Here is a 57,671-nt window from a genome sequence, read left to right on the forward strand (position 1 = left end):
CGGCGGTCGCCGCACGGAAGGCGCGGGTCTGACGCGGCACGGCCCCGCCCAGGGTCCAGGCGCACAGGACGAGGGCCGCCGTCGAGGACACGGCGGCGGGCACGACGAACACGTCCGGCCCGGCGCGCGGCGGACGCACCGTTCGCCGAGCGCGGTCGGCGAACACACCGCGAGGACCACCGTCGAGCCGGTCACCACCCACAGGGCGGTGGTGGGTGCGAGCCGGCCGAGGGGCCCTCGCGAGCGGGGGACACGACGAGTGGCAGGAGCAGGAGGAAGGTCATGCCTCGTCGGACTCCAGCAGGTCCCGGAGAACGCGCTCGTCCTCCTCGCTGAGCTGGGCCACGAAACGGGCCAGCACCGTGTGCCGGTCGGTGTCGCGGTCCAGCTCGGTGTGCATCCGCCGGGCGGTGAGGCCGTGGGCGTCCTGGACGGGGAAATAGGCGTAGCCGCGACCCTGGCGCCGGCGGTCGAGGACACCCTTGTCGTGCAGCCGGGACAGGATCGTCGTCACCGTGGTGCGGGCGAGGCCGTCACCCAGGCTCAGCTGGACCTGGCCGGGGGTCTGGGGGACGTCCGCGGCCCAGAGGGCGGCCATGACGCTCGCTTCCAGCTCGCCCGCCGGGCGGCGCTCGTCCTTCTCTTCGGTCATGGATCCTTCCTCACCCCACCGGCCGTCCCCGTGGCCCGTCCGCAGCAACGCAGTCCGCGCGAACCCGGCCGTACCGGGTCGCGCGTCCATTATGAAAGGGGCCGCCGCCGGGCACGGTCCTCGGTCCTCGGACGGATTGCGGGGGTCATGGGGCGGGCCTAGCGTGGAGAGATGTCCGACCTCGACACCGGGTCCGGTGCCGGTTCGGCGTACTGTGACGCCGGCGCCGCGCTTGCGGTGGTCGGCCCGTCGGGAACGGTGACTCGGTGGACGGACGCCGCGCGGGAGCTGCTCGGCTATCGGGCGCAGGAGGTTCTGGGACGGTCCGCGGGGTCCCTCCTGGCGTCGTCCCGCGAGGTCGGGGACGGGTTCCGCCGGGAGTGGTCGGGGCGCAGAGCGTTGCGCTGTCGTGACGGGCGGACCGTGGACGTGAGTCTGCGGGTGTCCGCTCTGCCGGGCCAGGACGGGACCGTGGACTGGCTGGTCTCGGTGATCGGGCCCGATGCGGCGCGCGCGATGTCGGTCGCGGAGAACTGCCCCTTCCCCATGGCCGTCTGGGATTCGGAGCTGCGCATGGCGTGGCTGAACCGGGCGCTCGCCGAGGCCTACGGAGGCCCCCGTGGGGATCGGCTCGGCCGCATGCTGGAGCAGTCGCCGCTGTACGCGGACACCGGCGCCGTGAGGGCCGCTCTGCAGGAGGTGCTGGAAAGCGGTGAGCCGGTGATCGGCCGCGAACTGGACCAGCTGGACCGCCGCTGGCGGCGCACCTACGCGCTCTCGGTGTTCCCGGTGGAGGACGCGCGCGACGGCAGACCGGGCGTCTGCTCGCTGAACGTGGATGTCACCAACTCACGGCGAGCGCGGGAGAGGATCACGCTGCTGAGCAGGGCGGGCACCCGCATCGGCACCACCCTGGACATCATGCAGACCGCGCAGGACCTGGCGGACGTCATGGTGCCGGTGCTCGCCGACTACGCGACCATCGATCTCCTGGACGCGGCCGAACTGAGCGAGCGGCCCCTGGCCCGGCTGGGCGTGGCGGGCGACGGCCGTATCCCGGCGTTCCACCGCTGTGGCCTGGCGTCGATCCACGAGGGTGTACCGGAGTCTGTCTGGTCGCGCGGCGATCCGGTGTTCGTCCCCCCGAACTCCCCCTTCCTGGACGTGCTGGCGTCCGGACGCTCCTATCTGGAACCCGTCCTGGACGCCTCCCCCGGCTCGTGGCTGGACCACGACCCGCGACGGCGCGAGCGGGTCGTCACCCTGGGGATGCACAGCCTGATGATCCTGCCGCTGCACGCCCGCGGCGAGATTCTGGGGGTCACGTTGCTCGTCCGTACGGAGAATCCGGTGCCGTTCGACGAGAACGACCGCCTGGTCGCCGAGGAACTGGTCAGCCGGGCGGCGCTGAGTCTGGACAACGCCCGCCGCTACGCCCGCGAGCACACCGCGGCCCTGGCGCTGCAGCGCGACTTGCTGCCCAGCCATCCGAGCGGAGGGAGCGCCGTCGACGTGGTGTGGCGCTACCTGCCGTCCGACCAGCGGGGCGGTGTCGGCGGCGACTGGTTCGACGTGATCCAGCTGTCGAGCGCCCGGGTCGCCCTGGTGGTCGGCGACGTCGTCGGCCACGGCATCAACGCCGCGGCGACCATGGGCCGGATCCGCACCGCGACGATGACGCTCGCCGCGCTGGACCTGCCCCCCGCCGAGGTACTGGCCAACCTCGACGACCTGCTCGCCCGGCTCGGGGCCGAGAGCGTGGATGCGAAGGCCATGCCCCCCATGATCATGGGGGCCACCTGTCTGTACGTCGTCTACGACCCCATCGGCGGGCGGTGCACCGCCGCACGGGCCGGGCACCCGCCCCCCGCCCTCGTCGACCCCTCGGGCGCCGTCACCCTGCTCGACGTCCCCCCGGGGGCACCGCTCGGGGTGGGGACCCGCACATTCGAGGCCGTGGAGTACGAGTTGAGCGAGGGAAGCACACTCGTCCTCTACACCGACGGTCTTGTCGAGACCCATGACCACGACATCGACTTCGGGCTGGACCGTCTGTGCCGGGCCCTCTCCCAGCGGCCCGGGGCACCGCTCGAGGACCTGTGCTCGGCGGCCGTCGCCACCATCCCGGCCGGAGAGCAGTCCGACGACGTCGCGGTGCTCCTGGCCCGGCCCCACTCGCTGAATCCGGACCAGGTCATGGAGTGGGAGACGGCCGCCGACGCCGCGGCCGTCGGCGGCCTGCGCGCCGCGGCCGTGCGGACACTGCGGGACTGGGGGCTGGAACGGCTGGTCCCGGCCGGTGAGCAGATCGTCGGCGAACTGCTCGCCAACGCCGTGCTCCACGCAGCCGGTCCCGTACGGCTGCGCCTGATCCGGGATCAGGTGCTGGTGTGCGAGGTCCTCGACCACAGCCTCAACGTCCTGCGGACGGGCAGTGCCGGACCGACCGACGAGGGAGGCCGGGGAGTGGCGATCGTCGCCGAGCTCGCCTCCCGCTTCGGTTCCCGCTGGACGCCGGACGGCAAGTGCGTCTGGGCCGAACTGCCGCTGCCCCCCTGACTCGAGAACGGCGGTGCGTGAGCCGAGCGGACTGCCGGCGTGCTGCGCCGCGCGAGGTGCCGGGCGCCGGCGCACGGTCACGCACGCCTCGGTCGCGGGTCCGCACCCGGTCGCCGGCACGGCCTCCTACCGCCCCTGCCCACGCACGGCGTCGAGGCGCTTCATCTCGTCGTCCGTGAGCCGCAGCGCGCCGGCCGCGACGTTCTCCACGAGGTGGTCGGGGTTGCCCGTGCCCGGGATGGCCAGGACATGGGGGCCCTGCTGAAGCGTCCAAGCCAGTCTGACCTGGGCGGGTGTGGCGCCGTGTGCCCGGGCGACGGTCAGGACCTCGTCGAGTTCCTCGCCGGCCGGCCCGCGCGCACCGCCCTGCCCGGCGACCGCGAAGAACGGGACGAACGCGATGCCCTGTTCACCGCACAGCCGCAGCAGTTCGTCCGCGTCCGGATCGGGGGCGTGGAGACCGTACTGGTTCTGTACGCACACCACCGGTGCGATGGCCTGGGCCTCGGCGAGTTGGCGGGGCTCGACGCCCGAGATGCCCAGGTGCCGGATCAGACCCGCCGCGCGCAGTTCGGCGAGCGCGCCGAAGTGTTCGGCGATCGAGTCCCACCGCTCCATCCAGCGAAGGTTGACCACGTCCAGGTGGTCCCTGCCGAGTTGCCGAAGGTTCTCCTCTACGTGCCCGCGCAACTGGTCCGGGCGGGCCGAGGTGCCCCAGTCACCCGAGTAGTCGCGGTAGGGGCCGACCTTTGTGACGATGACCGTCTCGTCGGCGTAGGGCGCCAGGGCGCTGTTGATCAGCTCGTTGGCCGAGCGCAGCGACGAGAAGTAGAAGGCCGCCGTGTCGATGTGGTTGACGCCGAGTTCGACCGCCCGGCGCAGTACGGCGATCGACTGCTCGCGGTCGCTCGGCCTGCCGAGGTGGAAGGCGGCACTGCCCGTCAGCCGCATCGCGCCGAAACCGATGCGGCTGACGGGCAGATCGCCCAAGGTCCAGGTGCCCGCGGCGTCCGCGGTGATCGTCCGTGAGGTCATGGGTGGATCATGCGCACACTTCTCGGACCCGCGCATCCGGTTCGGGGGGCTCTACGGATAGGTGTACGTGTTCAGCGTGTTCACCGCCGAGGCCGGGTCGCCGAGGTCGTAGCGGTCGACGGCGAGGTAGTTGGGCTTCTTCCGGGCCGCCGGCCCGCAGAACCGCTGGGCGCGGTCGGCGAGTTTGGTGTTGTCGGTCTGCGCCGTGGACGCGATCGCCGCGTCACGGAAGTGGTTCATGACGAACAGCGGGCGGAAACCGGGCTCGGTGCGGGTCAGCGGGATGACCGTGTTCGCGTCGTACCAGCGGCTGTAGCAGGACCAGTCGGAGGAGCCGATGCCCGGGCCCATCGACCAGTAGTTCTCCACCGTCCAGTCCTTCTGGTACATCACGCCGAAGCTGTCGCGGGTGAGTCCGGCGGCCTCGTCCGCGGCACGACTGTGATCGGTGAGGATCAGCAGCCGGTCGTTGGCCGCGATCAGATCGGTCATCTTCGGCCAGCCGTTCTGTCCCACCCCGGTGCGATCGGGCCGGTAGAGGACGTCCGAGAGCCCGTTCACCCTGGCCAGTTCGCTGCGCAGGACGCCCGGATCGACGTAGTCCTCGAGGAAGACGGTGACGAACTGATCGGGGTGCGTCCCGAGGAAGTCCACGATGCGCTGGACGTCCACCCAGAGGGCGACCGGTCGGCTGACCAGGGTGCAGCTGTTGTGACAGAGGATCGCCCCGTCGGGGGTCTGATGGATGTCCAGCATGAATCCCCGGACGCCGTCGTCGAGTTGCCGGCTGATGCCGCGGGCCTGATTGGGCACCAGGTTCACGAAGGGCGGGGCGAAGCCGCCGTCGACTCCGTTGGCGTAGGCGTTGTGCGCGGTGAGGAACGTGACCTGGTCGAGGGTGCGCTGGTCGGGGGACGGCATGGGGCCGGTCGGCGAGGTGACCGGGGTGAGGTACCAGGTGGCGAGGCCGCCCGAGGAGCCGATGACCAACTGGGGCGGGTAGTTGGACCCGGAGGGTCTGGCTCCCACGGTCAGACGGCGCTCGGTCCCCGGCGCCTTCAGGGTGTACTGGTCGTCGCCCGCGGGCGCGATGTCCCACGCCGCGTCGGCGCTCGCGCAGGAGACGGTACGGGCCTGGTCGCCCAAGCGGCCGAGACAGCTGCCCTGGGTGTCGGCGCTCTCGAGGACGTACGAGGATCCGCTGCCTCTCAGATTCCATTGCTGGTGGTCCTCGTTGCCCTTGGGGTTGTGCTGTTCCACGGCTCCGCCGTTGTCGGCCGCGTTGAGTCCCGTGGTGGCGCTCTGCACGTAATAGGTCCCTGCGGCGGGGACGGCTGCGGCCGCAGGGGAGGGGGGAACGACGGCCGCGGCCACCAGTGCGGCGGTCGCGGCGAACAGGGCGTGGGGGGTTCGCATGACATGGCCCTTCGTTCGGCGATGGTCAGGTGCATGACACCATGCCGAACGGTCGGGCGTCAGCAGCCGAGGTTGCCGATCGGTGAAACTCCGTCGAGCCGAACACGGCCGCCCCCGGACGGGGGCGGGCAACAGAGCCTGGCGCACGCGCCGGTGGGGGCGGCCGCGGTGGGGGGTTGCGCGGATCCACTCAACACCATTGGTCTGTACCAGTCAAGGGTGTGTACCGGCCAACCGGTCACCGCTCAGGCCGAGTCGGCGGCGACGCCCCGAGGCCCGGTCACACCTGCGGCCCTCCCCCGAGCTCCCGCAGCCGCCGCTCCAGAAAGACCCGCTCCGCCGTGCCGTCCGCGTGCGCGAGAGCCGTCTCGTAGGCCTTCACCGCCTCGATCCGGCGTCCGAGGCGCCGCAGCAGGTCGGCGCGGACCGCGTGGAAGACGTGGTAACCGTCCAGGTCCAGCGCGTCCACCAGGTCGAGGGCCTCCCCCGGGTCCCGCACCTCGGCCACGGCGACGGCACGGTTCAGGGCGACGACCGGGCTCGGAGCGAGTGCCATCAGATGGTCGTACAGCCTGAGGATCTGACCCCAGTCGGTGGCCCGCGCCGTAGCGGCGTCGCTGTGGACGGCGTTGATGGCGGCCTGGATCTGATAGGGACCCGGCCGGCCCCGGCGCAGACACCGGCGTACGAGTTCCTGCCCCTCACCGATCAGATCGCGGTCCCAGCGGGTGCGGTCCTGCTCGGGCAGCGGCACCGTTCCACCACCCTCGCCCACCCGGGCCGGCCGGCGCGCCTCCACGAGCAGCATCAGCGCGAGCAGTCCGGTGACCTCGGGCTCGTCGGGCATCAACTCGGCGAGCAGCCGCCCGAGACGTACGGCTTCGGCACACAGAACGGCGGAACCCGTGTACCCCTCGTTGAAGATCAGGTACACCACGGCCAGCACGCCACCGAGCCGCTCGGGCAGGTCGGCGTCACGGGGCACGCGGTAGGGAATCCCTGCGTCGCGGATCTTCGCCTTCGCACGCACCAGCCGCTGGGCCAGCGTCGGTTCCGGCACCAGGAAGGCGCGGGCGATCCGAGCCGTGGAGAGCCCGCCGAGCAGGCGGAGCGTCAGCGCGACCCGCGCCTGGAGGGACAGCGCCGGGTGGCAGCAGGTGAAGATCAGCCGGAGCCTGTCGTCACGCACGGGCCCCTCCCCGGTCGGTGTGTCGGGCGCGAACAGCCGCGCGGCCTCGGCGTGGCGGGTGTCCCTGGAGGACTCCCGGCGCAGCCGGTCGATCGCGCGGTTGCGCGCCGTGGTGATGATCCAGCCGGCCGGGCTCGGCGGAACACCGGTCTGCGGCCACTTCCGAAGGGCCGTGGCGAAGGCGTCCTGGACCGCTTCCTCGGCAAGGTCGATGTCGCCGAGAAAGCGGACGAGGACGGAGACCGCACGACCGTACTCGGCACGGAAGACGGCCTCGACGTCGACGGCCCCGGTCATCAGTCCTCGGCCGGATGCAGGAACGGGCGCACCTCGATGGGCAGGGTGGTGGCCCGGGTCGCCTTCCGGCCCCATTCCAGAGCCGCGTCCAGGTCGGGTGCCTTGATCAGGCACAGTCCGCCGAGGTACTCCTTGCCCTCGGCGTAGGGCCCGTCGGTGATCAGCACGTCCTCGTCCTTGGGCCGCAGCACGGTGGCCGTCTCCGGACCGTGCAGTCCTCCGGCGAAGACCCAGGCTCCCGCCGCGCGCAGTTCGTCGTGGAAGCTCTCGACGTTGCGCATGATCTCGGCCAGGGCCTCGGCCGAGGGCGGGGTGCCCTCACTCGGCTGGATCACACTCAGCAGGTAGTACTTCATGACGTCCTCCTCGGTGCCGTCGGGGTGCTCTCACCTCCTACACGAACGGCGGGCCCCCGGATCGACAGCTCACCGGGCGACACCGGGAGAATCTTCCTCATGAGCACCCCGGCACATGATCTCGTCGCCCGCGCCCGCCGGCTCGCCAAGGACCTGCTCGCCCCCGAAGCCGAGCGTGTCGACCGGGAGTGGGTGCCCGCAAGCCATGTCGAGGCGATCAGGCGGTCCGGGCTGCTCGGGCTGAACGCGCCCGTCGAGTACGGCGGTTCGGCCGCGCCCGCCGCGGTGGCGCGGGAGGTCGCGGAGATCCTGGCGGGGGCCTGCTGCTCGACCTGGTTCGTCCAGACGCAGCACCACACGCCCGTACAGACGCTGGCGAACAGCGACCTGCCGGTGCGGGAGCGCCTGCTGGGCCCGCTGGCCCGCGGCGAACTGCTCTCCGGGGTGGCCTACGCGCACCTGCGGTCGTATCCGCGAACCCCGGTACGGGTGAGCCGGGAGCGGGGCGGCCACCGGTTCCACGGCACCGTGCCCTGGTACACGGGCTGGGGTCTGAACGACGTGATGCTGCTCGCGGGGGTCTCCGACGGCGCAGAGGTGGTCTTCGCGTTCGTCGAGGCCCGCGAGCAGCCCGGCCTGCGCGCGTCGGAACCGCTGCGGCTCGCCGCGCTCACGGCCGCGTGCACGGTGTCGCTGGAACTCGACGGGCTGTGGGTACCCGAGGACGCGGTGGCCCTCCGGGCGCCCCGCTCCCGGTGGGCGGCGACCGACCGCCGCACGACCCTGCACGCCTCTCCGGCCGTGTTCGGCGTCGCAGAAGCGGCGCTCGGCCTGCTGGACGAGGACACCGCCGGGCCCCTGCGGGCCCGGCTCGCCGAGGTGCGCCGCGCCGCCTATGCCCTGGCCGACGGTCCGGTTCCGCAGCAGGAGCCGACGGATCGGCCGACCCTCAGGACGCAGGCGTACGAGGTGATGCGCACGGCCACGACCGCGGCGGTGGTCGCCGGCGGAGGCCGGGCGATGCTGCTCACCGGCAAGGCCCAGCGGCTGGCGCGTGAGGGGATGTTCCTTCTGGTGCAGGGCCAGACCGAGGAGTCGCGCCGGGCGCATCTGAACACCCTGGCGGCGTCCGTGGTCCCGGCACACGGCCCGTCCACCGGGACGGCTGCCACGTCGGCGTGACGGGGACTCCGCAACGTCCCGCACCCACGGTATCCCCGGTGCCGTGCCGTGGGGACGACCCGGTCGGCCGACTGCGCCGGCCTGCGACGCGGCGTGCGGGACCCGAACGCGGCACGGCTCACCCGCCGTCCGGCGCGAGGACCCGCGCGGTCCTCGGCTCAGTCCTCGTCGCGTGCCGGCACGACCACGAGGAACGCGTCCGACATGATGTCCATGATGACCTTCGCCGGCTCTCCTTCAGCACGTCGTCGCGCCGCGTACTCCTCCGCCGGCCATGATCCGCGCGGGGCTCCCGCGGGAAAGCGCTCCAGTACCTTCGCCCCCATAGCGGCAGACACCTCCCACCTCGATCGTCGACTCGAAACGACGAGTCCGTGTCCTTTCGCCTGCCCCCGGTCGACGCGAACATGTCGCACCCGGGTGGATCGACCCGCTCCCGCATCCGGATCGGCCCCCCGAGGGGAAGTGATCGTTGCAGGACAACCGACGCGGAGGACCGGGAGCCGATGAACGACGACGGGACGGGGCCGGGTCTGCGCTGTCTGGTGACCGGTGCCACGGGATACATCGGCGGCAGGCTCGTACCGGAACTGCTCGCCGCGGGCCACCGGGTGCGCTGCCTCGCGCGCTCTCCGGACAGGCTGCGCGACCAGCCCTGGGCCGGTGACGTCGACGTGGCCGCCGCCGACGTCACCCGGGCCGACTCGGTCGCCGAGGCCATGCGCGACATCGACGTGGCGTACTACCTGGTGCACGCCCTCGGCTCGGGAGACGACTTCGAGGAGACCGATCGCAGGGCGGCCCGGATCTTCGGGGAGCGGGCCCGGGCCGCGGGTGTGCGGCGCATCGTCTATCTCGGCGGTCTCACCCCCGTGGGGGTGCCCGAACGCGAGCTGTCCCCCCATCTGCGCTCCCGGTCCGAGGTCGGCCGCATCCTGCTGGACTCGGGCGTCCCCACCACCGTGCTGCGGGCCGCCGTCATCATCGGCTCGGGTTCCGCCTCGTTCGAGATGCTGCGCTACCTGACGGAGCGCCTGCCCGTGATGGTCACCCCGAGATGGGTGCGCACCCGGATCCAGCCGATCGCCGTACGGGACGTCCTGCGTCTGCTCGTCGGCAGCGCACGGATGCCGGACGACGTCAACCGCGCCTTCGACATCGGCGGACCCGACGTGCTGACGTACCGGGACATGATGATCGGCTACGCGGCGGTCGCGGGCCTTCCCCACCGGATCGTCCTCCCCGTCCCGGTGCTCACCCCGCGTCTGTCCAGTCTCTGGGTCGGTCTGGTCACCCCCGTGCCCGCCTCGATCGCCCGCCCGCTCACCGAGTCGCTGCGCCACGAGGTGGTCTGCCACGAGAACGACATCGCGCGGTACGTCCCCGCCCCGCCGGGACACCCGATCGGATTCGACGAGGCGGTGCGGCTCGCCCTGCAACGGGTCCGCGACGCCAAGGTCACGACCCGCTGGTCGTCCGCCTCGCTGCCCGGTGCCCCCAGCGATCCGCTGCCCACGGACCCCGACTGGGCGGGCGGCAGCCTCTACACGGACCGGCGCGAGCTGGCGGTCGACGCCTCGCCCGAGGCGCTGTGGCGCGTGATCGAGGGCATCGGCGGGGACAACGGCTGGTACTCCTTCCCCCTCGCCTGGGCGGTACGGGGCTGGCTCGACCGGCTGGTCGGCGGGGTCGGTCTGCGCCGTGGCCGCCGTGACGCACAACGGCTGCGGGTGGGCGACTCGCTGGACTTCTGGCGGGTCGAGGAGATCGAACCGGGGCATCTGCTGCGGCTGCGGGCCGAAATGCGGCTTCCGGGACTCGCCTGGCTGGAGATGTACGCCGAGCGGGATGATCGCGGCCGGACCCGGTACCGCCAGCGCGCCCTGTTCCATCCGCACGGTCTGCTCGGTCAGGCCTACTGGTGGAGCGTCTCCCCCTTCCACGCCGTCGTGTTCGGCGGCATGGCCCGCAACATCACCCGGGCCGCCGCCCGCACCCCGCCGGCCCGGGCGGACGAGCGCGCCGCCGCCCGCTGACCCGTGCCCGCGGGGCCGCCCGCCCGGAAGCACGAACCGCCCCTCGCGTCCCCGGAGTTCACGTCATGAACGTCTCGGTCGTCCTGTTCACCTCCGATCTGCGGCTGCACGACCACCCGCCCCTGCGGGCGGCCCTCGACGGCTCCTGTGAGGTGGTGCCGCTGTTCGTACGCGACCGGGGCGTGGCCGCCGCCGGTTTCGCCGCCCCGAACCGGCTGGCGTTCCTCGCCGACTGCCTCCGGGATCTCGACGCGGGTCTGCGGGACCGCGGCGGCCGTCTCGTCGTGCGATCGGGAGACGTCGTCGAGGAGGTGTGCCGGGTGGCGTACGAGGCGGACGCCGACGAGGTGCACATGGCGGCCGACGTCAGTGCCTACGCCCGACTGCGCGAGGCACGGCTGCGGCGGGCCCTGGAGGGTGAGGGGCGCCGGCTGCACGTGCACGACACCGTGACCACCGCCGTGCCGCCGGGCGGGGTGACACCGGCGTCCTCGGACCACTTCGCCGTCTTCACGCCCTACTTCCGGCAGTGGTCGCGGCAGCCGCTGCGCGACCCCCTGGGCGCGCCGCGCACCGTACGGGTGCCGGACCCGGTCGGGTCCGAGGACCTCCCCTCGCGCCGCGGTCTGCCGGGCCTCTCGGAGGGGCTGGCCCCCGGCGGTGAGGCGGCGGGCAGGAGGCGGCTCACGGCGTGGCTGCGCGACGGTGTCGCCGCCTACGAGGACCGCCACGACGATCTGGCGGGCGACGCCACCTCGCGCCTCTCGCCGCATCTGCACTTCGGCACGCTCTCGCCCGTCGAACTCGTCCATCGGACCCGGCGCAAGGGCGGCCCGGGCCCGGACGCCTTCGTGCGGCAGCTCGCCTGGCGCGACTTCCACCGCCAGGTCCTGGCGGCGCGGCCCGATGCGGCGGACGGCGACTACCGCACGAAGCAGGACCGCTGGCGGTCCGGTCGAGCGGCACAGGAGGACGTCGAGGCATGGCGGGAGGGCCGGACGGGCTACCCGGTCGTCGACGCGGCGATGCGCCAGCTGCGGCACGAGGGCTGGATGCACAACCGCGGCCGGCTGCTCACCGCGAGCTTCCTCACGAAGACCCTGTACATCGACTGGCGCGTGGGCGCCCGCCACTTCCTCGAGCTGCTGGTCGACGGCGACCTCGCCAACAACCAGCTGAACTGGCAGTGGGTGGCCGGCACCGGCACGGACACGCGGCCCAACCGCGTTCTCAATCCGGTCGCCCAGGCCGGGCGCCACGACCCGGACGGCGCGTACGTACGTCGCTGGGTGCCCGAACTCGCCGGGATCGAGGGGCCCGCGGTGCACGAGCCGTGGAAGCTGTCCGCCACGGAACGTGCCGCCTGCGCGGGCTACCCGGACCCCGTCGTCGACCTCTCGGAGGGGCTGGCCCGCTTCAGAAGGGCCCGGGGCCGCGAATGAGCGGCCCCTGCCCCGGACCGCTCGGAGTCACCGCCCGGGCGGTTCCGCGGCGGCGTCCCTGTGTCCGGCGGTGAGTGCGGCCAGGGCATCGCGCAGCCCGGACGGCCGGACCATGCCCGGCGTCGCGCGTCCCGCCCATCCCGGGCCGCCCAGCACGACCGTCGGTTGCCGGCGTGCCCCCTTCACGCCCCACTCCGCGGCGGCCACGTGCCGGGCCAGCGGCAGGCTCGCCGTGGAGCGCGCCTGGGCCCACAGCACCACGGCCGCGGGCCCCAGTCGCCGGACCGCCGCGGTGAGGGCCTCGGCCGGCACCGCCGCGCCGAACATCCGTACGGGCACGCCCCGTTCGCCCAGCGCGGCGTTGAGTGCCTCCAGCGGCAGCGTGTGCTCCTCGCCCGGCACACAGGCGAGGACGACCGGCCCGGCACCGGCACCGTCGTGCGCCACGGGCGCGGGCGTACAGCGTCTGAGCGTGGTGGACACATGCCAGGACAGCAGATGCTCGACCTCGACGTAGCGGTCGCCGGACGACGCCCATCTCCGTCCGACGGTGTGCAGGGCCGGCACCATGATCTCCTGCCAGGCGACGGCGAGGCCGTAGCGCTCGACGGCCGAGGTCAGCATCTCGTCCACGGCCGCGGCGTCGAGTCGCACGGCGGCGCGGGACAGGCCGCGGCCCTCCTGGCGCATGTCGCCGGACGCGGGCGCACGCTCGCCGGGCGCCGGGGTTGGCGGCACGCTCCGGGCCGGCGGCGACGGAGCACCGGACGGAGAGGGGGCGCCCACCGGGCCCAGCACGGTCCGGGCCGCCTCGGCGGGCGGAACGCCTGCGGAGGTGAGCCGGCACATCGTCTCCAGCATCGCCACGTCGCGCGGCGTCCAGCGCCGATGGCGCCCATCGGGCCGCACCGCGGGCCCGAGCCCGTATCTGCGGTCCCACGACCGCAGCGTGGTGGGCGACACCCCCAGGCGGCGGGCGACCGCGCCCGTCGTCAGCGCCGCCCCCGCCGGCGCGGAGGGCCCCGATCCCTCGCCGTCGCTCCGAGCACCGGGGGACTCGTCCATGCGCCGACTATACGACGCAGAATCGATGCACGTTGTGACCGTCGACGGCGACCGCGGACGATGAACACCACACCGGGGCGTGTCGGCGCGCCCCGGTGACCGGCCCTGCGGATCGCCCGCCGCGGTCCGGCCGCCCCCTTTGGGAGCGGGGCGGACGCCGCCCGATGCGAGGAGCCGCCGTCATGCCCGCACTGCGACACCCCGGCCCAGGTCTTCCCCGGCCGCTCGCCGACGACGAGCTGGCCCGGGGGCTGAGGGCGGGCGACGAGGCCTGTCTGACCGAGGCGTACCGGCGCTGGTCGCCGATGGTCCACGCGCTGGCATGGCGTTGCCTGGGCGACGCGAGGGAGGCCGAGGACGTCACCCAGCAGGTCTTCCTCGGTGTGTGGCGCGGCCGGGGCGGCTACCGGCCCGATCGCGGTGCGCTCCCCGGGTGGATCACGGGCATCGCGCGGCGCAAGATCGCCGACGCCCTGTCCGCCCGGACACGCCGCGGCGAACTGGTCTCGTCGGCCGCGTCGAGCCTCGGCCCGGCCGACTCCCGGAGTGCGCAGCCCGAGACCCTTCTCGACCGGGTGGTGGTCCGCCGCGAGCTGGCCCGGCTCCCCGCCGCGCAACGGCGGGTGCTGTGCCTGGCGTACTACGAGGACCTGACCCAGACCCAGATCGCCGCGCGCACCGGCTGGCCCCTGGGCACGGTCAAGAGCCACGCCCGCAGGGGACTGCGCCGGCTGCGCAGCTGTCTCCAGCAGGAGACAGACCCCTGAACGCGACGCCTCGCCACCCACCTCGCAGGCGCCATACGCTGCGGAATCGATGCATGTCCGCGGATGCTCGTGCGGCGGCCGGGACGATGGCACGGGGTCACCGCGTCGCAACCGTGCGGCGACCGGGTGATCGGGTGGCCTTTCGTCGGCGAGTGAGGGAAAGCGGAGAGGGACGGATCGCCGCCCGGTACCGCGTTCACCGAGGGCGGTGACACGCGCGGCCGCGCACCGGCGCGGCTCGGACGGAAGGGCAGCCGTGGAGGGACACGCCTCGCTACCGCGCAGGAGACGGCCATGGCTTCGGCGTGTCGGCACGCTGACCGGCACCGGCGTGCCTCCCGGCGTCACCCGCGCGCTCGCACGGGCCCGCCGGGCCGGTCCGATGCTGTGGACGGCGTTGCGCCGCACCCCGGTGGCGATGTGGCGGGACGACACCTCGGACTGGGCGGCGGCCCTGACGTACTACGCCATTCTCGCCCTGCTGCCCATGCTGTTGATGACGGTCTCCCTGATCGGGACGATCAGTCCGCACCTCACGGACGCACTGATCGACCGGGTGACGGCGTGGGCCCCGGCCGAGTCCGGCTCGGCGCTGCACAGCACCCTGCGCCGGCTGGCCGGTGAGCGGTCCGCCGCCCTCACGGTGGCCGTCGGCGGCGGGGCGAGCGCGCTGTGGTCGGCCTCCAGCTACCTGGCGGTGTTCCGACGGGCGCTGCACGACCAGCACCGTGTCGCCGACACGCGGCCTGCCCTGCGCACGGCGCACCGCATCCTGCTCACCGCCGTGATCCTGCTGGTCCTGTTGTTCTGCAGTGCGCTGCTGCTCGTTCTGGGCGGTCCTCTGGCGCGCGCACTGGGCGAATGGGCCGGGCTCGGCGAGGCGGGTGCCGCCGCGTGGACCCTGCTGCGCTGGCCGGCTCTGGTGGCGCTGGTCACGCTCCTGGTGCTCGTGCTGTTCCGGACCGGGCCTCCCAAAGCCCGTACGCTGCGCCACGCCCTGCCCGGTGGGGTGCTCGCCGGGGCGCTCTGGCTCACGGCCTCCGCCTGCTTCACGACGTACGCCACGGGACTCGGCACCTACAGCAGGTTGTACGGATCCCTGGCGGGGGTGGTCGTCTTCCTGGTCTGGCTGTGGATGTCGCATCTCGCCCTGCTGGCAGGCGCGCAGTTCACGGCCGAGCTGGCCCGGGCCGAAGCGGAGCCGTCACCGACCCCCCGCCCTCTACACATAAAGGAAAAATAAGAGCAAAATACCCTTATATGCCACTTATGCCGCATCGGACGCGGCCAGGACGGCAAAGCCGAAGGAGGCCGGTCATGGCGCACGTCTCACACACCAGAGGTGACATCACCACCCACCCCGATGCCCATGAGATGCGGGACCGCTACACCCGCATGCTCGGCACCCGTGACGTGGCGCTCGTGGACGGACCGGTGTTCCTGCTCGGCCTGTACTGCGCGGCGTCCCCGTGGATACTCCACTACACGACGAGCCAGCCCGCCGTCGCGACGCACAACCTCATCATGGGGATCGCGCTCGGACTGCTGGCCCTCGGATTCACCGTCATGCCGGCGAGGATGTACGGCCTGAGCTGGGCCATGTGCGCCGTGGGCGCATGGATGATCATCTCGCCGTGGATCGTCGGCGTCGCCCCCGACACAGGGGTCGTGGTCAACAGCATCGTCATCGGCGCACTCGCCGTGGCACTGGGCGTGATGTCCGCGGGAGTGGCCGTGAAGAGCACTCCGCGCGCATAGCGGCACCGGCGCCCGGCCACCGCGCCGGAAGTGCGGCCCGGCCGGCCCGCGGTCACGGACCGGCCCCGCCGTGCGCGTCTTCCGCACGATGGCACACTCAACGTCATGCAGGCAATTACTTGCATGTCAAGGACGGGCAGGTACCGCACACTGGCGCAGTGAGCCGGACCGTGAGCGCATGGGTGACAGCGGGCGAGGACGTCCTGGGGGCCGTGGGACCGTTCCCGGTGGACGTTCCGTGGTGGCAGGAGGTCGAGCCGGTCGTCGCTCGGCTGGAGGAGCTGCTCGGGGTGCCCGTGCTGGTCCTGCGCCTGCTGACGGTGGACGGTGGTGAGGGCGGCCGGGACGGCCATGTGACGTACCACGTCGAGGCGTTGGAGCGTCCGGCACCCGGGCTGCTGGACCGGCGCCCCCTCGACGACGGCCTGCTCGGCCCGCGCTCCGCACTGCGCGCGCCGTGGGCCCGTGCCGCAGGCCTGCGGGAACTCCTCGACTGGGCCGCGCGCACCCTTGAGGCGGCGGGACGACCCGTCACCGGCCCGGTCGAGCAGCGACGGACCTGGAACCTTGCGGCACTGTTCCGGCTGCCCACCGCGCAGGGGCCGGTCTGGCTCAAGGCGACGCCGCACTTCGCCGCGGACGAGGGAGCGGTCGTCACCGCACTCGCCGGAGCGGATCCTTCACTGGTGCCGGCCCTCCTGGGCCGGGGCGCGGGGCGGATCCTCATGGAACACGTGCCCGGGCAGGACTGCTGGGGCGCCTCGCCCGGCACGGCGACCGCGGCGATGAAGCGGTTCGTGGCGGCCCAGGCCGCCCTCGCGGCGAACCGGCCCGCCGGGCTGCGCGACGGGCGCACGCCCGCCCTCGCCCCTCGGGTCGACGCCCTCCTCGACGGACCGGCGGCCGCGGGGCTGAGCCGGCAGGAGACCGCTGCGGTGCGGAGGCTGACGGACCGTTGGCAGCAGCTCGGGCAGTGCGGCCTGCCCGACACGGTGGTGCACGGCGACTTCCACCCGGGCAACTGGCGCAGCGACGGCGGCCCTCCGGTCGTCGTGGACTTCGCCGACGCGTACTGGGGCAACCCGGTGGTGGACGGACTGCGCGCCCAGGAATACCTCGATGAGCAGGTCGGGGCGACGTCGGCCCGGGCCTGGGCCGAAGCCTGGAGCGTGCACGTCCCCGGCAGCGATCCGGCCGGTGCCCTGCGCCTCGCCGAGCCGCTCGCCCATCTCGTCCACGCGGTCCGCTACCAGGAGTTCCTGGACGGCATCGAACCGTCCGAGCGGCCGTACCACGCGGGAGACCCCGTGGCGGCACTGCGCACGGCGCTGCGGAGCGAGCGAGAGCCGAGCCCGGTCCTCGCGGACCTGAGTCCGGCCCGGCGCGAAGCCCGGGCGGCCACGGTGTTCCTCCAGCCCACCTCCGGCGGGCCCTTGGCCACCGGCGGGCCGGCGCCCGAGGATCGGGCCGTGGACGACCTGAGGATCTTCGACCCCTCCCGTCGGCTGCTCCTCGAAGGGCTCGGGCTCCGGTTGCGCGAGTGGACCGACGCCGATGTGCCGGACCTCGTCGCGCTGTACGACGACCCCGAGATCGACCGGTGGACGCCCGTGGCCTCCCCGTTCGGCGTCGAGGAGGCGCGCTCCTACCTCGCCGCGGCACGCAGGAAGCGGGCCGAGAGGCGGTCGGTGCAGCTCGCCATCACCACGGACGGCCTGCGGCCGCGGGGCGAGATCCTGTTCTTCCGCAGCGGGCCCGACGAGCGCGAACTCGAGCTGGCGTACGGTGTCGGTGCCGACCACCGCGGCCGCGGCCTGGCCTCCCGGGCCGTGCGGCTCGTCGTGGAGCACGCCGTGCACGAGACGGGCGCCCGCTCGGTGGTGCTGCGGATCGAGGCCGGGAACGCCGCCGGCGAGGCCGTCGCCCGGTCCACCGGCTTCGCGCCCGCGGACGACGAACCCGTCGTCCGCATGTCGAAGGGGCGCGAGCTGGTGCTCCGCACCTGGCGGCACACCGGGTCCTGAGCCCGTCAGCGGGGCGGATGTGCAAGTGGCCGGCCCGACACCCCCGGCGGGCCGGCCACCCCTGCGGAACTCCGCAGTCGGACCCCTGTCACGGTTGCGTTCTCACGCCTCCGCCGGCTCCGCCTCCCGGCTGGTGAGGTACTCCTCGCTGATCTCCTTCGGGCCGAACGGCCAGACCTTCTCCACCCGGGCCCACAGGACGAACGCCAGGCAGCCGAGCAGCAGCCAGGCCAGCGACCATTCGATGGGATGGCGGCCGGGTGAGTTCTTGTCGGCGTAGCCGTAGATGACCAGCCAGCCGACCAGCGCCAGGACGCTCGGCACGGGGTACAGCCACATCCGGTACGGGCGGCGCAGCGCCGGCTGTCGTGCGCGCAGGACGGTCACGGCCACGATCTGCGCCAGCGCCTGGACCAGCACCATCACCGTGGTCAGCAGCTGGATCAGGGTCGCCAGGTCGGTATGACGGCCGATCAGGAAACCGATCGCGGTGATCACGCCCATCGTGGCCAGCCCGAGCGTCGGGAAGCGGTGTTTGGCGTGCAGTCTGGCGTACGGGCGGAAGAAGACGCGGTCGCGCGCGGCGTCGTAGGGCACCCGGGAGCCACCGAGCAGACCGGCGAACACCGAGGCGAAGGCCGTGATCAGGATGAGGACCGTGACCGTGTCCGCGGCCCCCTTGCCCCATGTCTCCTCGAGCACCGCGGAGGCGACCGACGTCGACGCGATGTCGTGCGGGTCGGTCATCCGGTGCCAGTCCACCACACCGAGCGTGCCGATCTGGAGCAGCAGGTAGATCACCATGATGCCGAGGATGGAGAAGATGATCGAGCGCGGGAGGGTACGGCCCGGGTCCTTGATCTCGGCGCCCATGTACGCCGTGGTGTTGTAGCCCAGGTAGTCGTAGATGCCGATGGTCAGGCCCGCCGCGAAGCCGAGCCAGAAGTGGCTTGCCGTCAGGTCGAAGGCGTGCGCCGGGTAGGTGAAGGCGAGGTGCGCGCTGAAGTCCGAGGCCGACGCGGCGATCACCAGCAGCACCGAGGCGATCATCACGACCCACATCACCGCGGTGATACGGGCGATGTGCTCGATGCCCCGCCACAGCAGGAGGATCACCAGGGCGATGACACCGAGTCCGATGAGATCCCCGGCGGTCCGGCCGAGGTCGGGGGCCAGGTAACCCAGGTACTGCACGAAGCCCACCACACCGGTGGACATGATCAGCGGGATGAAGAGCATCGCCGTCCACACGAACAGGAACGGCATCAGCCGCCCCGTGCGGTACTGGAATGCCTGGCGCAGATAGACGTAGCTGCCGCCCGAACCGGGCATCGACGAGCCCAGTTCGGCCCAGACGAGGCCGTCGGCGAGCGCCAGCAGAGCGCCCGCGACGAAGCCGATGACCGCCTGCGGGCCGCCGAAGGCGGCGACCATCAGCGGGATGGTGACGAACGGCCCGATGCCGCACATCTGGCTCATGTTGATGGCGGTGGCCTGGAACAGGCCGACGCGGCGGACGAAACCACCGGCGGGTGGCGGGCTACCGGACACGGAACCTCCTGGAGCGGGACGCGGGGAGTGATGTGCGGACTGTGGGCCGACGTCGGGACGCGGCCGACGGATGAGGTACGGCGGTCATCCGGCCGGCGATGGGCTCCCCTCGACTCGCCCGGAGAGGCTGACTGGGCGATAAAGTTAAGGAGCCTTACTAGGTGCGTCAAGAGCGCGTCAGGAATACGTGAGAATGGTGCGATGCCCGCCCGTGACCCCATAGCGCAGCCGGAACAGACCTGGAACCGCAGACGGTTGCGCAGCACCAACGAGCGGCTGCTCCTGGACCGGCTGCGCGCGGCCGGCAGCGCCTCGCGCGCCCAGCTCGCCCGGGAGACCGGCCTGTCGAAGCCGACGGTGTCCAGCGCGCTCGCCGCCCTGGAGGAGGCCGGCCTGGTCCACGAGGTGGGGACGCACACGCCCGAGCGCGGCCGGATGGCGGTCCTGTACGCACCCGACCCGGCCGCCGGGTACGCGCTCGGCATCGACATCGGCCGGAGCTGGCTGCGGGTCGCACTGGCCGGTCTCGACGGCGAGGTGGTGGCCCGTGCCGACGTGCGCAACCGCGCCCGCACCTCGGGCGCCATGGCCGACCTGGTCGTCACGACGGCGCGGCAGGTCGTCGAGGGCTCCGGGGCGGGACACGACGACGTGGCCCATGCGGTGGTGGGCACACCCGGCGTGTACGACGGGGAACGGCGCCGGGTGCGGTACGCGATGCATCTGCCGGGCTGGGGCCGGGCCGGTCTGTTCGACCGGATGCGCGACGAACTGGGCATCCCGCTCGAGGTGCACAACGACGCCAACCTGGCCGCGCTCGGCGAGTACACCTACGGCGTCGGCGCGGGCAGCCGCCTGTTCGCGTACATCCTGATCGGGACGGGCCTCGGCATGGGGGTGGTCAGCGAGGGCCGGCTGTTCACGGGCGCACACGGCGGGGCCGGGGAGATCGGGTTCCTGCCGTGGCCCGGGCGGCAGAAACCGGGGACGCTGGAGGACGCGGTGTCGGGCGTGGCCGTCGTCGAGTCCGCGCGGGCGTTCGGCATGACGGGTCAGCTCACGGCCAAAGCGGTGTTCGACGCTGCCCGGGAGGGCCAATCCGCCGCGGTCCGGGCGGTGCAGCTGGAGGGCGAGCGGATCGCACACACGGTCGCGGCCGCGGCCGCGGTGCTCGACCCCGACCTCGTGGTGCTCGGCGGAGGGGTGGGGCACAGCGTCGATCTGCTGCTGCGTCCCGTACGGGAGACGTTGCGCGCCCTCACCCCGTTGCGCCCCAAGATCGCGCCGAGCCGGCTGGGCGAGGACGCGGTGCTGCTCGGGGCGCTGGCCACGGCGCTGGGCACGGCACGCGACGTGGTCTTCGAGCGCCGCTCGGGTTCCTGACCGGTCCCGCCCTGCCTCCACGACGATTGACAGGGCCTCCTCAACGCCCTAGCTTGAAACGCCAGTTAGTAAAGTTTCCTAACTTTACCGTCGGTCGACCGTTCCCGCCCGATCCCTCGGTGCCGGCCGCCGGATCCCGCAGTGCCGAAGCGCGGAATGCTCCCCCACCCCCAAGGAGACGACCGTGTTCCACCGCCCTGCCCTCCACCGCCGGCCGGCCTCGGCCGTCGTAGCCCTGGGCATGATGTGCACGCTCTCCACCGGTGCTCGCGCAGGGGCCCCCGCACCGGCGCATCCCGAACCGCCCGCCACCGAGGTCGCCTCCGCGGCAGGCAGTGCCACCCCCCTGTCCCGCTACGAGATCCAGTCCACGGCCAAGGTCTCCGACTCCCCCGCCGCGGTCTCCTCCCCCGGTTTTCCGGCGCGCGGCTGGTACCCGGCGGGCTCCCGCTCCACGGTGCTCGGGGCGCTGCTCGAAGACGGTGTGTACGCCGACCCGTTCTACTCGACCAACCAGCAGAAGATCCCGAAGGCGGACTTCCGGGTCCCGTGGTGGTACCGCTCGGACTTCACGGTCGCGGACACCTCCGAGCGCACCTATCTCGACTTCAGCGGGGTGATCTCGGCCGCGGACGTCTACGTCAACGGACGGCGGGTCGCGGATGCCTCGGCGGTGACGGGCGCGTACACACATCACGAACTCGACGTCACCTCGCTGGTGCGGGCGGGCAGGAACACGGTCGCGTTCCGTGTCCGGCCCAACGACCCGGACAAGAACCTGACCATGGGCTGGATCGACTGGCTGCAACCTCCGCCGGACGAGAACATGGGCATCGTCCGCGATGTGCTCGTCCGCCGCGGTGGACCGGTCGCGCTGCGCGACGCCCATGTCCTCAGCCGTCTCGACGTGCCTTCGCTCGCCGCCGCCGACCTGACGGTCAAGGCGCGGATCCGCAACGACTCGGCGACCGCGGTCACCGCCACCGTGGCCGGGAGGATCGGCTCACTCTCCTTCACCAGGAGGGTTCCGCTGGCCGCGCACGAGTCGAAGGCGCTCACGTTCGCCCCGGCCGACGTCCCCGGTCTGCACCTGGTCTCCCCCCGGGTGTGGTGGCCGGCCGGGATGGGCGGGCAGCCGCTGTACCGGCTCGACCTGACCGCGAGCGTGTCCGGTGTCCCGTCCGACGCCGCGCACGAGAGCTTCGGCATCCGGGACGTGAAGGCACCGCTCAACGCCGACGGCGCACGGCAGTACAAGGTCAACGGGCACAGGCTGCTCGTCAAGGGCGGCGGCTGGTCACCGGACGAGTTCCTGCGCTGGGACACGACGTATGTCGCGGACCGGCTCAAGTACGCCCTCGACCTCGGACTCAACACCATCCGGCTGGAGGGGCACATCGAGCCGGACGAGTTCTTCGATCTCGCGGACCGCTACGGCATCCTCACGCTCCCCGGCTGGGAGTGCTGCGACAAGTGGGAGGGCGAGGTCAACGGCGAGGAGTCCGGCGACGAATGGACCGCCGCCGACCACCCGGTCGCCAAGGCGTCCATGACCGCCGAGGCCGCCCGGCTGCGCGACCACCCGAGTGTCGTCTCCTTCCTCATCGGCAGCGACTTCGCACCCGACGCCACGATCGAGAAGGACTACCTGGACGCTCTGCGGGCCGCCGACTGGCCGAACCCGGTGATCGCCGCGGCCTCCGACAACTCCTCACCGCAGCTGGGGAGTTCGGGCATGAAGATGACGGGACCGTACGACTGGGTGCCGCCGGACTACTGGTACGCGAAGCGGGAGGGCGGTGCCACCGGGTTCAACTCCGAGACCAGCGCGGGCCCCGACATCCCGACACTCGACACCCTGCGCCGCATGATGACCCCGGCCGAGCTGACCACCCTCTGGAAGGACCCGAGGGCCGAGCAGTACCACCGCTCGCCGTCGTCGACGTTCGGCACGCTCGCGCTGTACGATGACGCGCTCACCGGCCGGTACGGCGCGCCGCGGGGACTCGGCGACTACGTGCGCAAGGCGCAACTCGCGCAGTACGAGAACGTGCGGGCGCAGTTCGAGGCGTACGGACGCAACGCCACCGATGCCGCGCGGCCCTCCACCGGCGTCGTCCACTGGATGTTCAACAGCGGCTGGACGTCGCTGCACTGGCAGTTGGTGGACCGCTACCTCGACCAGGGGGGCGCCTACTTCGGCGCGAAGAAGGCCAACGAGCCGCTGCACGTGCAGTACTCCTACGACGACCGCTCGGTCGTGGTGGTGAACAACCGGCACACGGCCGCGTCCGGACTCACCGCCCGCGTCTCCCTGTACACCACGGACGGCAGGAGGATGTACGACCGCACGGTGACCGGGGTGGGCGTCGCGGGCGACGGAGCGCACACCACCGTGCTCGCCCTGCCCTCGTCGGTGAGCGGTCTGCCGACCACCTATCTCGCGCGGCTGGTCCTGACGGACCCGGCGGGCAAGGAGGTCAGCCGCAACGTCTACTGGCTGTCCACCAGGCCCGACACGCTCGACTGGGCCCACACCGACTGGTACTACACGCCGACGACGAGCTACGCCGATCTGACCTCGCTCGCCTCCATGGCACAGGTGCCGGTGTCCGCGACGGCGTCCACACGGGCGGGCGGGGACGGCATGTCGACCACGAGGGTCACCCTGCGCGCCGCGGGCTCCGGCACGACTCCGTCACTGCTCACCGACGCGCATCTGGTGGACTCGGCGGGCAGGCCGGTGCTGCCTGTCCACTGGTCCGACAACGAAGTGAGCCTGTGGCCCGGTGAGTCGGTGACGCTGACCGCCACCTACCGGACGGCCGATCTGCACGGCTCGGAGCCAGGCGTACGGATCTCGGGCTGGAACGCCCCGGAGCACACCGTGCCGGCCGCGTGATCCGAGGACCAGGGCCCGGCCCGCGCGTCCACCCCGCGACGCCGGCGCACCCCGAGGCCGAAGCGGAACGGACTGTTGCCGCGCACAGCGGGCACATGAAGGAGTGCAGAGGCCTTCACATCAAGGGGCGGAGATGGAGATCTCGAGCATCATCGGCGCCATCGTCATCGGGCTCATCATCGGTGTCCTGGGGCGACTCGTCGTCCCAGGACGCCAGCACATCGGAGTCCTGTGGACCATCCTCGTCGGCATCGTCGCGGCCTTCATCGGGTCGGGCATCGCCGCAGCGGTCGGCGTGGCCGACACCAAGGGCGTCGACTGGATCGAATGGCTCATCCAGATCGGCCTGGCGGCGCTGGGCGTGGCGGCACTGGACCGGGCACGGTCGCACCGCTGACGTCACACTCACCGGGCGCCGCGGGTGCGTTGCGGGCGAGGTCCGTGGCGAGCGGGCGCTGCGGGCTTCGCCCGGACGACCGCTCGCCACGGAGTCCTCGCGCCTCTGCGGACCGGCGCGCCACCGATCTCGCGACAGCTCACCGGTGCGGCGGCCGGCCGGTGCGGGTCCTTGCGTCCGATCTCGTCCGGCGACCCGGGCCCTCGGGAGGAAGCAGGCGACCCTGAATGCGGGCTCCCCGCTCGCCGACGCGGGTCTCGGCCTGCCCCGGGCCCACCCACCCGCGTGACACGCCCTCACCCCGGCAGGTCGGTCACCGTCCCGTCCGGAGAAGGCGCTCGTCCCGGCTGCGTCCGGGCGTACCCATGGACCCGCCGTCGCCGGCCCGCTCGTCCGCTCGCCACCGCCCCGCGCGGTGGTGGTCGGACCTGAACCGGAACGTCACGGGGAGACGTACGGCGTCGTCGTGGTCAGCGGTTCGAAGCCGAGGCGGGCCAGGATGGGCCGGCTCTGCGCGGACGCGTCGACCTGGACGTAGCGGTAGCCGCGGGAGGCCGCGACCTCGGCACGACGGGCGACCAGGGCTCGGTAGACACCGCGTCCCCGCCAGGCGGGGACCGTGCCCCCGCCCCACAGTCCCGCGAAACGGGTGCCGGGAACGAGCTCCATACGGGCCGCGCTCACGGGCTCGTCGCCCGCCAGCGCCAGAACGGCCACCACCTGGTCGCCGTCGCCGGACAGCTGGGCGAGGAGCTGGTCGCGCAACCGGGTGCTGTCGGTGCCGAACGCCCTGCGGTGGACGTCCGCCACGAGGTCGACGGCGGCGGGCTCGGTGACCGGCACCAGACGTACACCTTCGGGCGGCTCGACATCGAGGGTGAGATCGGCGACCTCGGCGACCATCAGTGTCTCCTCGGGGTCGGGTGTGAATCCGGCGGCCCTCAGCCGCTTCCCGAGGTCGACCGGCCGATCGTGACCGTACAGCTTCCACTCGAACTCACGCCCGAGTTCGGCGTAGTAGCGGACCTGTTCGGCGATCACCGCATCGGCCGTGCCCTCGTCCAGGTCCGACCACACGATCCCGTTCCAGTCGTTTGCGGAGCCGACCTGGCGCACCACCGAGGCGTCGCGCTCGACGCGGGCGCCGGAACCGTCGGGGCGGGCACCCTGTCGCATGTCCCGGTCGTAGAGGGCGAGTACGGCAGCGTGGTCCATGGGCTCACTCCAACCTGCGGGGCATGTATCCGCACGGTAATACGCGACAGCCGGGAGGCCGCACCCGGGTCCCGGCCGACCATGGACTCCCGACGCCGCGGCGTACACCGCGGCGTCGGGCCGCACGGCGGCCGGTCGGCGTCGAGGTGTTCCCGGGCACGCTAACGCCGGCCGGGGCGGTGTGCGTGGCCGCGTCACGACGACAGCCTTGCGCCCCGGCGCGGTGCACGTCGGGACGGTGACCACGACGAGGCCCGGGCACCGGGACGCCCGGAGCACCTCGTCGACGCACCGGGCCGGTGCGTCGGAGGGGGCGCACCGCAGGCGGCCCCTCCCGCGCCGGGGACGCGCCGGCTATCCGAGCTCCAGGGTCGTCACCCCGTACACCCGTTCCCCCGCGAAGGCCCGGACCGGCCCCGTGTACATGCGGGCCGTCTCGAAGGAGGGGGTGAGGCCCGAGCGTTCGGCCAGGGCGACGCCCGCCGTGTTCGTTTCGGGTACGTCGACGGCGAGTTCCCGCCCGGCGGCTTCGCCGGCGCACGCCGCGAGCAGGGCGCCCGCGTCGTCGACGGTGTCGGCGAAGAGCGGGCCGACGCGCAGTCCGACCCGGGCGGGGCGGATCACCCCGTAACCGGTCAGGCCGTCGCCCTCGAGGCGGACGAAGACCCGGTGGCCGCGGGCGCTGAGCCAGTGTTCCAGGAAGCCGGGGCGGTCGGCCGGGTAGCAGGCCCTGTCGTAGTCCGCGATGGCGTCGAGGTCGGCCTTCCCGGCCGGGTGCACGCCGGGCGTCGCCTGGTCGGCGGGCACGGTTCCGGTGAAGCGCACGGTGCGGTGCGCGAACACGAAACCGGACCGCCGGTAGTTGTCCTGCTGGGCGACGACGCCGTCGAGACCGATCGTGCGGCCTCCGGCATGAGCGAGGGCCGTCTCCCAGGTCGCCAGGCCGATACCGCGGCCGCGCAGGTCAGGACGGACCAGATAGCAGCCGAGGAAGGCGTAGTCGGAGCCGTAATTGACGACGGAGATCGCCGACACGGGCTCGTCGCCGAGCCTGCCGACGAAGAAACCCTCCGGGTCCTGGGCGAAGAAGGCGGGGCCGTCGCACAGCCCCGGATTCCATCCCTCGTCCGCCGCCCAGCCGCTGATCACCGGCCAGTCGTCGAGGGTGGCCCTGGCGACGACGAGGCCTTCGGGACCCGCTGAGGTCATCGATGCGCTCCATTCCGTGGGGGCGGTGCCGTGGGGGGCGTGCCGTGACCGGCTGCACCGCGAGCATCCTTCCCGATCCCCCCGTCGCGCGCCATGCGGTGCAGGGCACCGCCCACCGCACCAACGTGACGCTCCGCAACGGCCGTTGAACGGCGGAGGGCTCCGCCGGTCGGACCGGCGGAGCCCTCTGCAACGCTTACGGCGGTCGGCTCAGCGGGCCGATCCCGGGCGGAAACGGCGGTACAGCACGGTCCCCCCGAGCACCAGCGCCGCGCCTCCGGCGAGCGCGGGCACGGTCGCGTCCGCGCCGGTGTGGGCGAGGGCGACCACGGGACGGGTGCTCGGCGGCTGCATCGGCGTCTGCCTCGGCGGCGCGACGGGCCGCGGAGCGGGACGCCGGGTGCTCGAGGTGTTCGTGGACTTGTTGCCGGTGGCCGCGTTGCCGACGCCGACCACGCCCACCGTGTTGCCGGAGACGTTCACCGGGAGGTGAATCGGCAACTGCACACCATTGCCGCCCAGCACCCCCGGGGAGTGCCTGCTCACGCCGGACGCGGAGGCACCGTGCGCGGGAGAGCGGCCCTGCCGTGGCCCGGCCGCGTCGACGCCCCGATTGGCGCAGGTGTTCCCCGAGGCCGTGTTGAGAAGCCCCACCACCGTCACCGTGTTGCCGCACACGTTCACCGGAACGTGCACCGGAAGCTGCACGGTGTTGCCGGAGATCAATCCGGGCGAACCCGCCGCGGTGCCGTCCGCCGCGGAGTCCGCGTGCGCCGGCAGCGCCCCGGCCAGCGCCCCCGTGGCGGCGGCCGCGACGAACAAACCATTTCGGGTAACCCGTTTCATAGGTTCCCTGCCTTCCAGACTTGGTCGCGAGCACTCGCCCGCACCTCGTAAAACGCAGACGCACCATCCGAGTTATGGCTTATCTGCCTTTCACCCCATCGAGTGGCGGCGGTCCGAACGCACGGAGGAGACCGGTCCACCGGTCCGACCTGCAGCGTGGCGCGGCGCGCACCGACGGCGCGAAGCACACCGTGTCCGACTGGCCGAACGCCGGGAGGCGTGCCCAGGAGGGCCCGCATAACGTGACCGCAGGGCCGCCGCCGGATCCGCAGCCGGGCGCCCCAGGAGGCGCCATGATGTCCACGCACACCCGCGCCGCGGTCACCACGGCAACGGCCGCGGCCGCGGTGCTGGCTCTGCTGGGAGCCGCCCTGCCGTCGGTGACCGAGGCCGGCGGCGGCCCCGATCTGTCCCGGTTCTACGGTCAGCGGATCACATGGTCGGCGTGCCCCGGTGAAAAGACGCCGGGGGACCGTCAGTGCGGAAAGGTGACGGTCCCGATCGACTATGCGAAACCCGATGCCGGGACGATCGACGTGGCGATGACCCGCTACCGGGCCACAGCCGGGTCCCGCGGCTCCGTACTGCTGAACTTCGGCGGTCCCGGCGGCGCCGGCGTCCCCGAGCTCGCCGCCGGCGGCAAGGACTTCCTGCATCTGACGAACGCCTACGACGTGGTGACGTTCGATCCGCGCGGAGTCGGACAGTCCTCACCCGTCAGCTGTGTGGAAAAGGCGGCCAACAACGCGGACGCGGAGGACACCGTCATCGACGTGACCGATCCACGGGCGGCGCTCGCGCAGATCCGGAAGACGGCCGACCAGTGCGCGAGGCACTCCGGGCCGCTGCTGCCGCACATGGGGACCGTGGATGTCGCACGCGACATGGACGTGATGCGCCAGGCCCTCGGCGACAAGAAGCTCAACTACCTCGGTTTCTCGTACGGCACCCGCCTCGGTGCGGTCTACGCGGCCCAGTTCCCCGGCAAGGTGGGGCGGATGGTCCTGGACGGTGTCGACACCCTCACCGAGTCCCTGGCCGAGCAGGGGCTGGTGGGCGCGCAAGGACAGCAGACCGCGCTGGAGAGCTTCCTCGACTCGTGCGTCAAGAACCTCCTGTGCCCGTTCGGCAGCGACGCCCGCTCCGCTCGCGAGCAGGTCGTGCAACTCGTGGCACGCCTGGACAAGCAGCCTGCCTCGACCGCTCTCGGCCAGCCCTTCACGGGGCAGGACCTCGTCGCCGGGATCAGCGAACTCCTCTTCAGCAAACGGATGTGGCCGATGCTGGAGCAGGGCCTGGCCCAGTTGATGGAACAGGGCGATCCCTCGGGAATCATGTACTACTCGGGCCTCGGCATCTCCGCCCCCTCGGTCCAGCGGGCGAACGGCGGGATCGTCGCACCCGACAACGTGCCCGTCGACAACATGTCGGCCGCGCTGATGGCCGTCAACTGCGCCGACGATCCCGACCGGCCGAGCGCCGACCGGCTCACCAAGGACATCAAGCGGCTGCGGGACCAGTACGACGAGGCCTCCCCCGTCTTCGGACGCTACCGGCTCACCCAGGTGCTGACGTGCTACGGACGGCCCAAGGGCACCGACTTCATCCGGGAGAAGGTCAAGAACGTACACAGCGCCAAGATGCTGCTCGTCGGCACGCGCGGGGACCCGGCCACCCCCTACCGCTGGGCGCTGGAGACCGCCAAGCGGCTCGGCCCCTCGGCGGTGGTCCTCGACAACAGGGGCGAGGGGCACACCGGGTACACGACGTCCCCGTGCGTCCACCGGAAGGTCGACGCGTTCCTTCTGTACGGGTCGCTGCCGGCCGACGGGAGTTCGTGCGGGCCCGACACGGCCGGCTGAGCCTGCGCCCCGGTCACCCGGGGCGCAGGGGTGCTCAGGTGAGGGAGATCTCCGGCTTGTAGATGTCCAGCCATGTGGCCAGGTCGAGGGTGCGTTCGAGGCCGCGGCGCGACGGCTGGGTGATCTGCGGGGCCTCGCGGTGCGCCGCCCGGGACACCCGCTCGCGGTCGACCAGGTCGAAGACCGGATGGGAGGGGCGGGTCAGCAGGTCCTTGGCCTCTTCCTGAAGGGCGACGGCGTACCCCGGGTCCTGGGTGGACGGGTAGGGGCTCTTGAGCCTGTCGTACACGGACTTCGGGATCAGGTCGGCCGTCGCCTCCCTCAGCAGGCTCTTCTCCCTGCCGTCGAAGGACTTCAGCGACCAGGGGGAGTTGTAGACGTAGTCCACGAGCCGGTGGTCGCAGTACGGCACCCGCACCTCCAGACCGACCGCCATGCTCATACGGTCCTTGCGGTCCAGCAGGAGCCGTACGAAGCGGGTCAGGTGCAGGTAGCAGATCTGCCGCATCCGGTACTCGAAGTCGCTCTCGCCCTCCAGCCGCCGGATGCCCGAGACGGCCCTGCGATAGCTGTCGGAGACGTAGGTCTCGAGGTCCAGGGCCTTGGTGAGATGGGGGTGCAGGACCTCTTCGTCGTCGCCGAAGTCCCTGCGGAAGCGCACCAGCCAGGGGAAGGTGTCGGCTCGCCTGGCCTCCTCGTCGAAGAACTGGACGTAGCCGCCGAAGACCTCGTCGGCCGACTCACCGGACAGCGCGACGGTGGAGTGCCGGCGGATCGCCTGGAACAGCAGATACAGCGAGGCGTCCATGTCCCCGAAGCCCATGGGCAGGTCGCGTGCCCGGATCACCTTCGCCCGCACGTCGAGGTCGGCGAGGGCCCGGGCGTCGAGGACGATGTCCTGGTGTTCGGTGCCCGAGGCGGTCGCCACATCGTGCACGAACGGCGTGTCCGGTGTGGAGCGCAGATCGTCGGCCACGAAGTGGTCCGTCTGCCCGACGAAGTCCACCGCGAAGCTGCGCACCTTCTCGCCCTGCTCCGCGAGCTGCCGGGCGGCCAGAGCGGTCATCGCGGACGAGTCCAGACCGCCCGACAGCAGGGTGCAGCGCGGTACGTCGGCGACCAGCTGCCGGCGCACGATGTCCTCGAGCAGCGAGCGGACCGTGGCGATGGTGGTCTCGCGGTCGTCGGGCTGCGACCGGGTCTCCAGATGCCAGTAGACCCGCCGGCTCAGGCCCTGCCGGTCGACGGTGACCACGGTGCCGGGCTCGACCTCGCGCATGCCGTCCCACACGGCGTGGCCGGGCGTCTTGACCATGGCGAACAGCTCCCGGAGCCCGTCGAGGCCGACCCGCGGCCGCACCAGCGGATTGGCCAGGATGGCCTTGGGTTCGGAGCCGAAGAGGACGCCGTCGGAGGTCGGGGCGTAGTAGAAGGGCTTGATGCCCATGCGGTCGCGGACCATCACGAGCTTGTCGTGGCGGCCGTCCCAGACCGCGAAGGCGAACATTCCGTTCAGCCGCTCGGCGAGCTGCTCGCCCCAGGCCAGGTAGGCACGCAGGACGACCTCGGTGTCGGAGTCGGTCGTGAAGCGGTGACCCAGTCCGATCAGCTCGTGGCGCAGTTCGGTGTAGTTGTAGGCCTCCCCGGAGTAGACGAGCGCGACGGTGCCCTCGGGGGTCTCGGCCGTCATCGGCTGCCGTCCGCCCGCAAGGTCGATGATCGCGAGCCTGCGATGACCGAGACCGGCGGGCCCCTCCACCCAGGTGCCACGGTCGTCGGGTCCTCGGCAGGCCATCGTCTCGGTCATCGTGTCCAGTGCCGCGATCTCGTTTCGCAGGTCACGGTCGTAGGAGATCCAGCCGGTGATGCCGCACATGCGTGCCTCCCGTGCGATTGCCCGGCCCGGCGTGTGCGCCTTCAACGGCGCGAGGGTTCCGCTGCCGGACAACCAGTTGTATCGAGCAGCTATATCTCCGAGCGTACGTCGGCGTGACGCGGTCCGACGGGCATGCCGCCGGGAACGCGGACGTGTCGTGAGCCGGCTCCGCGGCCCCGTCGGGCGGTGGGGCCCGGCGCGGGCGATGCACGGTGCGACATCGGCACCCCCAGTGACCATAGCAACCAATTGCCCCGAATGCCCTACACGTGAATCCGCCCTAAGGTGCTCATATGGAGCACGACCTCAGTCCCTCGACCCTCGCGGACCTGCGCCGGCCACGGCCGTACCCCGCGGTGTCGGTGCTGACGCCGACGCACCGCCGCGAGCGCGACAACTCTCAGGACCGGGTCCGGCTGCGCAACATGCTGGCCGACGCCAAGAAGCAGCTCGAAGCCGATCCGGCCGTCACCCGTGATCACCGTTTCGACGTCGCGGACCAGCTCGACCGGGCACTCGCCGAGGTCGACCTGACGTACGCCGAGGACGGCCTGGTCATCTTCGCCGCGCCGGGCGAGCACCAGGTGTGGTCGCTGGCGCGCACCGTTCCCGAGCGGGTGGTGCTCTCGGACACCTTCCTGACCCGCAACCTGGTGGCCGCGGAGGCCGCGGAGCGTCCGTTCTGGGTGCTCACCGTGGCGGCCGACCGCGCGACGCTGTGGAACGGCGGCGCCGACCGGGTCACCGAGGAGCACATCGGCGGCTTCCCGATGATCCGCAGCCGCGAGAACTTCGACGCCGAACGCCAGGAACGGATCGGCGACATGCCGAGCACGTTCCGCGACGAGGGGACCCGCCGCTTCCTGCGCGACGTCGACACCGCGCTCGGCGCGATGCTGCGCCGCTATCCACGCCCGCTGTACATCACCGGCGAGCAGGCCGCGCTGTCCCTGCTCGACGAGGTCGGCAGTGTCGCCGGGGAGGCGGTGCACATTCCGCACGGAGGGCTCGCCCACGCCACGGCCGATGCCGTCCGGCAGACGATCCGGCCCGTGATCGACGAGGAGGACCGGAAGAACGTCGACACGGTGAGCCGCGAGCTGGAGTCCGCTCGCGGGCACAAGACGTTCGCCGCCGGCGTCGACGAGGTCTGGCAGAACGCCTCCGACGGCCGTATCCGGCTGCTCGCGGTCGAGGAGAACTACCGCGTGACGGTCCGCGACGGGGCCGGTGACCACCTCGAGCCCGCCGAGAGCGGCGATCTCGACGCCCGTGAGGACATCGTCGACGAGATCGTCGAGCGCTGCCTGGACACGGGCGCCGACGTCCGCTTCGTTCCGGACGGCGCCCTCGGGGACGCCCAGGGCATCGCCGGGATACTCCGCTACTGAGAACGCCCTCCCCGGAGGTCTACCCTGCGCAGGGACGATCGGCGCAGTGGGAGGACGGCCATGGGTGAGCTGCTGGGCGTGGCGGTACTGGGTGCGGGGCACATGGGTGCGGATCACATACGCCGGCTGGATCGAGCGGTGAGCGGTGCGCGTGTGGTGTCCGTGGCGGACCCCGAAACGGACCGCGCCAAGGAGGCTGCGGCCGGCATCGACGACGTCTCGGTGCACGCGGAGCCGGCCGCCGCGCTCGACGCTCCTGGAGTGCGGGCCGTGCTGATCGCCTCCCCGGGGCCGGCACACGAGGAGGCGCTGCTCGCGGCCTTCGAGCGCGGGCTGCCGGTGCTGTGCGAGAAGCCGATGACACCGGACCCGGCCGGGGCCCTGCGTGTGGTGGAGGCGGAGGCCCGGCTCGGGCGGCGGCTCGCACAGGTGGGGTTCATGCGCCGGTACGACGCCGAGTACCTGCGGCTGAAGTCGCTGCTGGACAGCGGCCGGCTGGGACGGCCCCTGATGCTGCACTGCACACACCGCAATGTGTCCTCGCCGCCGCACTTCACCACGCCCATGCTGATCAACAGCTCCGTGTCGCACGAGATCGACGCCGCCCGCTGGCTGCTGGAGGAGGAGCTGACCGCGGTGACCGTGCTGCGTCCCCGGGCGTCGTCCGACGCGCCCGAGGGTCTGCTGGATCCCCAGTTCGTGCTGTTCGAGACCTCCGGCGGGGCCCTCGTCGACGTGGAGATCTTCGTCAACTCGGGGTTCGGCTACCAGGTGCGCTGCGAGGCGGTCTGCGAAGGCGGCAGCGCCCGGATCGGCGACGACCGCACGATGGTCGTCACGACGGGGGGCGGTACGTGCGAGGAGGTCGCCCAGGACTACCTCGTACGGTTCGCGGACGCCTACGACCGCGAGGTGCAGGCATGGGTCGACGCCACCCGGCAGGGGCGCGTCGCGGGCCCCTCGGTCTGGGACGGGTACGCGGCCGCGGCGGTCGCCGAGGCGGGTGTCCGGGCACTGGAGAGCGGCGTGCGGCAGTCCGTCGAGCTGACTCCGCGACCGCAGGCGTACGAGGACGACGGCCGTCGCACACATGCCCCACGAACGCACGATTGAGCGATCGGCCGTCCGCCCCTCGCACCCCTCACGTCACGTACGTCACCTCAGACTTGCCCTCACCCGGCGAGTACGCCATCTGCCCCTCGGGACCACTCCGGAGAGCCTGTGGCATATGCCAGAAGCACCACCGTATCGTGTCTTGCCAAATCCCTTACAGGGCATCGCGGGCTGTGCAACAGTCGTAACGGTCCTTCTCTCAGCCTTGGCCGAACCGTCCCCACATCGGAGCGCGTCATGCCACCCCATCTCTCCGCGGACCGCCCCGCCGCCCAGCCACCCCGGCCCGGTACGGTCGATGCGCTGATCTCGCAGACGCGGCGGCTGCGCGGCGAGGTGGACGCGGTGCGCCAGGGTGCGCCCGAGGACGGCTCGGACCCGGAGGGACGCTGGCAGCGCGCCCTGTGCGATCTCGCCCTGCACCAACTCCGCGACCTCGACGAGCACTTGGCGCAGCTGCGGGACGGTCCGCCACCGGTTCCGGCCGAGCCCCCCGTACCGGCGCCGCCCTCCGCGCGCCCTCCCTCCTCCCCCGGTTCCCTGCTCAGCCGGGTCGGCAGCGCGGAATGGAACCTGCTGACCGACGAGGCGAGCTGGTCCGGCGAGCTGTACCAGATCCTCGGACGCGACCCCTCGGCCCCCGCGCTCCCCCTCGACGAACTGCCCTCGCTGGTGCACGACGAGGACCGGCCCCTGCTGACGACGATGGTGACGGACTGTCTGATCGACGGCAGGCCGATCGACGGCGAGTTCCAGATCCTGCGCCCGGACGGCACGGTGCGCACCGTGCACATGATGGGCGAGCCCGTGCTCGCCGCAGACGGCAGCACCGCCTCGATGTGGGCCGTGCTGCGGGACGTCAGCGAACTGCGCCGCCACCGGCGGACCGTGAGCCAGACCCGTGACTCGCTGCGGCACCACCGGGACCGCACGCACAGCGAGCACCGGCTCGCGGTCGAGCTGCAGGAAGCCGTGCTGCCGCCGTGGCGGGGCCCCCTGCGGCTCCCGCGGCAGGGCCCCGGCACCCTGGACCTGGCCGCCCGGTATCTGCCCGCGTCGGCTGACGCGCAGATCGGCGGCCACTGGTTCGACGCCCTCGAACTGCCCGAGGGGGACATGCTGCTCAGCGTCGGCGACCTCACCGGACGCGGGGTGACCGTGGCGTCCGGCGTGGCGACGCTGATCGGTGCCCTGCGCGGCATGGCCGTGACCGGGGCCGAACCGGGCCGCCTGTTGGGCTGGCTCAACCAGATGCTCGACGCCTCGGTCCAGCCGGCCCTGGGCAGCGCCGTCTGCTGTCGCTACCACCCCTCCTCCCGCACCCTGAGCTGGGCGCAAGCAGGGCACCCCGCCCCGCTGCTGTTCCGCGGCGGGACGGGGCGCATGCTGACGGCACCGGACGGCGTGCTGCTCGGAGCGACCTCGGGGGCCGCCTACGGGCAGGCCGAGGAGACGCTCGTGGAAGGCGACCTGCTGCTCCTGCACACCGACGGGCTGGTCCCGCGGCACAGTGGCCCGGCTGCCGTCCAGAGGCTGCTCGACCTGGCTCCGTACTTCGACGGAACCCGCACAGCTCAGGATTGCCTGCGGACTGTTGTGGAGGAGTTGGGTGAGAGCGCGCGCGAGGACAACGCCTGCGTGCTTCTCGCCAGGGTCATGTCCTGAGCCATGGACATGTTCTGATGCGGAATCAGGTCCTGGCGAACCGGTTCAGGGCATCCGCGACCCCGGCACCTCCGGCACCCGCGCAAGACCCCCTCATGCCTGCGTGCTTTGAGGGCCCTTTGGCTTTGTCAGTCCCTTCGGAAGCGCCCGCCTGATCTCCTCACGCAGGTCCTGGATCTTCGGATAGCTGGAGTACTGCCCGGTGAGCCGGTACATCTCACGCAGCCGGTCCCAGGTGCGATGGGAGGAGTTGGCCCCCATCGACGTCAGGGCCAGGCGCGCATACCGGTCGGCCTGTTCGGGGTCGTCCGCGATGAAGCACGCGGACGCGAGGGAGATGTGGTCGAAGATGTTCGACCGCTCCCGGTCCGAACCACGCAGCTCCAGCGCCTCCTTGGCGTGCCGCTGCGCGATGGCCGCCGCACCCGGCTCGTGTTCGGCCAGTGTGCGGTAGGCCAGGGCCTGCATCCCGTGCAGATCCGCCTCGTCGAACATCTGCATCCAACTCGGCGGAGGCACATCCCTCTTGTCGGAGACGAAGAGGTCCTCCGCCTCGCCGAGAGTGCGCCGCATGGCCTGCCCCTTGCCCATGGAGGCCTGCGCCCAGGCCTCGATGGTGAAGAGCATGGCCTTGGTGCGCGGCAGCACCTCGTCGCCGGAGCCGGATTTGGCGAGCTGCATCAGGTCGAGTGCGTCGTCGGGCCGGCCCAGGTGCACCATCTGGCGGGCGGCGCGGGAGAGCGCCTCCCCGGCACGCGGCCGGTCGCCGCCCTCACGGGCCGCGTGGGCGGCGATGACGAAGTACTTCTGGGCCGTCGGCTCCAGGCCGATGTCGTGCGACATCCACCCGGCGAGCACGGCGAGGTTGGCTGCGACGCCCCACAGGCGCCGCTGCAGATGGTCGGGGTGGCGGTAGGAGAGCATGCCTCCCACCTCGTTGAGCTGCCCCACGACAGCCTTGCGCTGCAGCCCGCCACCGCGGGCCGCGTCCCAGGCCCGGAACACCTCGACCGAGCGCTCCAGCTCCTCGACTTCCTGCGACCCGATGGGGGCGGCCTCATAGCGGTCGAACCCAGCGGGGTCGGCGTGCAGGGGGTCGTCGAAGCGGGGAGCGTCGGCCGCGAGGGCCGGATCAGTGTGCAGCCAATCGTTCATCGCACTGCTGAGTGCGGATCCTGCGGCGAGCGCGGCACCCGCGCCCACCAAGCCGCGTCGGTTGAGCATGAGGTCCATTCCCGTGAATTCGGTGAGGACCGCAGCCGTCCGCTCGGGCGCCCACGGAATTCCGTCGGGGTGCTGCGCATGCTCGTCGTCACGCCGTCTCCCCGCGCGCCCGTGCCGGACCAGACCGAGGTCCTCGATGGTCACGACACGGCCGAGTCGCTCCGTGAACAGCGCCGCCAGCACCCGCGGCACCGGATCGCGTGGGATCTCTCCCATGTCGATCCAACGCCGCACCCGCGAGGTGTCGGTCGCCAGCTGGGGGTGGCCCATGGCCGCCGCCTGCCGGTTCACCATCCTCGCGAGTTCGCCCTTGGACCAGCCGGTAAGGCCGAACAGGTCCGAGAGGCGGGTGTTGGGTTGTCCGCTCACGTCAAGCCCCCAGGTTCTCGGCTGAGTTGACAGTAACCCTCTGTCAGTTGCTTCGGGACTATTCGCCAGGGTTCGCCAGGGTGCGCCAGATGGTGTGCCACGGGCCCACGGGTGTCATGTAGGAACGCGCCATCCCGACCCGGTCGCCGCAGGGACATTCCCCAGGGTGCACCCACGGCGGCCGGGGCGGGCGGCGCCGAACTCGAAGGCACACGAAGGGATCTGTATCAACCATGTACGCATCGTCCTCCGTGTCCGCCCCCACCCGGTCGCTGCATCCCCGCCCGGGTGCCGGCGGCCCCTACCTCGACCCCGCGCGGCCGACGGCACCTGTGCTCGCTGCCGGCAGGGCACGGCGCGTTCCGGGCGCCGGCACTCAACCGCTCAGCGGGAGAATCGACTTGTCCGGCCCTCAGGGCGCGCAACTGCGCACGGCGATCGCTTCGGTGCACCGCATCTGCCCGGAGTTCACTCCGGTGCAGGTGCTGCGCCGAAGCGGCCGCTCCGTGCTCCTCGTCGGCACGACGGGGCGCAGCACGGCCGTCGCCAAGTGTTTATTGGACCACTCCACGATCTGGTCGGAGCGGTTGCGGCACGAGATAGCGGCATACCGGTCGTTCGTCCGGCACCGCCCACCGGTGCGGGTTCCCCGGCTCATCGCGGCGGACCCCGACAACTGCACCCTGGTGATCGAGCGGATGCCCGGCCGGGTGGCCGCGTTGCAGCGCCATCCGGCGGAGGCGCCGCCGCGCGCGGACATCCGGGCGGCACTCGGCGCAATCTGCCGGCTGAACGCCTGGCGTCCACCGGCCGGGACGTTCGACGCGCCGCTGGACTACGCGGAGCGGATCTCGCGCTTCCACGATCTGGGGCTGCTGACGGACCGGGACATGGGAGACCTGCAGAAACTGCTGCACGGCATCGCCCACGCCGCGGGCCGCCAGGGCATGGGCCAGTTCTGCCACGGCGACGCCCTGCTGTCGAACATCCTGCTCTCACCGGCGGGTCCCGTGCTGGTGGACTGGGAGCACGCGGGCTGGTATCTGCCCGGGTACGACCTGGCCACACTGTGGACGGTCCTCGGTGACGCCCCGGTGGCCCGCCGTCAGATCAGCCAGATCGCGCAGTCGGCGGGCCCCGCCTCGCGCGACGCCTTCCTGGTCAACCTGATGCTCGTGCTCACCCGCGAGATCCGTACCTATGAGACGGCCGTGCAGCGATCGATGCACGACACGACCCCCGCGGCATCGGGAGTGGCCCACCCGGGTGCTGCGCCGTCCGGCGAGGAACAGCGGCTGCTGCTGCGGCGGTTGCACGACGACTGCCAGATGGCCCGCAGGGCCGTACGAGCGGCGGTCGGTACTCGCTGAGGGGGATGGTGGTCCGCGGTGCGCTCGCGCGAGCGACGCACCGCGGACCTTCGTCGTGTCCGGGCCCTTTCCGCACACCGTGCACGGCTCCTCCGTACGGGCCATTGGTCCACTCCACTGATGCCCCGCAGGCTGTTCCACCACCGCCGCGGAAATCCACGCCGCCACCGCTGACATGGGAAATCCTCTCCTCCTGGGCGTGATTGACGGATCGTCGCGAAGCCGGTACCACTGACGCACGTTCGGCCCCCGCACGCCCCAGAGCGCCCGACCGTCCCAGGAGGCTGCCTTGCGCGGACCCGCCACCGACCTTCGTACTCCCACCGGACGCAGACGCGCCCGCCGAACCGCGGTGGCCGTCGCCTCGGCCGCCCTGCTGCTTCCGCTGCTGGGTGCCGCCCCGGCGGAGCCGGGAAGCAGCGCACCGGCGGACCTGCAAAGGGCCTTCGCCACGGCCGCCTCCCGATACCACGTGCCGCAGAGCGTGCTGCTCGGCGTGTCGTACCTCCAGTCCCGCTGGGACACGCACGCCGGTGCGCCCAGCGTCTCCGGCGGCTACGGCCCGATGCACCTCACGGACGCCCGGACCGCGATCGCCGGGGCCTCCCACCACAGCGAAGGCACGGAGGACGCCCGCGGCGACCAGGCGCGAGCCGCGCTGCGGGCCGCCACGACGGTGCCGGCGGACTCGGTACTCCCGGCGCGGCTGAAGACGCTGACCAAGGCCGCCACGCTGACCGGCATCCCGGCACAGCGGCTGCGCACCGACCCCGCCGCGAACATCGCGGGCGGTGCCGCCCTGCTCGCCGACGCGCAGCGACGCCTCGGCGAGCCGCTCGGTGCGGACCCGTCCGACTGGTACGGCGCCGTGGCGGAGTTCTCGGGTGCGGACGACAGGTCCACGGCGTCCGCGTACGCCGACGACGTCTTCCAGGTCATGCGCGAAGGCGAGCGGCGCACCACCGACCTGGGGCAGAGCGTGACGCTCGCCGCACAGCCCTCGCTGACGCCCGACACCGCGCAACTGGCCCGCGCCGGGCTGCGCGCCATGTCCTCCGACGGCACCGAGTGCCCGAGGACCGTGGCCTGCGAGTGGATCCCCGCGCCGTACGAGGAGTTCGGCGACGACTACGGAAACCACGATCTGGGCGACCGGCCCGCCTCGCAGAGCATCAGGTACATCGTCGTCCACGACACGGAAGGCCAGTGGGACGGCGTCCTGGACCTGATCAAGGACCCGACCTATGTGTCGTGGAACTACACCGTCCGCTCCACGGACGGGTTGATCGCACAGCATGTGAAGGCCGAGGACGTGGCCTGGCACGCGGGCAACTGGTACATCAACGCCAAGTCGATCGGCATCGAGCACGAGGGTTTCCTCGTCGCGCCGGATGCCTGGTACACGGAGGCGATGTACCGCTCGTCGGCGCGGCTGGTGCGCTACCTCGCCGCGAAGTACCGCATCCCCCTGGACCGGCAGCACATCCTGGGACACGACAACGTTCCGGGCACGACGACGTCCACCATCCCCGGCATGCACACGGACCCGGGCCCGTACTGGGACTGGCGGCACTACTTCGAACTGCTCGGCAGACCGTTCCACGCCACGGCCGGCTCCAGAGGCGGGCTGGTGACGATCCTGCCGGACTACCGCGCCAACCGGCCGGAGTACACGGGCTGCACCACCGCGGGCGAGCCGTGCGCGGAGCACGGCTCGAGCGAGGTGCGCCTGTACAGCGCGCCCGACGAGAACGCTCCACTGATCAAGGACATCGGGCTGCGTCCTCAGGGCGACCCCTCGACGATCGACGTGAACGACGTGGGCTCCCGGGTCTCCACCGGCCAGCGGTACGCCGTCGCCGACCGTGACGGGGACTGGACGGCGATCTGGTACCTGGGCCAGAAGGCCTGGTTCCACGATCCGAAGGGGCAGCGCACGGCCGTGAACGCGTCGGGCCTCGTGGTCACGCCCAGGCCCGGCCTCGCCGACATCCCCGTGTACGGCCGGGCGTACCCGGAGAAGGAGGCGTACCCCGAGGGGGTGCCCGCGCAGTCGGTCTCCCCGCTGTCGTACCGGCTGCCGGCGGGCCAGCGTTATGCCGTCGGTGACGCCGTGCCGGGCGAGTACTACTACGCGGTCACGTTCACGACGGACTCGCACCGGGTCGTGATCGGCAAGGACCTCTACTACGAGATCCAGTTCGGTCACCGGGTGGCGTTCGTCCGGGCCGCGGACGTCCGGCTGCTGCCCTCGGCGTCGTAGCAGGCGCAACAGGGCCGGGCCCCGCGGGGCCCGGCCCTTCGCATATGGACGGGTGGCGGGTCAGCCCTGCTGGAACAGCTCCGCCGGCAACGGCTTGAGCAGCGCGTACAGGTCGTCGGTGATGGGGCGGTCCCAGGCCGCGATGGTGACCAGGACGTTGTCACTGCGGTCGAACTGGACGCAGGAGATCCGGCCCTCGGAGAGCTTCAGCCGGCGCACGATCAGAAGGTTGTCGCCCTGCATCACCGGGATGTCCTCGCTCCCGACGACGGTGACCTCCTCGTCGTTCTCCAGCGCGATGAGGAGCTGGGCCACCTCGAACGGGATCTCTCCCTCGGTGACGTCGCGGGCCGGGGAGCCCTCCGGCAGATTGCCGATGATCATCGCGGGACCACGGCCGCCGAACAGGTCGTAGCGCAGGAAGACGCCCTGGCAGCTGCCGTCGGGGGCGGGCAGCAGACCGGCACCGAGATTGCCCGGCCAGTCACCCGGGTCCATGGCCAGGACATCGAAGTCCGGCCCGGCGGGAGTGGCGCTGCGGCGGCGGAGGAAGGACATGCCGCAATGGTACGTGGCCGAGCGGGAAGCGGAGCTGTGGGCCCGCTCTCGTGGGGCGCCGGTCGTCCGCCGCCGGGCGGGGCCCTCGGCGTGGTGGACCGGGGCCTGCCGATCCATCGGCCATGACCGCTGATGCCGTGGAAAACAAGGGGCCGTTCCCGACGGGACCGCCGGTCGTCCGCGGGCCCGCAGAGCGCGGCCCGCGGCGCCGCGAGGTGTCCCGCCCGCCGACCGGGCGCACCGGAACCGGCACTTCGGCGCCCCCGACCCGAGCGTTCTAGGAGGACGCCGCGGAGGTGAGCGGCGCCCGGGTGACCGGGCCCGGTCACCGGGTGCCTCGCGGGGCCCCTCCGGTCAGCCGTCGGTGCGGATCGGCTCCGCTGCCGGCGGGATCACCGCGACGGGGCTCGCCGCATGGAGCAGTACGGCCTGGGTCACGGAACCGATCATGCGGGCGGGGGCGAGCAGCCGCCGGCGGTGGCGGCCCACGACGACCAGCTCGGCATCCCTGGAGGCGGCGACCAGATGGCCCGCGGCCTGGCCGGGAGGGGTCGAGAGCTCGACCCGCACATCCGGGTGCCGCTCGCGGTGGACGGGGAGGAGGCCCGCGACCAGGGTGCGGATCTCCTCCTGGACGGCGTCGTCCTCGACATCCGGGGACACCAGTTGGCCGGGCGCCGACCACACCTCGAGCGGGGCCCAGAGATAGGACGAGATCACGTTCAGCACGGCGTGGCGCCGATCCGCCTCCGCGAAGGCGAAGGCGAGAGTGGCCTCGGTGGGGCCGTCGACGTCGACGCCGACGACGACCCGCGGTCCCGGCGCGACGGGTGGACCCTCGTGCACCTCGCGTCCCGGGCGCGGCACCACGACCACCGGGCAGGCGGCCTCTCCCGCGACCGCGAGACCGGTGGACCCGAGGATGAGGCTGGCGAATCCCCCTCGGCCGCGCGAGCCGACCACCATGAGCTGCGCGTCCGCGCCCAGTTCGGGCAGGACGGTGGCCACCGCACCGTCACAGGCCACGTACTCCACGGCCGGAAGGTCCTGGCGGCCCGTCAGTAGTGCGCGGACGTGGTCGAGGACAGGCTCCTCGACCGGCAGCGCAGGCGCGGCGGCCACGACATCGGGCTGCGCCCGCCTCACCTGCCCCCGTACATGGACCACCCACAGCGGTACCGCGCGCAGCCGTGCGGCGGCCAGCGCCCAGTCGAGCGCGCGCAGACTGTCGTCCGATCCGTCGACGGCCACGACGACCGGCAGAGTGATCATGGCTCCTCGCCTCCGGCACACCGCTGTGAACCCTCCGGGGCCAGCCTGACGCACACGGCGGCCCCGGGGTGGATGCGACGGCCGCGTGTCCGGAATTTCCGGACCGGCGACGAGTCATCTCACGGGCGCGCCTCAGGTGAGGTCGAACTCCCCCTTCCGCGCTCCCGACACGAACGCACCCCATTCCGCCGGGGTGAAGATCAGGGAGGGACTCTCGGGGCGGCCGCTGTTGCGCATCGCGATGAACCCTTCGACAAAGGCGATCTGGACATCCCCGAGCCCTCGGCTGCTGGAGTGCCAGTCGGCCTTGCTCAGGTCCAGCTCCGGCTTGTCCCAGCCCTTGAGCGACTGCTGCTGGATGGTGCTCTCGGCCACGTCCGTGCTCCTCCCGGTTCGTCGTCCGCGGCCAGCCTAGCCATCGCATCCCACTGCCGACAGGTCATGTGACGGGGATGCCGTCACGAGGTCGGCGGACGGTCCCCGACCAGCCACATGGAGAAGAACTGGGACCCTCCGCCGTAGGCGTGCCCAAGGACCCGCCGAGCCCGGTCCACCTGGTGTTCTCCCGCCTGTCCGCGCACCTGGAGTGCCGCTTCCGCGAAGCGGATCATGCCGGAGGCACCGATGGGATTCGTCGAGAGCACTCCGCCCGACATGTTGACTGGCAGGTCCCCGTCGAGCTCGGTCACTCCGGACTCGGTGAGCTTCCAGCCCTCGCCCTCCGCGGCGAAACCGAGGTTCTCCAGCCACATCGGCTCGTACCAGGAGAAGGGCACGTACATCTCCACCGCGTCGACGTCCCGGCGCGGGTCGGCGATTCCCGCCTGCCGGTAGACGTCGGCGGCACAGTCCTTGCCCGCCCGCGGCGAGACGAAGTCCTTGCCCGCGAAGAGGGTCGGCTCGCTGCGCATCGCGCCACCGAGCATCCACGCGGGCCGCCGGGGCGAACGGGCCGCCCCCGCACGGTCGGTGAGCACCATGGCACAGGCGCCGTCGGAGGACGGACAGGTCTCCGAGTAGCGGATCGGGTCCCAGAGCATGGGCGAGGACTGCACCTTCTCCAGGGTGATGTCGTGCTCGTGCAGGTGCGCGTACGGGTTCTTCAGGGCATTGCGCCGGTCCTTGTACGCCACCAGCGAACCGACCGTGTCCGGGGCGCCGCTGCGCCGCATATAGGCGCGCACGTGCGGGGCGAAGAAGCCGCCCGCTCCGGCCAGCAGCGGCTGCTGGAAGGGGATCGGCAGCGACAGACCCCACATGGCGTTCGACTCGGACTGCTTTTCGTAGGCGAGGGTCAGCACCGTGCCGTGCACGCGGGCCGCGACGAGGCCCGCCGCGACGAGAGCGGTGGAACCCCCGACCGAGCCCGCGGTGTGCACCCTGAGCATGGGCTTGCCGACGGCGCCGAGCGCGTCGGCGAGATACAGCTCCGGCATCATGACGCCCTCGAAGAAGTCCGGCGCCTTGCCGATGACCACGGCGTCGATGTCCGACCAGGTCGACTCGGCGTCCTCCAGGGCACGTCGGGCGGCCTCCCGCACGAGCCCGGCCATGGACACGTCCCGGCGCGCCGCGACGTGCTTGGTCTGTCCGATGCCGATGACGGCCACGGGCTCCTTGCTCATCGCGGCTCCCCTTCGAGTACGGCGACCAGGTTCTGTTGCAGGCACGGGCCGGACGTGGCGTGGGCGAGTGCGCGGTCGGAGGCGCCGCGGTGGATACGGGCGGCGGCCTCACCGATGCGGATCAGCCCCGCGGCCATCACCGGGTTGGCGGCGAGGGCCCCTCCGGAGGGGTTGACCGTAACCGTGCCGTCGAGGCGCAGGGCCCTGCGCAGGACCACCTCCTGGGCGGTGAACGGCGCATGCAACTCGGCCGTGTCGACGGGGCGTTCGAAGGCCCCGGCCTTCTCCGCCGCGAGCCGTGCGGACGGCGAGTCGGTCAGGTCGCGCACTCCGAGGCCGTGCGCCTCGATCCGGTGGTCGATGCCCCGGATCCACGCGGGTCGTGCGCAGAGCTCCCGGGCCCGCTCACCCGCCGCGAGGACCACGGCAGCGGCGCCGTCACCGATCGGCGGGCAGTCGCCGGTGCGCAGCGGCCGGACCTGGTAGTCACCGTGCGGGACCGAACCCCTCAGTTGCGCGTGGGGGTTGCCGGCCGCGGCCGTACGGCTGCGCGCGGCGATGCCGGCCAGCGCGGGTTCGTCGGTCGCGCCCGCGTCGATGAGCGCCTGTGCCTGAAGGGCGGCGAGCGCCACCGAGTCCGGCCACAGCGGCGCCAGGTAGTAGGGGTCGAGCTGACGGGTCAGGACGTCCCGTACGGATCCGGCCGACGACTTGCCGTACGCGTAGACGAGTGCGGTGTCGGCGTCACCCGTGAGCAGCTTGGTCCATGCCTCGTACAACGCCCACGCGCCGTCCATCTCGACGTGCGATTCGGAGATCGGGGGCCAGGCGCCCACGCCGTCCAGGGCGAGGGTGAACGAGAAGGCGCGCCCCGCGAGGTAGTCGCTGGAGCCGGAGCAGGTGAAGTCGATGTCGGCGGTCCTGAGGCCGGTCCGGCGCAGCACCTCGTGCAGCACCGGCATGAGCATCTCCACCTCGGAGAGTTCCTCGGTGGTGCGCCGGTGGTCGGTCTGCGCGAAGGCGACGACGGCGATCTCGCGGACCTCTGGGTCTTCTTCCCGCGTCACAGCAGCTCCTTGTACGACTCGTAGTCCGCGTCCGGTTCACCGGTGGGCCGGTAGTGGTCGGGATGGCGCGCCCCGTCGGTCCACACCGGCTCGACCCGCAGCCCCATGCGCACCTGGTCGTAGGGGATGCCCCCGATGCGGCCGTGCAGCGCGAGGTCGGCGCCGTCGAGGGCGATGTGGGCGTAGACGTACGGCACTTCTATGTCGAGGTTCTTCGCCTTGATGTTCACGATGCAGAAGGTGGTGACCGTGCCGCGGGGCCCCGCCTCGACCTGCTCGGACGTGGCGACACCGCAGGTGGGACAGGCGCCTCGGGGCGGGATGTACACCTTTCGGCACGAGGGGCAGCGCTCGCCCACGGTCCGGCGTTCGGACAGGGCGTCGATGTGGGCGGACTGGGCGCGACCGGGTGTGTACACGTAGTCGAGTCGGGCCGGGACCACGATGCCGGCCACCGCGTCCTCGAACTCGCCGTCGTGACCGCCCGGTTCGACGGGATCACCGTCGTAGGGCTCGAAGCACGCGATGTCCGTGATGGCACCGGAGCGCTCCGCGGCCCAGCGGATCCGGACCCGCATGCCGGTCCGTACGGCGTCGGGGCCGGCGGCGTCGAGGGCGTGCAGAAGGGCGGTGCCGGCGCCGTCGAGCCGGACCAGGACCCAGGCGAAGGGGCGGTCGAGGGGCTGGCCGCGGCGGGGGGCGTGGTTCCAGGCCCAGGTCGTGACGGTGCCGGTGGGGGCGACCTCGACGAGGTCGCGGAGCTCCTCGGCGGTCACGGGGTCGTACTCGACGGGCGGGACGAGGGTCCGATCGTCGCGTGTCCGCACCCCGAGGACGACGCGTTCCCGCAGGCCCGTGAGGAAGGCGCTCTGCACGGGCCCGAGGGAGCGGGTGAAGGGGAACTCGACGACGAGGGGGGCTTTGAGGACTTCGGGCATCCCGTATCTCCTTGTGTCTCCCGGAGGATCAGGCGCGTCGGTAGAGGGGCGGCCGCTTCTCCGCGAACGCGCGGGTGCCTTCCTTCGCGTCCGCGGTGTCGAAGATCGGCCAGCCGCGCTCCAGTTCGGCGGCGAGTCCTTCTGTCTCGGTCATCCCGGCGGTCTCGTACACGGACGCCTTGACGGCCTCGACCGCGAGCGGGCCGCAGGCGTTGATCCGTTCGGCCGTCTCCAGGGCCGCGGCGAGCGCGGTGCCGTCGGGCACGACACGGCCGACGAGACCGATGCCGGCGGCCTCGCGTGCCGTGTACGGGCGTCCGGTGAGCAGCATCTCGAGGGCGTGGGTCCGCGGGATCTGCCGCTGGAGGCGGACGGTCGAACCGCCGATGGGGAAGAGTCCGCGCCGGACCTCGAACAGACCGAAGGTCGCGGACTCCCCCGCCACCCGGATGTCGGTCCCCTGCAGTATCTCGGTGCCGCCCGCCACGCACGGCCCCTCGACGGCGGCGATCACCGGTTTGCGGGGGCGATGGTGGCGCAGCATCGCCTTCCAGTGCAGATCCGGGTCGGCGGCGAGCCGGTCGCGGTACTGCTGCCCCTCCATCCCCTTGCCGGAGAGGGCCTTGAGGTCCATCCCGGCACAGAAGGAACCGCCGGAGCCGGTGAGCACGATCGAGCGGATCTCGTCGTCCTCGTCGGCCTCGACCCAGCCGTCGTAGAGCCCGACCAGCATCGGCAACGAGAGCGCGTTCCTGGCCTCGGGCCGGTTGAGCGTGAGCACCAGTGTGGCGCCTTCGCGCTGCACGGTGAGGTGTTCGGTCCCACCCATCGCTTCCTCCCGTCTGCGGAACGAGAACAGGTTGCAGGAGGCGCCGAGCCAGGACAAGGGTTTTCTGACAGATAGTCAGATTTCTTGTGCGGAGGCCCTTCCCAGTTGCGCCGGCCTTTGCTCTGATGACCCGCGAACCGAGGAACGCCTTCTTCACGAAGTGGCGCCGGGGTCAGGAGGAGCGGTGGAGTACAACCTTGCGGACCTGTTCGAGTCGATCGTCGACGTGGTTCCGGACCGCGAGGCGCTCGTGTACATCGACCACCCCGGAACGGGCGCCGAGCACCGCCTCAGCTACGCGGACCTGGACGCGGCGGCCAACCGCGTCGGACACCATCTTCTGGGCACGGGGATACGGCCCGGGGAGCATCTGGGGCTCCACATGTACAACGGGATCGAGTACCTGCAGACGGTGCTCGGCTGCCTGAAGGCCCGGATCGTCCCGGTCAACGTCAACTACCGTTATATGGAAGATGAGTTGGCGTACCTCTACCGGGACGCGGACCTGGTTGCGCTTGTCTTCGACGCGGAGTTCGCCGATCGGGTGACGACGGCCGTGCCCCGGGCGGAGGGGCTGAGGCATCTGCTGCGGGTGGGCACCCCGCCCCCGGACGCGGCCGGGCCGCCCGCCGAGGACTTCGCCGCGGCCGTGGCCGCCGCCGCTCCCGGGCGGGGCTTCGCTCCGCGCTCGGCCGACGACCAGTTCATCATCTACACCGGCGGCACCACCGGCATGCCCAAGGGCGTGATGTGGCGCCAGGAGGACCTGTTCTTCGCGGGTCTCGGCGGCGGCGCGCCGACCGGCGACCCGGTGCGCACACCGCAGGAGCTCGCCGAGCGCGTCGCGGCCGGCGGCGACGGCATCACCTTCTTCCCGACTCCCCCGCTGATGCACGGCACCTCCACGCTGACGGCGTTCATCGGCTTCAACTTCGGGCAGCGGATCGTGATCCACCGCAAGTTCGTGGCCGAGGAGGTACTGCGGACCGTCGAGAAGGAGAAGGTGACCAGCGTGTCGCTGGTGGGCGACGCGATGCTGCGGCCGCTGATCGACGCGCTGAACGGTCCGATGAAGGGCACGGACTGCTCGTCCCTGTTCAGCGTGTCGTCGTCGGGGGCCATCATGTCGGAGACGGTGCGCACGCAGTTCCAGGCACTCGTCCCGAACGCCCTGCTGCTGAACAACTTCGGTTCCTCGGAGTCGGGCTTCAACGGAACGGCCACCCCCGACTCCGGCCCGGACAACGGCTTCCGCATCCGCGTCAACTCCCGTACCCGCGTGGTGGATCCGGTCACCCATGATCCGGTGGCGGCCGGTGACGTGGGCCGCGTGGCGCAGTGCGGGAACGTGCCCCTCGGCTACTACAACGACCCCAAAAAAACCGCCGAGACCTTCTTCCGGAAGGACGGCGTGCGCTGGGTGCTCCTCGGCGACATGGCCACGGTCGACGAGGAGGGGGTCGTCACCGTCCTCGGTCGCGGCTCGCAGTGCATCAACACCGGTGGGGAGAAGGTGTATCCGGAGGAGGTCGAGCAGGCTCTCAAGTCCCATCCGGACGTGTACGACGCGCTGGTGACCGGGGTGCCCGACGCGAGATGGGGCAACCACGTCGCTGCGGTGGTGCAGTTGCGCGCGGGAGCGGCGCGGCCGTCCCTGGACGACATCCAAAGTCACTGCCGAACACGTCTGGCGGGCTACAAGGTGCCGCGCCAACTGGTGATCACCGAGGCCGTCCGGCGTTCGCCGAGCGGCAAGGCGGACTACCGCTGGGCGAAGCAGGTCGCGGCGGCGGCGAACCACTGAGGGTGTCGGGCCCGCACCCCGACCGGAGTGTCCGGACAGCGGCTCCGGCCGCCTCACCAGGCGCACGGCCCGCTCCGCCCGACGGGACGAGAAGAGCATCCGCGACCACGCGCTCCGCCCCGCGCAGCTCACCGCGTGGAGAAGCCACCCACTGGCGCGGTGAACCAGCCGTGGCCCGTCCAGCCACGGGCAGTGCCCGGCGGCCGGCTGCACCGCATACTCGGCGGGCGGGTCCGACTCCTCGACGCCGTGCGGACGTCGGGGGGGAGCGAGTGTCGGGTTCGTCCGTCCGCACGAGGGGGCGCAGCCGGGCGCGGTCGGGCGCGTGTGCCGCCCGGAGCCGGGGCGGATCCCGGGCCCGGTCGAGTCGCCGCCCTCCCCCAGCCAGGGCTCCGGGGCGGAAGACGTCCGCGCACCAGGGCTCGGCGGTGATCAGGCGGGTCTCGTCATGCGCCCGGAACGGCGTGCCGCGTGGCGCAGGGCGAGGCCGCCGCCCGACGAGTGGCGGAGGACCTCCACGGTCGGCCAGGTGGTCACACCCTCGCCCCGCAGGTGACAAGCGAGCGGGGTCCCTCCGCCCGGGCCCGATGGGGCATGCTCCTGATCGTTGCGGGCAGGTGGAAGCCGGCCGTGAACCGCGCACTCTCCTCGCCCGTGCGCACCGCGGCGCCGGAAACCGGGGGCAGACCTCTTGCCTGCGGGCCGATGAGCTGGATTACTGATCCCCAGCAGATCCGACCGAATGATCGGTCGCCCGGATTGGTGTGATTGGCGAGGGAGACGGCGCGATGGCGGATGCGCACGACCTGCTGGACGCGGGAGAACGGCTCGACGCGGAGGAACTGCGGGTCCTGCAGACCGAGCGGTTGCGGGCATCGTTGCGGCACGTCTACACGCACGTGCCCTTCTACCGGGACTCCTTCGACAAGGCCGGCGTCCACCCCGACGACTGCCGCACGCTCGCCGACCTGGCCCGGTTCCCCTTCACCGTGAAGGCGGACCTGAGGGACAACTACCCGTACGGGATGTTCGCGGTACCCCGGGAGCGGCTCCGGCGGATCCACGCCTCCAGCGGCACCACCGGGCGCCCCACGGTCGTCGGGTACACCGACAACGACGTGTCCATGTGGTCGGACATGGTCGCCCGGTCGATCCGCGCAGCCGGCGGCCGGCCCGGCGACACGGTCCATGTCGCGTACGGCTACGGTCTGTTCACCGGCGGTCTGGGCGCCCACTACGGCGCCGAACGCCTCGGCTGCACGGTCGTCCCCGCCTCCGGCGGCATGACGTCACGGCAGGTGCAGCTGATCCAGGACCTCAAACCGGGCATCATCATGGTGACCCCCTCGTACATGCTGACCCTGCTCGACGAGTTCGAACGCCAGGGCGTCGATCCGCGCAGCACCTCGCTGCGCGTCGGGATCTTCGGTGCCGAACCGTGGACCGAGGAGATGCGACGCGAGATCGAGGAACGGTTCGCCATCGACGCGGTCGACATATACGGCCTCTCGGAGGTCGTCGGTCCGGGCGTGGCACAGGAGTGCGTCGAGACCAAGGACGGCCTCCATGTGTGGGAGGACCACTTCTACCCCGAGATCGTCGACCCGATCACCGGTGAGGTGCTGCCCGACGGCGAGGAGGGCGAGCTGGTCTTCACCTCCCTCACCAAGGAGGCCATGCCCGTGATCCGCTACCGGACCCGGGACCTCACCCGTCTGCTCCCCGGCACCGCCCGCACCTTCCGGCGGATCGAGAAGATCAACGGGCGCAGCGACGACATGGTCATCCTGCGCGGAGTGAACCTCTTCCCCACCCAGATCGAGGAGATCGTGCTGCGCACGCCGGGGGTGGCACCGCACTTCCAGCTCCGGCTCACCCGTGAGGGGCGGCTCGACGCACTGACGGTACGGGCCGAGGCACGGCCCGACGCCGGATCCGAGCTCCGGGAGGCCGCCGCGCTCGCCATCGCCGCGGCCGTGAAGGACGGCGTGGGCGTGTCGGTGGCGGTGGAGATCGTCGAACCGGAGTCGCTGGAGCGTTCGGTGGGCAAGATCCGGCGGATCGTGGACCTGCGCACGGGCCGGTGACCGGCGCCTCCTCGCAGGTCCCGCAGGCAGGACGGCATCCCGGCGGCTCCTTCACGAAACGGCGCGCCGGATGCCGGACAGGTCACGGGCGGCCACGGCGTTGCGGTCGGCGACGGACCGGCCCAGCGCGTGATGCGGCCACAGGCCCGCCGCCACCCACCGGCTGCGCTCCGTCCACGCGCGCGCCGCGGCGCCATCGGCCCGGTAGAAGTTCAGGGCGTAGCCACCGGAGTGGATCCGCAGCAAGGAGAAGCCGCCCGGATACTCTTTGACCGCGCCGACCTCCTGCAGGGTCACGTGCGGGGCCTGCGGCAGGACGGTGCGCTTGTTGCGGTGGGTATGGCCGGCGTGATGGAGGAAGACGCCGGGTGCGGCGCCGTAGGCCTCAAGGATCGTGCGGGCCTGGTCGCGGCGCAGCCGCTGGCCGGCCGTCACGGGGAAGACGGAGTCCCGCACGGTGAGCGGATGGTGGCCGAAGACCACGGTGGGCTGTTCCTTGTGCTCCTTCAACTGACGCCGGAACCACGACAGTTGCTCGGCACCGAGGCCGCCGGCGTCCGCGCCGGTCCCGTGCTTCTCGTAGGTGTCGAGGCCGATGATCCTCAGTCCGCCCACGTCCCGCGCGAAGTACGCTGACCCGTCCGCACCGGCGAACCCCTGCCGGAAGGTGTCCGCGCTCACGCCCGAGCAGTGCCGGCAGTTCTCGGCGCAGGTACCGAGCGCGGCTCGGTCGTGGTTGCCCCGCACGACGAAGTAGTCCCGGCCGTGCGCCCCGAAACCGTCGAGTATGCGCCTGGCCTCCGTCAGGTCCCTCGGGGCTCCCCCGGCCGAAATGTCGCCGGCGGCCAGCAGCAGGTCGGCGCCGCGACGGCGCGCCTCCGCCACCATCGCCCGGCTCATGATCTCGGGATAGGGCGGGAGCCCCGGCTCCTGCGAGACCCCGCGCATCAGGGGCAGGCGGCCCACGAGTCCGGCGGTCGTCTCGCCCAGGTGCAGATCGTTGCACAGCGCGACGGTCAGCAGACGGCGCCCGGGCGGGGGCTGCGGTGTGGTGAAGCAGTACGGGCCTCCGCGTGTGCCGAGGCCGTACGCAACGGTGCCCACGGCGTTGCCGCGCACCAGGTGCAGCGGTGTGGGGACGGCGGCCACGCCCCGGGAGCGTGCCTGGTAGTAGTACGTCTGCCCCGGTTCCAGATCGGTGAGTTCCACCCGGTGGTGCGCGGTGGGCCGGTCCTCCCCCGCGGTGCGGTTGAGGCGCCGGGGGCTCGTTCCGTAGACGACCTCGCCTTCCGTGACCGCCGGGATCATCCGGCCCAGTCCGTCGTCGGTGCCCGGTACCCCGGTGGACCAGGTGACGACGGCGTGGTCCTCGGCCAGGGTCACCAGTTCCAGATGGACGGCCGTGACGGCGTCGCGGTGCGCGGGGCGTCCCCTGTGCGCCGGCCTGCGGAGTGCGGCGACGGAGGCGGCCCGCACCAGGGCCGGGGCGAGCAGGGCGCCGGAGCGCAGCAGCTCGCACGGGGCGGGCAGGGCCGACACGGCCGCAAGGGAGGCAAGTGGCAGCAGCGCATGTCCGGTGCGTGCCCGGGCCCAGTGAACGGCATCGGTGGAGGCGACGGCGGCGCCGGGTCGGGAACGCGACAACTCGGCGTGGAGGCGGTGGAGGCGGGCCCGGCGCGGTGGGCGCCGGGCCGGGGAGCAGGGGGGCCGCGCCTCGTCGCGTCGCGTTTCACACCGTGTCGCCGAACCGGTCCCGCAGCTCCCGTTTGAGGATCTTCCCGCTCGCGTTGCGAGGCAGCGCGTCCACGAACAGCACCCGCTTCGGTGCCTTGAAGGGCGCGAGCTGCTCCCGGGTGTGGGCGATGAGTTCCGCCTCGGTGACCTCCTCACGCGGGACGACGACGGCCGTGACGGCCTCGATCCAGCGCTCGTCCGGCAGGCCGACGACCGCCGCCTCCGCGACCGACGGATGGGTGTACAGCGCGTCCTCGACCTGCCGTGACGCGACCAGGACGCCACCGGAGTTGATCACGTCCTTGACCCGGTCGACGATGGTGAAGTACCCGTCCGCGTCCCGCACGGCGAGGTCCCCGGAGTGGAACCATCCGTCCCGGAAGGCCTCGGCGGTCTCCTCGGGCTTGCCCCAGTAGCCCTCGCACAACTGCGGGGAACGGTAGACGATTTCGCCCTGTTCTCCGTCCGGAACGTCCTCGCCGCCCCGGTCGACCAGCTTCGCCTCCACGAACAGCACCGGTCGGCCGCACGAGTCCATGCGTCCCTTGTGCTCGTACGGTCCGAGAACCATGGCCAACGGCCCGATCTCGCTCTGCCCGAAGCAGTTGTAGAAGGCGAGTTCGGGCAGCCGCTCCTTGAGGCGCTCCAGGACGGGCACCGGCATGATCGAGGCACCGTAGTACGCCTTGCGCAGCCCGCTGAGATCCCGGGCGGCGAAGTCGGGGCGGCCGGCCAGGCCGATCCACACGGTGGGCGGCGCGAACAGGCTGTCCGCCCGGCCCTGTTCGATCAGATCGAGGAGCCGGTCGCCGTCGGGCGCGTCGAGGATCACGTTCTGCGCTCCCACGGCCAGACAGGGCAGCAGGAAGACATGCATCTGCGCCGAGTGGTACAGCGGCAGCGAGTGCACCGGCAGGTCGCCCGCGTTCAGATCGAGGGCGGTGATCGCGCTCAGGTACTCGTGCACCAGCGCCCTGTGCGTCATCATCGCGCCCTTGGGAAGCGCGGTGGTCCCGGAGGTGTAGAGGAGTTGCACCAGGTCCTCGCCCCGCGGCTCCGCTCCGTCGTACGGCTCGGTGCCCGCGAGCCGTACGAGCAGGCAGTCGTCGGCGTCCCGCAGCGCCAGCACCGGTACGCCGCCGGGAAGGTTGCCGGCGAGAGGCGGATCCACGAGCACGAGCGCACAGCCCGACTGCTCCACGATGTACGCCAGATCGTCGCCGATCAGGTTCTGGTTGATCGGCACGTGCACGAGACCGGCGCGGGCACAGGCCAGAAAGGCGATCAGATACGCGTCGGAGTTGTGACCGAGGGCGCCTACCCGGTCCCCGCGCGAGAGCCCGGCGTCGCGCAGGACGCGGGCGGCGCGGGAGACGGCGTCGTCGAGTGCGGCGTACGTCCACGACCGGTCGCCGTAGTCGATCGCCCTGCGCTCCGGGGTGCGCCGGGCACTGCGCCGCAGCGTGCCGTCGACCGTGACGCTTCGTCCCGCCGTCATGAACAGTCCCTTCGTCCGCCTCAGCCTGGCGCGATCCTCGTTCCGGGCCGCCGGGGAGGTCAAGCTCCCTACGTCCTCGGCACAAGAAAACCGGCCCCGGCTCACACCGGACGGGTGCGGCCTTCCCAGTACGGGTCGCGCAGCCGGCGCTTGTACAGCTTGCCGTTCGGGTCGCGGGGCAGCCTCCTCACGAAGTCGACGCTCCTGGGCCGCTTGTAGTCGGCGAGCCGCCGGGCACAGTGGCTGAGGATCGCCTCGGCGAGCGCGGGCGAGGGCTCATGGCCCGGCGCGGGTTCGACAACCGCCTTCACCTCCTCGCCCCAGTCGTCGTGCGGGATCCCGAAGGCGGCCGCGTCGGCGACGGAGGGGTGGCTGAGCAGAGCGGCCTCGATCTCCGCGGGGTAGATGTTGACCCCGCCGGAGATGATCAGGTCGATCTTGCGGTCGCGCAGGAAGAGGTAGCCGTCCTCGTCGAGGTGGCCGAGGTCGCCCACGGTGAAGAAGTCCCCTATGCGGTTCTTGCGCGTCTTGGTCTCGTCCTTGTGGTACGAGAAGCCGCCGGTGCTCATCTTCAGGTAGACGGTGCCCAGTTCGCCGGGGGGCAGCCGGTTGCCGTCGTCGTCGAAGACGGCGAGTTCGCTGATGGGCCACGCCCTGCCGACGGTCCCGGGCTTCTTCAGCCAGTCCTCGGCGGTCGCGAAGGCTCCGCCGCCCTCGCTGGCGGCGTAGTACTCCTCGACGCTGTCGCCCCACCACTCGATCATCGCCCGCTTCACGTGGTCGGGGCAGGGGGCGGCGCCGTGGATGGCATGCCGCATGGAGGAGACGTCGTAGCGCGCCCGCACCTCGTCCGGAAGCGCGAGGAGCCGGTGGAACTGGGTGGGAACCATGTGCGTGTGGGTGCACCGGTGGGTGTCGATCAGGCGGAGCATCCCCTCGGGCGTCCACTTGTCCATGAGCACCAGCCGATGGCCGATGTGCAGCGACGCGCCCGCGAACTGGAGCACCGCCGTGTGATACAGCGGCGAGCAGACGAGGTGGACGTTGTCGTCGTACGGCTTGATGCCGAAGATGCCGAGGAAACCGCCGAGGTGCGACTGCTCCGGCGGTGTGCCGGGCAGCGGACGCCTGATGCCGCGGGGCCGCCCGGTCGTACCCGAGGTGTAGTTCATGACCCAGCCGAGGGTGCGCCCGTCGGGGGCCGACTCGGGCTGTCCGTCGAGGAGTTCGGTGTAGGGCCGGAAGCCCTCGACCGTTCCGACGGCGTACCGTCCCGCGGCCGGCAGCCCCGCCTCGTCGGCGGCGTCGCGCGCCGCCTCCGCGAACCTCTCGTGTGCGATGAGCACCTTGGCGCCGGAGTCGGCGACGATCCAGGCGATCTCGGGCCCGACGAGGTGGTGGTTGACGGGGACGAGGTACAGGCCGGCCTGGGTGGCCGCCAGATAGGCGGTGAACAGCTCGACTCCGTTGGGCAGCACCACCGCGAAGGAGTCGCCACGTTCGAGCCCCGCTTCCCGTAGTCCGTGGACCAGCCTGTTCGCCGCGGACAGCAGCCGTCGGGCGGTCCACTCCTCCCCGTCGGGTGCGACGAGGACCGTGCGGTCGGGGTCTTCCCCGGCCTGGGCCCAGAATCCGTTGGCGGCCTGGCTCACTGCGGACTCCTTCCTGCGATCCGGTTGACGCGGTCGACGGCCCGCTCGAAGCCGCGGGTGAGGTCGTCGACGACCGCCTGGACGCTGCGTTCCTCGTTCATCCGGCCGACGATCTGTCCCACCGGAGTGCCGAGCAGCGGCTCCACCTCGTACCGCTGGATGCGCGAGATCGCGTCGGCGACGAGCAGGCCCTGCAGCGGCATGGGGAGTGTGCCGGGTCCGCCGGCGTCGTCCCAGGCGTCGGTCCACTCGGTGCGCAGCTGCCGGGCCGGTTTGCCGGTCAGCGCCCGGGAGCGGACGGTGTCACCCGATCCCGCGGCGAGCAGTTTGCGCACGAGTGCGCGCGACGGCAGTTCCGCCTCCGTGGTGGTCAGCCAGATCGAGCCGAGCCAGACCCCCTGGGCGCCGAGCGTGAGGGCGGCGGCGACCTGCCGACCGCTGCCGATGCCCCCGGCCGCCAGCACGGGCAACGGCGTGACGGCGTCGACGACTTCGGGGGTGAGCACCAGGGAGCCGATCTCCCCGGTGTGGCCACCGGCCTCGTACCCCTGGGCGACGACCATGTCGATGCCCGCCTGCTGATGCTTGCGCGCATGCCGGGCGCTGCCGGCGAGCGCGGCGACCAGGACACCCCGGTCGTGCGCGCGCCGGACCACGTCGGCGGGCGGGGAGCCGAGCGCGTTGGCGAGCAGTTTGATCGGGTAGTCGAAGGCGACGTCCAGCTGGGAGCGGGCGATCTGCTCCATCCACCCGGTGATCCGCCACCCCGACGCCTCGCCGTCGGCCAGTTCGGGCACCCCGTACTCGGCGAGGGTGTCCTTGACGAACTGGCGGTGCCCCTCCGGGATCATCGCCTCGACATCGGCCTCGGTGACGCCCTCCACCTTCTTGGCGGGCATGACGACGTCCAGCCCGTAGGGCCTGCCCTCGACATGCGCCTCGACCCAGTCCAGGTCGCGTTTGAGGTCGTCGGGTGCGGTGTAGCGGACCGCGCCGAGCACACCGAGGCCGCCGGCCCTGCTGATGGCCGCGGCCACGGCGGGAAACGGCGTGAAGCCGAAGAGGGGGTGCTCGACGCCGAGTTGCTTGCTCAGCTCCGTCTGCATGGGCGCAGGATGCCGCAGCGGCCCGGAGGAGGGAAGACCGTTTCTGATACTCCGTCAGATCGCTGGGCGGGAACGGGGCCTGTCCGCCGATTCCCGCCGGGTCCGCGGCGCCCGGCACCGCACCTCGCCGCGTTGTCGGGCACGCCCGACTATGTCCGGTACGAGGGCGACCCGCCGCCGTGCCATGCACGGCAGCGGCCGGCCGGTGCACCAACCTCCGTGGACCTAGCCCGCCACGGCGCCCTCCGCCGCTTCGAGGACCGCCATCGCCGCGTTGTGCCCCGGCACCCCGCTGACCCCGCCGCCCCGTACCGCTCCCGCGCCGCACAGCAGGACGTTCGCGTGCGGGGTCTCCACGCCCCAGCGGCCCGTGCCTTCCTGCGCGTACGGCCAGGCCAGTTCCCGGTGGAAGATGTTGCCGCCGGGCAGGCGCAGATCGCGCTCCAGGTCGAGCGGGGTCTTCGCCTCGATGCAGGGACGGCCGTCCGCGTCCAGGGCCAGACAGTCCTCGAGGGGCTCGGCGAGGTAGGCGTCGAGTTGCGCCAGCGTCGACTTGAGCAATTCGTTGCGCACGCCGTCGTTGTCGCCCTCGAAGAGGCGCGCGGGCGTGTGCAGACCGAAGAGGGTCAGGGTCTGGTAGCCGCGCTCGACGAGGTCGGGTCCGAGAATGGTCGGGTCGGTGAGCGAGTGGCAGTAGATCTCCGAGGGCGGCGCCGACGGCAGTGCGCCCGCGGCCGCCTGGGCATGGGCGGCGGCCAGTTGCCCGTACCCCTCGGCGACATGGAAGGTGCCGGAGAAGGCCTCACGCGGATCGACGCCCGTGTCGCGCAGCGCGGGCAGCCTGGTGAGCAGCATGTTCACCTTGAGCTGGGCGCCCTCGGCCGGAGCGGGCGGGGCGTCACCGGTGAGCCTGGCCAGTTCCTGCGGTGAGGCGTTCACCAGGACGTGGCGGGCGGAGACGGTGCCTTCCGCATCCTCGCTCCGGTAGCTGACGTCGGCAGTGCGCCCGTCGGTCTCGATGCGCACCACCTCGCGCCCGGTGGCGATCACGGCGCCGGCGGCACGCGCGGCCGTCGCGAGCGCGTCG

Annotated in this window: 45 protein-coding genes (2 of these 45 running past the window's edge); 19 read left to right on the forward strand and 26 right to left on the reverse strand. The window is 72.0% G+C overall.

The window, feature by feature from the left end:
- Positions 1–103: the 5' portion of a hypothetical protein gene (locus ACSHXN_RS05885; RefSeq protein WP_356291489.1), read on the reverse strand. Its footprint begins 95 nt before the window's first position; the window shows 103 of its 198 coding nt (coding positions 1–103); the start codon lies at positions 101–103; its stop codon lies beyond the left edge, outside the window.
- A gap of 177 nt (positions 104–280) precedes the next feature.
- Positions 281–652 carry a BlaI/MecI/CopY family transcriptional regulator gene (locus ACSHXN_RS05890; protein ID WP_356291487.1) on the reverse strand — a complete coding sequence of 124 codons (372 nt, stop codon included), beginning with the start codon at positions 650–652 and terminating at the stop codon, positions 281–283.
- A 171-nt stretch (positions 653–823) separates the two neighbouring features.
- On the opposite strand from ACSHXN_RS05890, the gene ACSHXN_RS05895 reads away from it, so the two are divergent.
- A complete protein-coding gene (locus ACSHXN_RS05895) occupies positions 824–3,211 on the forward strand; it encodes a SpoIIE family protein phosphatase (RefSeq protein ID WP_356291485.1) in 2,388 nt (795 codons plus the stop codon).
- 126 nt (positions 3,212–3,337) lie between these two features.
- On the opposite strand, the gene ACSHXN_RS05900 is transcribed toward ACSHXN_RS05895, so the two are convergent.
- The 4 genes from ACSHXN_RS05900 to ACSHXN_RS05915 all read right to left on the reverse strand — a co-directional run bounded on the left by ACSHXN_RS05900 (position 3,338) and on the right by ACSHXN_RS05915 (position 7,504).
- Positions 3,338–4,246: an oxidoreductase gene (locus ACSHXN_RS05900; RefSeq protein ID WP_355130043.1), complete on the reverse strand. Its 909-nt coding sequence runs from the start codon at positions 4,244–4,246 to the stop codon at positions 3,338–3,340.
- A gap of 51 nt (positions 4,247–4,297) precedes the next feature.
- Positions 4,298–5,662, reverse strand: coding sequence for a phospholipase (locus ACSHXN_RS05905; RefSeq protein WP_438302763.1), 1,365 nt, complete (start codon positions 5,660–5,662; stop codon positions 4,298–4,300).
- A 280-nt stretch (positions 5,663–5,942) separates the two neighbouring features.
- Positions 5,943–7,148 (reverse strand): RNA polymerase sigma factor, encoded by a 1,206-nt coding sequence (locus tag ACSHXN_RS05910; protein WP_356113113.1) that lies wholly within the window; start codon positions 7,146–7,148, stop codon positions 5,943–5,945.
- Positions 7,148–7,504, reverse strand: a complete 357-nt coding sequence (locus ACSHXN_RS05915; RefSeq protein ID WP_355130037.1) for a YciI family protein — start codon at positions 7,502–7,504, stop codon at positions 7,148–7,150. Before ACSHXN_RS05915 ends, ACSHXN_RS05910 begins: the two co-directional genes overlap by 1 nt.
- A 99-nt stretch (positions 7,505–7,603) precedes the next feature.
- On the opposite strand from ACSHXN_RS05915, the gene ACSHXN_RS05920 reads away from it, so the two are divergent.
- On the forward strand, positions 7,604–8,686 hold the full coding sequence (locus ACSHXN_RS05920) for an acyl-CoA dehydrogenase family protein (protein WP_356113115.1): 1,083 nt from the start codon (positions 7,604–7,606) through the stop codon (positions 8,684–8,686).
- A gap of 158 nt (positions 8,687–8,844) precedes the next feature.
- On the opposite strand, the gene ACSHXN_RS05925 is transcribed toward ACSHXN_RS05920, so the two are convergent.
- Positions 8,845–9,012, reverse strand: coding sequence for a hypothetical protein (locus ACSHXN_RS05925; RefSeq protein WP_356113117.1), 168 nt, complete (start codon positions 9,010–9,012; stop codon positions 8,845–8,847).
- 180 nt (positions 9,013–9,192) lie between these two features.
- Here ACSHXN_RS05925 and ACSHXN_RS05930 point away from each other — a divergent pair, with 180 nt between their 5' ends.
- Complete coding sequence (locus ACSHXN_RS05930) at positions 9,193–10,722, forward strand: SDR family oxidoreductase (RefSeq protein WP_355130032.1); 1,530 nt, start codon at positions 9,193–9,195, stop codon at positions 10,720–10,722.
- 65 nt (positions 10,723–10,787) lie between these two features.
- Positions 10,788–12,164 (forward strand): cryptochrome/photolyase family protein, encoded by a 1,377-nt coding sequence (locus ACSHXN_RS05935; protein ID WP_438302764.1) that lies wholly within the window; start codon positions 10,788–10,790, stop codon positions 12,162–12,164.
- Between the two features lie 27 nt (positions 12,165–12,191).
- Here ACSHXN_RS05935 and ACSHXN_RS05940 read toward each other — a convergent pair whose 3' ends face one another.
- Positions 12,192–13,229 carry a MerR family transcriptional regulator gene (locus ACSHXN_RS05940; protein ID WP_355130028.1) on the reverse strand — a complete coding sequence of 346 codons (1,038 nt, stop codon included), beginning with the start codon at positions 13,227–13,229 and terminating at the stop codon, positions 12,192–12,194.
- Positions 13,230–13,411: 182 nt separating this feature from the next.
- Here ACSHXN_RS05940 and ACSHXN_RS05945 point away from each other — a divergent pair, with 182 nt between their 5' ends.
- The 4 genes from ACSHXN_RS05945 (at position 13,412) to ACSHXN_RS05960 (ending at position 17,778) form a co-directional block, all read left to right on the forward strand.
- Entirely contained in the window at positions 13,412–13,996 is a 585-nt protein-coding gene (locus ACSHXN_RS05945) for an RNA polymerase sigma factor (RefSeq protein ID WP_355130026.1), read from the forward strand.
- Between the two features lie 331 nt (positions 13,997–14,327).
- Entirely contained in the window at positions 14,328–15,239 is a 912-nt protein-coding gene (locus tag ACSHXN_RS05950; protein WP_383354265.1) for a YihY/virulence factor BrkB family protein, read from the forward strand.
- A gap of 74 nt (positions 15,240–15,313) precedes the next feature.
- Entirely contained in the window at positions 15,314–15,754 is a 441-nt protein-coding gene (locus ACSHXN_RS05955) for an SPW repeat protein (RefSeq protein ID WP_355130024.1), read from the forward strand.
- Positions 15,755–15,912: 158 nt separating this feature from the next.
- Positions 15,913–17,778, forward strand: coding sequence for a GNAT family N-acetyltransferase (locus ACSHXN_RS05960; RefSeq protein ID WP_438302765.1), 1,866 nt, complete (start codon positions 15,913–15,915; stop codon positions 17,776–17,778).
- Positions 17,779–17,880: 102 nt separating this feature from the next.
- Here ACSHXN_RS05960 and ACSHXN_RS05965 read toward each other — a convergent pair whose 3' ends face one another.
- Complete coding sequence (locus ACSHXN_RS05965) at positions 17,881–19,329, reverse strand: APC family permease (RefSeq protein ID WP_355130020.1); 1,449 nt, start codon at positions 19,327–19,329, stop codon at positions 17,881–17,883.
- A gap of 201 nt (positions 19,330–19,530) precedes the next feature.
- On the opposite strand from ACSHXN_RS05965, the gene ACSHXN_RS05970 reads away from it, so the two are divergent.
- From ACSHXN_RS05970 to ACSHXN_RS05980, 3 genes are all read left to right on the forward strand, one after another.
- Complete coding sequence (locus ACSHXN_RS05970) at positions 19,531–20,712, forward strand: ROK family transcriptional regulator (protein ID WP_355130018.1); 1,182 nt, start codon at positions 19,531–19,533, stop codon at positions 20,710–20,712.
- Between the two features lie 184 nt (positions 20,713–20,896).
- Positions 20,897–23,614, forward strand: coding sequence for a glycoside hydrolase family 2 protein (locus tag ACSHXN_RS05975; protein WP_438302766.1), 2,718 nt, complete (start codon positions 20,897–20,899; stop codon positions 23,612–23,614).
- A 133-nt stretch (positions 23,615–23,747) separates the two neighbouring features.
- Positions 23,748–24,011: a GlsB/YeaQ/YmgE family stress response membrane protein gene (locus tag ACSHXN_RS05980; protein WP_355130014.1), complete on the forward strand. Its 264-nt coding sequence runs from the start codon at positions 23,748–23,750 to the stop codon at positions 24,009–24,011.
- Positions 24,012–24,452: 441 nt separating this feature from the next.
- On the opposite strand, the gene ACSHXN_RS05985 is transcribed toward ACSHXN_RS05980, so the two are convergent.
- The 3 genes from ACSHXN_RS05985 to ACSHXN_RS05995 form a co-directional block, all read right to left on the reverse strand.
- The gene (locus ACSHXN_RS05985; protein WP_438302767.1) at positions 24,453–25,226 is read right to left on the reverse strand and encodes a GNAT family N-acetyltransferase; all 774 of its coding nucleotides are present in this window, start codon (positions 25,224–25,226) and stop codon (positions 24,453–24,455) included.
- A 354-nt stretch (positions 25,227–25,580) separates the two neighbouring features.
- Positions 25,581–26,435, reverse strand: coding sequence for a GNAT family N-acetyltransferase (locus ACSHXN_RS05990; RefSeq protein ID WP_355130010.1), 855 nt, complete (start codon positions 26,433–26,435; stop codon positions 25,581–25,583).
- 210 nt (positions 26,436–26,645) lie between these two features.
- On the reverse strand, positions 26,646–27,281 hold the full coding sequence (locus ACSHXN_RS05995) for a chaplin (protein ID WP_356113126.1): 636 nt from the start codon (positions 27,279–27,281) through the stop codon (positions 26,646–26,648).
- Positions 27,282–27,574: 293 nt separating this feature from the next.
- On the opposite strand from ACSHXN_RS05995, the gene ACSHXN_RS06000 reads away from it, so the two are divergent.
- Positions 27,575–29,143, forward strand: a complete 1,569-nt coding sequence (locus ACSHXN_RS06000; protein ID WP_355130006.1) for an alpha/beta hydrolase — start codon at positions 27,575–27,577, stop codon at positions 29,141–29,143.
- A 34-nt stretch (positions 29,144–29,177) separates the two neighbouring features.
- Here ACSHXN_RS06000 and asnB read toward each other — a convergent pair whose 3' ends face one another.
- Positions 29,178–31,019, reverse strand: coding sequence for an asparagine synthase (glutamine-hydrolyzing) (gene asnB / locus ACSHXN_RS06005; RefSeq protein ID WP_355130004.1), 1,842 nt, complete (start codon positions 31,017–31,019; stop codon positions 29,178–29,180).
- A 293-nt stretch (positions 31,020–31,312) separates the two neighbouring features.
- Between asnB and ACSHXN_RS06010 the strand changes: the two genes are divergently transcribed.
- From ACSHXN_RS06010 to ACSHXN_RS06020, 3 genes are all read left to right on the forward strand, one after another.
- Positions 31,313–32,410, forward strand: a complete 1,098-nt coding sequence (locus ACSHXN_RS06010; protein WP_355130002.1) for a baeRF3 domain-containing protein — start codon at positions 31,313–31,315, stop codon at positions 32,408–32,410.
- A 60-nt stretch (positions 32,411–32,470) separates the two neighbouring features.
- Complete coding sequence (locus tag ACSHXN_RS06015; protein ID WP_383354280.1) at positions 32,471–33,523, forward strand: Gfo/Idh/MocA family protein; 1,053 nt, start codon at positions 32,471–32,473, stop codon at positions 33,521–33,523.
- A 237-nt stretch (positions 33,524–33,760) separates the two neighbouring features.
- Complete coding sequence (locus tag ACSHXN_RS06020) at positions 33,761–35,188, forward strand: PP2C family protein-serine/threonine phosphatase (protein ID WP_355796910.1); 1,428 nt, start codon at positions 33,761–33,763, stop codon at positions 35,186–35,188.
- Positions 35,189–35,281: 93 nt separating this feature from the next.
- Here the strand turns inward: ACSHXN_RS06020 and ACSHXN_RS06025 are convergent, their stop codons facing one another.
- Positions 35,282–36,781 carry a DNA-binding protein NsdB gene (locus tag ACSHXN_RS06025; RefSeq protein ID WP_355129996.1) on the reverse strand — a complete coding sequence of 500 codons (1,500 nt, stop codon included), beginning with the start codon at positions 36,779–36,781 and terminating at the stop codon, positions 35,282–35,284.
- Between the two features lie 233 nt (positions 36,782–37,014).
- On the opposite strand from ACSHXN_RS06025, the gene ACSHXN_RS06030 reads away from it, so the two are divergent.
- A complete protein-coding gene (locus tag ACSHXN_RS06030) occupies positions 37,015–38,151 on the forward strand; it encodes an aminoglycoside phosphotransferase family protein (protein WP_355129994.1) in 1,137 nt (378 codons plus the stop codon).
- A gap of 289 nt (positions 38,152–38,440) precedes the next feature.
- Positions 38,441–40,414 (forward strand): N-acetylmuramoyl-L-alanine amidase, encoded by a 1,974-nt coding sequence (locus ACSHXN_RS06035; RefSeq protein ID WP_355129992.1) that lies wholly within the window; start codon positions 38,441–38,443, stop codon positions 40,412–40,414.
- Between the two features lie 60 nt (positions 40,415–40,474).
- On the opposite strand, the gene ACSHXN_RS06040 is transcribed toward ACSHXN_RS06035, so the two are convergent.
- From ACSHXN_RS06040 to ACSHXN_RS06070, 7 genes are all read right to left on the reverse strand, one after another.
- Positions 40,475–40,972, reverse strand: a complete 498-nt coding sequence (locus tag ACSHXN_RS06040; protein WP_355129990.1) for a hypothetical protein — start codon at positions 40,970–40,972, stop codon at positions 40,475–40,477.
- Positions 40,973–41,326: 354 nt separating this feature from the next.
- The gene (locus ACSHXN_RS06045) at positions 41,327–42,244 is read right to left on the reverse strand and encodes a universal stress protein (RefSeq protein ID WP_356291473.1); all 918 of its coding nucleotides are present in this window, start codon (positions 42,242–42,244) and stop codon (positions 41,327–41,329) included.
- A gap of 132 nt (positions 42,245–42,376) precedes the next feature.
- The gene (locus tag ACSHXN_RS06050) at positions 42,377–42,619 is read right to left on the reverse strand and encodes a DUF397 domain-containing protein (RefSeq protein ID WP_331263782.1); all 243 of its coding nucleotides are present in this window, start codon (positions 42,617–42,619) and stop codon (positions 42,377–42,379) included.
- 83 nt (positions 42,620–42,702) lie between these two features.
- Positions 42,703–43,869, reverse strand: a complete 1,167-nt coding sequence (locus ACSHXN_RS06055; RefSeq protein WP_355129986.1) for a thiolase domain-containing protein — start codon at positions 43,867–43,869, stop codon at positions 42,703–42,705.
- Complete coding sequence (locus ACSHXN_RS06060; protein ID WP_355129984.1) at positions 43,866–44,936, reverse strand: thiolase domain-containing protein; 1,071 nt, start codon at positions 44,934–44,936, stop codon at positions 43,866–43,868. Before ACSHXN_RS06060 ends, ACSHXN_RS06055 begins: the two co-directional genes overlap by 4 nt.
- Complete coding sequence (locus ACSHXN_RS06065) at positions 44,933–45,874, reverse strand: Zn-ribbon domain-containing OB-fold protein (RefSeq protein ID WP_355129982.1); 942 nt, start codon at positions 45,872–45,874, stop codon at positions 44,933–44,935. Before ACSHXN_RS06065 ends, ACSHXN_RS06060 begins: the two co-directional genes overlap by 4 nt.
- A gap of 28 nt (positions 45,875–45,902) precedes the next feature.
- Positions 45,903–46,703 (reverse strand): crotonase/enoyl-CoA hydratase family protein, encoded by an 801-nt coding sequence (locus ACSHXN_RS06070; protein WP_438302768.1) that lies wholly within the window; start codon positions 46,701–46,703, stop codon positions 45,903–45,905.
- A gap of 184 nt (positions 46,704–46,887) precedes the next feature.
- Between ACSHXN_RS06070 and ACSHXN_RS06075 the strand changes: the two genes are divergently transcribed.
- Together ACSHXN_RS06075 and paaK are read left to right on the forward strand one after the other, a co-directional pair.
- Positions 46,888–48,507 (forward strand): acyl-CoA synthetase, encoded by a 1,620-nt coding sequence (locus tag ACSHXN_RS06075; protein WP_438302769.1) that lies wholly within the window; start codon positions 46,888–46,890, stop codon positions 48,505–48,507.
- Between the two features lie 788 nt (positions 48,508–49,295).
- On the forward strand, positions 49,296–50,594 hold the full coding sequence (gene paaK / locus ACSHXN_RS06080) for a phenylacetate--CoA ligase PaaK (RefSeq protein ID WP_438302770.1): 1,299 nt from the start codon (positions 49,296–49,298) through the stop codon (positions 50,592–50,594).
- A gap of 51 nt (positions 50,595–50,645) precedes the next feature.
- Here the strand turns inward: paaK and ACSHXN_RS06085 are convergent, their stop codons facing one another.
- The 5 genes from ACSHXN_RS06085 to ACSHXN_RS06105 form a co-directional block, all read right to left on the reverse strand.
- Positions 50,646–52,133: a metallophosphoesterase gene (locus tag ACSHXN_RS06085; RefSeq protein ID WP_438302771.1), complete on the reverse strand. Its 1,488-nt coding sequence runs from the start codon at positions 52,131–52,133 to the stop codon at positions 50,646–50,648.
- A gap of 190 nt (positions 52,134–52,323) precedes the next feature.
- Entirely contained in the window at positions 52,324–53,826 is a 1,503-nt protein-coding gene (locus ACSHXN_RS06090; protein WP_438302772.1) for an acyl-CoA synthetase, read from the reverse strand.
- A 101-nt stretch (positions 53,827–53,927) separates the two neighbouring features.
- The gene (locus tag ACSHXN_RS06095) at positions 53,928–55,478 is read right to left on the reverse strand and encodes an acyl-CoA synthetase (RefSeq protein ID WP_438302773.1); all 1,551 of its coding nucleotides are present in this window, start codon (positions 55,476–55,478) and stop codon (positions 53,928–53,930) included.
- Positions 55,475–56,584 carry an NAD(P)H-dependent flavin oxidoreductase gene (locus ACSHXN_RS06100; RefSeq protein ID WP_438302774.1) on the reverse strand — a complete coding sequence of 370 codons (1,110 nt, stop codon included), beginning with the start codon at positions 56,582–56,584 and terminating at the stop codon, positions 55,475–55,477. Before ACSHXN_RS06100 ends, ACSHXN_RS06095 begins: the two co-directional genes overlap by 4 nt.
- 225 nt (positions 56,585–56,809) lie before the next feature.
- Positions 56,810–57,671, reverse strand: partial view of a phytoene desaturase family protein gene (locus ACSHXN_RS06105; protein ID WP_355129967.1) — the 3' portion only. The gene runs 710 nt beyond the window's last position; only the last 862 of its 1,572 coding nucleotides appear in the window; its start codon lies off the right edge, out of view; its stop codon occupies positions 56,810–56,812.

The organism is Streptomyces sp. HUAS TT11, from assembly GCF_051553595.1.
Lineage (GTDB): Bacteria > Actinomycetota > Actinomycetes > Streptomycetales > Streptomycetaceae > Streptomyces.

Excerpts from the sequence above, each read along its gene's own strand:
- ACSHXN_RS06090 (WP_438302772.1), bottom strand. The coding sequence starts at position 53,826 with ATGACGGCGGGACGAAGCGTCACGGTCGACGGCACGCTGCGGCGCAGT.
- ACSHXN_RS05970 (WP_355130018.1), top strand. The coding sequence starts at position 19,531 with ATGCCCGCCCGTGACCCCATAGCGCAGCCGGAACAGACCTGGAACCGC.
- ACSHXN_RS06030 (WP_355129994.1), top strand. The coding sequence starts at position 37,015 with ATGTACGCATCGTCCTCCGTGTCCGCCCCCACCCGGTCGCTGCATCCC.
- ACSHXN_RS06015 (WP_383354280.1), top strand. The coding sequence starts at position 32,471 with ATGGGTGAGCTGCTGGGCGTGGCGGTACTGGGTGCGGGGCACATGGGT.
- ACSHXN_RS06100 (WP_438302774.1), bottom strand. The coding sequence starts at position 56,584 with ATGCAGACGGAGCTGAGCAAGCAACTCGGCGTCGAGCACCCCCTCTTC.
- ACSHXN_RS06045 (WP_356291473.1), bottom strand. The coding sequence starts at position 42,244 with ATGATCACTCTGCCGGTCGTCGTGGCCGTCGACGGATCGGACGACAGT.
- ACSHXN_RS05925 (WP_356113117.1), bottom strand. The coding sequence starts at position 9,012 with ATGGGGGCGAAGGTACTGGAGCGCTTTCCCGCGGGAGCCCCGCGCGGA.
- ACSHXN_RS05900 (WP_355130043.1), bottom strand. The coding sequence starts at position 4,246 with ATGACCTCACGGACGATCACCGCGGACGCCGCGGGCACCTGGACCTTG.
- ACSHXN_RS05910 (WP_356113113.1), bottom strand. The coding sequence starts at position 7,148 with ATGACCGGGGCCGTCGACGTCGAGGCCGTCTTCCGTGCCGAGTACGGT.
- ACSHXN_RS06055 (WP_355129986.1), bottom strand. The coding sequence starts at position 43,869 with ATGAGCAAGGAGCCCGTGGCCGTCATCGGCATCGGACAGACCAAGCAC.
- ACSHXN_RS05920 (WP_356113115.1), top strand. The coding sequence starts at position 7,604 with ATGAGCACCCCGGCACATGATCTCGTCGCCCGCGCCCGCCGGCTCGCC.
- ACSHXN_RS05930 (WP_355130032.1), top strand. The coding sequence starts at position 9,193 with ATGAACGACGACGGGACGGGGCCGGGTCTGCGCTGTCTGGTGACCGGT.
- ACSHXN_RS06000 (WP_355130006.1), top strand. The coding sequence starts at position 27,575 with ATGATGTCCACGCACACCCGCGCCGCGGTCACCACGGCAACGGCCGCG.
- paaK (WP_438302770.1), top strand. The coding sequence starts at position 49,296 with ATGGCGGATGCGCACGACCTGCTGGACGCGGGAGAACGGCTCGACGCG.
- ACSHXN_RS06020 (WP_355796910.1), top strand. The coding sequence starts at position 33,761 with ATGCCACCCCATCTCTCCGCGGACCGCCCCGCCGCCCAGCCACCCCGG.
- ACSHXN_RS06010 (WP_355130002.1), top strand. The coding sequence starts at position 31,313 with ATGGAGCACGACCTCAGTCCCTCGACCCTCGCGGACCTGCGCCGGCCA.
- ACSHXN_RS06040 (WP_355129990.1), bottom strand. The coding sequence starts at position 40,972 with ATGTCCTTCCTCCGCCGCCGCAGCGCCACTCCCGCCGGGCCGGACTTC.
- ACSHXN_RS05955 (WP_355130024.1), top strand. The coding sequence starts at position 15,314 with ATGGCGCACGTCTCACACACCAGAGGTGACATCACCACCCACCCCGAT.
- ACSHXN_RS06065 (WP_355129982.1), bottom strand. The coding sequence starts at position 45,874 with ATGCCCGAAGTCCTCAAAGCCCCCCTCGTCGTCGAGTTCCCCTTCACC.
- ACSHXN_RS05905 (WP_438302763.1), bottom strand. The coding sequence starts at position 5,662 with ATGCGAACCCCCCACGCCCTGTTCGCCGCGACCGCCGCACTGGTGGCC.
- ACSHXN_RS05985 (WP_438302767.1), bottom strand. The coding sequence starts at position 25,226 with ATGGACCACGCTGCCGTACTCGCCCTCTACGACCGGGACATGCGACAG.
- ACSHXN_RS06070 (WP_438302768.1), bottom strand. The coding sequence starts at position 46,703 with ATGGGTGGGACCGAACACCTCACCGTGCAGCGCGAAGGCGCCACACTG.
- ACSHXN_RS05945 (WP_355130026.1), top strand. The coding sequence starts at position 13,412 with ATGCCCGCACTGCGACACCCCGGCCCAGGTCTTCCCCGGCCGCTCGCC.
- ACSHXN_RS05990 (WP_355130010.1), bottom strand. The coding sequence starts at position 26,435 with ATGACCTCAGCGGGTCCCGAAGGCCTCGTCGTCGCCAGGGCCACCCTC.
- ACSHXN_RS05895 (WP_356291485.1), top strand. The coding sequence starts at position 824 with ATGTCCGACCTCGACACCGGGTCCGGTGCCGGTTCGGCGTACTGTGAC.
- asnB (WP_355130004.1), bottom strand. The coding sequence starts at position 31,019 with ATGTGCGGCATCACCGGCTGGATCTCCTACGACCGTGACCTGCGAAAC.
- ACSHXN_RS05915 (WP_355130037.1), bottom strand. The coding sequence starts at position 7,504 with ATGAAGTACTACCTGCTGAGTGTGATCCAGCCGAGTGAGGGCACCCCG.
- ACSHXN_RS05980 (WP_355130014.1), top strand. The coding sequence starts at position 23,748 with ATGGAGATCTCGAGCATCATCGGCGCCATCGTCATCGGGCTCATCATC.
- ACSHXN_RS05935 (WP_438302764.1), top strand. The coding sequence starts at position 10,788 with ATGAACGTCTCGGTCGTCCTGTTCACCTCCGATCTGCGGCTGCACGAC.
- ACSHXN_RS05940 (WP_355130028.1), bottom strand. The coding sequence starts at position 13,229 with ATGGACGAGTCCCCCGGTGCTCGGAGCGACGGCGAGGGATCGGGGCCC.
- ACSHXN_RS05995 (WP_356113126.1), bottom strand. The coding sequence starts at position 27,281 with ATGAAACGGGTTACCCGAAATGGTTTGTTCGTCGCGGCCGCCGCCACG.
- ACSHXN_RS05890 (WP_356291487.1), bottom strand. The coding sequence starts at position 652 with ATGACCGAAGAGAAGGACGAGCGCCGCCCGGCGGGCGAGCTGGAAGCG.